Origin of the sequence: Micromonospora sp. NPDC049047, assembly GCF_040649135.1 — a bacterium.
Taxonomy (GTDB): Bacteria; Actinomycetota; Actinomycetes; order Mycobacteriales; family Micromonosporaceae; genus Micromonospora.
Genome location: NZ_JBEZEY010000025.1, coordinates 1 through 57671 on the forward strand (window position 1 = coordinate 1; position 57671 = coordinate 57671).

At 70.8% G+C, this 57671-nt stretch carries 47 protein-coding genes and 1 tRNA gene (1 of these 48 running past the window's edge); 18 read left to right on the top strand and 30 right to left on the bottom strand.

Annotated elements, in window-relative coordinates:
• Positions 1-96: 96 nt before the first annotated feature.
• The 5 genes from AB0B86_RS28275 to AB0B86_RS28295 all read right to left on the bottom strand — a co-directional run bounded on the left by AB0B86_RS28275 (position 97) and on the right by AB0B86_RS28295 (position 4370).
• Positions 97-477, bottom strand: coding sequence for a YciI family protein (locus AB0B86_RS28275; RefSeq protein WP_357420149.1), 381 nt, complete (start codon positions 475-477; stop codon positions 97-99).
• A gap of 35 nt (positions 478-512) precedes the next feature.
• Positions 513-1184 carry a DUF998 domain-containing protein gene (locus AB0B86_RS28280; RefSeq protein WP_357405127.1) on the bottom strand — a complete coding sequence of 224 codons (672 nt, stop codon included), beginning with the start codon at positions 1182-1184 and terminating at the stop codon, positions 513-515.
• Between the two features lie 116 nt (positions 1185-1300).
• Positions 1301-2575, bottom strand: coding sequence for an RNA polymerase sigma factor (locus AB0B86_RS28285; protein WP_357420150.1), 1275 nt, complete (start codon positions 2573-2575; stop codon positions 1301-1303).
• Between the two features lie 58 nt (positions 2576-2633).
• Complete coding sequence (locus AB0B86_RS28290; protein WP_357420151.1) at positions 2634-3179, bottom strand: hypothetical protein; 546 nt, start codon at positions 3177-3179, stop codon at positions 2634-2636.
• A 45-nt stretch (positions 3180-3224) separates the two neighbouring features.
• On the bottom strand, positions 3225-4370 hold the full coding sequence (locus AB0B86_RS28295; protein WP_357405133.1) for a hypothetical protein: 1146 nt from the start codon (positions 4368-4370) through the stop codon (positions 3225-3227).
• A gap of 159 nt (positions 4371-4529) precedes the next feature.
• Between AB0B86_RS28295 and AB0B86_RS28300 the strand changes: the two genes are divergently transcribed.
• The gene (locus AB0B86_RS28300; RefSeq protein ID WP_357420152.1) at positions 4530-6173 is read left to right on the top strand and encodes a gluconokinase; all 1644 of its coding nucleotides are present in this window, start codon (positions 4530-4532) and stop codon (positions 6171-6173) included.
• 57 nt (positions 6174-6230) lie between these two features.
• Here the strand turns inward: AB0B86_RS28300 and AB0B86_RS28305 are convergent, their stop codons facing one another.
• The gene (locus AB0B86_RS28305) at positions 6231-6515 is read right to left on the bottom strand and encodes an antibiotic biosynthesis monooxygenase (protein WP_357405138.1); all 285 of its coding nucleotides are present in this window, start codon (positions 6513-6515) and stop codon (positions 6231-6233) included.
• Positions 6516-6671: 156 nt separating this feature from the next.
• Between AB0B86_RS28305 and AB0B86_RS28310 the strand changes: the two genes are divergently transcribed.
• Positions 6672-8105, top strand: coding sequence for a serine hydrolase (locus tag AB0B86_RS28310; RefSeq protein WP_357405140.1), 1434 nt, complete (start codon positions 6672-6674; stop codon positions 8103-8105).
• A gap of 6 nt (positions 8106-8111) precedes the next feature.
• On the opposite strand, the gene AB0B86_RS28315 is transcribed toward AB0B86_RS28310, so the two are convergent.
• The 3 genes from AB0B86_RS28315 to AB0B86_RS28325 form a co-directional block, all read right to left on the bottom strand.
• Positions 8112-8885, bottom strand: a complete 774-nt coding sequence (locus tag AB0B86_RS28315; protein WP_357420153.1) for a hypothetical protein — start codon at positions 8883-8885, stop codon at positions 8112-8114.
• An 83-nt stretch (positions 8886-8968) separates the two neighbouring features.
• Positions 8969-9727, bottom strand: coding sequence for a MerR family transcriptional regulator (locus AB0B86_RS28320; protein ID WP_357405144.1), 759 nt, complete (start codon positions 9725-9727; stop codon positions 8969-8971).
• 50 nt (positions 9728-9777) lie between these two features.
• The gene (locus tag AB0B86_RS28325) at positions 9778-12177 is read right to left on the bottom strand and encodes an EAL domain-containing protein (protein WP_357420154.1); all 2400 of its coding nucleotides are present in this window, start codon (positions 12175-12177) and stop codon (positions 9778-9780) included.
• Positions 12178-12378: 201 nt separating this feature from the next.
• Between AB0B86_RS28325 and AB0B86_RS28330 the strand changes: the two genes are divergently transcribed.
• Positions 12379-13584 carry a hypothetical protein gene (locus AB0B86_RS28330; RefSeq protein ID WP_357420155.1) on the top strand — a complete coding sequence of 402 codons (1206 nt, stop codon included), beginning with the start codon at positions 12379-12381 and terminating at the stop codon, positions 13582-13584.
• A gap of 223 nt (positions 13585-13807) precedes the next feature.
• On the opposite strand, the gene AB0B86_RS28335 is transcribed toward AB0B86_RS28330, so the two are convergent.
• From AB0B86_RS28335 to AB0B86_RS28355, 5 genes are all read right to left on the bottom strand, one after another.
• Positions 13808-14041 carry a zinc-ribbon domain-containing protein gene (locus AB0B86_RS28335; protein ID WP_355592395.1) on the bottom strand — a complete coding sequence of 78 codons (234 nt, stop codon included), beginning with the start codon at positions 14039-14041 and terminating at the stop codon, positions 13808-13810.
• A gap of 151 nt (positions 14042-14192) precedes the next feature.
• Complete coding sequence (locus tag AB0B86_RS28340; protein ID WP_357420156.1) at positions 14193-15056, bottom strand: SRPBCC family protein; 864 nt, start codon at positions 15054-15056, stop codon at positions 14193-14195.
• Positions 15049-15606, bottom strand: coding sequence for a helix-turn-helix domain-containing protein (locus AB0B86_RS28345; protein WP_357405152.1), 558 nt, complete (start codon positions 15604-15606; stop codon positions 15049-15051). The genes AB0B86_RS28340 and AB0B86_RS28345 overlap by 8 nt, the downstream gene beginning before the upstream one ends.
• 101 nt (positions 15607-15707) lie before the next feature.
• Positions 15708-17051: a class I SAM-dependent methyltransferase gene (locus AB0B86_RS28350; RefSeq protein ID WP_357420157.1), complete on the bottom strand. Its 1344-nt coding sequence runs from the start codon at positions 17049-17051 to the stop codon at positions 15708-15710.
• Positions 17048-18445, bottom strand: coding sequence for an FAD-binding oxidoreductase (locus AB0B86_RS28355; protein ID WP_357420158.1), 1398 nt, complete (start codon positions 18443-18445; stop codon positions 17048-17050). The genes AB0B86_RS28350 and AB0B86_RS28355 overlap by 4 nt, the downstream gene beginning before the upstream one ends.
• A 93-nt stretch (positions 18446-18538) precedes the next feature.
• Between AB0B86_RS28355 and AB0B86_RS28360 the strand changes: the two genes are divergently transcribed.
• Both AB0B86_RS28360 and AB0B86_RS28365 read left to right on the top strand, forming a co-directional pair.
• Positions 18539-19009, top strand: coding sequence for a YbaK/EbsC family protein (locus AB0B86_RS28360; protein ID WP_357420159.1), 471 nt, complete (start codon positions 18539-18541; stop codon positions 19007-19009).
• 70 nt (positions 19010-19079) lie between these two features.
• Positions 19080-19790: an RICIN domain-containing protein gene (locus tag AB0B86_RS28365; protein WP_357405160.1), complete on the top strand. Its 711-nt coding sequence runs from the start codon at positions 19080-19082 to the stop codon at positions 19788-19790.
• Between the two features lie 19 nt (positions 19791-19809).
• Here AB0B86_RS28365 and AB0B86_RS28370 read toward each other — a convergent pair whose 3' ends face one another.
• Positions 19810-21114 (bottom strand): MFS transporter, encoded by a 1305-nt coding sequence (locus AB0B86_RS28370; protein WP_357405162.1) that lies wholly within the window; start codon positions 21112-21114, stop codon positions 19810-19812.
• A 52-nt stretch (positions 21115-21166) separates the two neighbouring features.
• Between AB0B86_RS28370 and AB0B86_RS28375 the strand changes: the two genes are divergently transcribed.
• Complete coding sequence (locus AB0B86_RS28375; RefSeq protein ID WP_357420160.1) at positions 21167-22195, top strand: DJ-1/PfpI family protein; 1029 nt, start codon at positions 21167-21169, stop codon at positions 22193-22195.
• 185 nt (positions 22196-22380) lie between these two features.
• On the opposite strand, the gene AB0B86_RS28380 is transcribed toward AB0B86_RS28375, so the two are convergent.
• From AB0B86_RS28380 to AB0B86_RS28415, 8 genes are all read right to left on the bottom strand, one after another.
• Positions 22381-22845, bottom strand: a complete 465-nt coding sequence (locus AB0B86_RS28380; protein WP_357405165.1) for a hypothetical protein — start codon at positions 22843-22845, stop codon at positions 22381-22383.
• Between the two features lie 28 nt (positions 22846-22873).
• Entirely contained in the window at positions 22874-24826 is a 1953-nt protein-coding gene (locus AB0B86_RS28385) for a VWA domain-containing protein (RefSeq protein WP_357405167.1), read from the bottom strand.
• Between the two features lie 2 nt (positions 24827-24828).
• Positions 24829-26289, bottom strand: coding sequence for a sigma 54-interacting transcriptional regulator (locus AB0B86_RS28390; RefSeq protein WP_357405169.1), 1461 nt, complete (start codon positions 26287-26289; stop codon positions 24829-24831).
• Between the two features lie 55 nt (positions 26290-26344).
• On the bottom strand, positions 26345-27421 hold the full coding sequence (locus AB0B86_RS28395) for a hypothetical protein (RefSeq protein WP_357405171.1): 1077 nt from the start codon (positions 27419-27421) through the stop codon (positions 26345-26347).
• 76 nt (positions 27422-27497) lie between these two features.
• Positions 27498-28148, bottom strand: a complete 651-nt coding sequence (locus AB0B86_RS28400; RefSeq protein ID WP_357405173.1) for a response regulator transcription factor — start codon at positions 28146-28148, stop codon at positions 27498-27500.
• On the bottom strand, positions 28145-29389 hold the full coding sequence (locus AB0B86_RS28405; RefSeq protein ID WP_357405175.1) for a histidine kinase: 1245 nt from the start codon (positions 29387-29389) through the stop codon (positions 28145-28147). The genes AB0B86_RS28400 and AB0B86_RS28405 overlap by 4 nt, the downstream gene beginning before the upstream one ends.
• Before the next feature lie 55 nt (positions 29390-29444).
• Positions 29445-29942 (bottom strand): hemerythrin domain-containing protein, encoded by a 498-nt coding sequence (locus tag AB0B86_RS28410; RefSeq protein WP_357405177.1) that lies wholly within the window; start codon positions 29940-29942, stop codon positions 29445-29447.
• A gap of 5 nt (positions 29943-29947) precedes the next feature.
• The gene (locus AB0B86_RS28415; RefSeq protein WP_357420161.1) at positions 29948-30928 is read right to left on the bottom strand and encodes an aldo/keto reductase; all 981 of its coding nucleotides are present in this window, start codon (positions 30926-30928) and stop codon (positions 29948-29950) included.
• 70 nt (positions 30929-30998) lie between these two features.
• Between AB0B86_RS28415 and mgrA the strand changes: the two genes are divergently transcribed.
• Positions 30999-31994, top strand: a complete 996-nt coding sequence (mgrA, locus tag AB0B86_RS28420; RefSeq protein WP_357420162.1) for an L-glyceraldehyde 3-phosphate reductase — start codon at positions 30999-31001, stop codon at positions 31992-31994.
• A 19-nt stretch (positions 31995-32013) separates the two neighbouring features.
• Here the strand turns inward: mgrA and AB0B86_RS28425 are convergent, their stop codons facing one another.
• The 3 genes from AB0B86_RS28425 to AB0B86_RS28435 all read right to left on the bottom strand — a co-directional run bounded on the left by AB0B86_RS28425 (position 32014) and on the right by AB0B86_RS28435 (position 35915).
• Complete coding sequence (locus AB0B86_RS28425) at positions 32014-32922, bottom strand: lytic polysaccharide monooxygenase (RefSeq protein WP_357420163.1); 909 nt, start codon at positions 32920-32922, stop codon at positions 32014-32016.
• Between the two features lie 82 nt (positions 32923-33004).
• Positions 33005-34387, bottom strand: coding sequence for a fatty acid--CoA ligase family protein (locus AB0B86_RS28430; RefSeq protein WP_357420164.1), 1383 nt, complete (start codon positions 34385-34387; stop codon positions 33005-33007).
• Positions 34377-35915 (bottom strand): NAD(P)-binding domain-containing protein, encoded by a 1539-nt coding sequence (locus tag AB0B86_RS28435; RefSeq protein ID WP_357420165.1) that lies wholly within the window; start codon positions 35913-35915, stop codon positions 34377-34379. The genes AB0B86_RS28430 and AB0B86_RS28435 overlap by 11 nt, the downstream gene beginning before the upstream one ends.
• Positions 35916-35978: 63 nt before the next feature.
• Between AB0B86_RS28435 and AB0B86_RS28440 the strand changes: the two genes are divergently transcribed.
• The 9 genes from AB0B86_RS28440 to AB0B86_RS28480 all read left to right on the top strand — a co-directional run bounded on the left by AB0B86_RS28440 (position 35979) and on the right by AB0B86_RS28480 (position 45103).
• Complete coding sequence (locus AB0B86_RS28440) at positions 35979-37493, top strand: aromatic amino acid ammonia-lyase (RefSeq protein ID WP_357420166.1); 1515 nt, start codon at positions 35979-35981, stop codon at positions 37491-37493.
• On the top strand, positions 37483-39048 hold the full coding sequence (locus AB0B86_RS28445; RefSeq protein WP_357420167.1) for an NAD(P)-binding domain-containing protein: 1566 nt from the start codon (positions 37483-37485) through the stop codon (positions 39046-39048). The genes AB0B86_RS28440 and AB0B86_RS28445 overlap by 11 nt, the downstream gene beginning before the upstream one ends.
• Before the next feature lies 1 nt (position 39049).
• On the top strand, positions 39050-40039 hold the full coding sequence (locus AB0B86_RS28450) for an alpha-hydroxy acid oxidase (RefSeq protein WP_357420168.1): 990 nt from the start codon (positions 39050-39052) through the stop codon (positions 40037-40039).
• The gene (locus AB0B86_RS28455) at positions 40036-41289 is read left to right on the top strand and encodes a cytochrome P450 (protein ID WP_357405194.1); all 1254 of its coding nucleotides are present in this window, start codon (positions 40036-40038) and stop codon (positions 41287-41289) included. The genes AB0B86_RS28450 and AB0B86_RS28455 overlap by 4 nt, the downstream gene beginning before the upstream one ends.
• Positions 41286-42545 carry a cation:proton antiporter gene (locus tag AB0B86_RS28460; protein WP_357405196.1) on the top strand — a complete coding sequence of 420 codons (1260 nt, stop codon included), beginning with the start codon at positions 41286-41288 and terminating at the stop codon, positions 42543-42545. Before AB0B86_RS28455 ends, AB0B86_RS28460 begins: the two co-directional genes overlap by 4 nt.
• Before the next feature lie 63 nt (positions 42546-42608).
• The gene (locus AB0B86_RS28465; protein ID WP_357405198.1) at positions 42609-43265 is read left to right on the top strand and encodes a response regulator transcription factor; all 657 of its coding nucleotides are present in this window, start codon (positions 42609-42611) and stop codon (positions 43263-43265) included.
• A complete protein-coding gene (locus tag AB0B86_RS28470) occupies positions 43262-44482 on the top strand; it encodes a HAMP domain-containing sensor histidine kinase (RefSeq protein ID WP_357420169.1) in 1221 nt (406 codons plus the stop codon). Before AB0B86_RS28465 ends, AB0B86_RS28470 begins: the two co-directional genes overlap by 4 nt.
• Before the next feature lie 125 nt (positions 44483-44607).
• Positions 44608-44730, top strand: coding sequence for a 50S ribosomal protein L36 (locus AB0B86_RS28475; protein ID WP_030490864.1), 123 nt, complete (start codon positions 44608-44610; stop codon positions 44728-44730).
• Between the two features lie 112 nt (positions 44731-44842).
• Positions 44843-45103 carry a YciI family protein gene (locus AB0B86_RS28480; protein ID WP_357420170.1) on the top strand — a complete coding sequence of 87 codons (261 nt, stop codon included), beginning with the start codon at positions 44843-44845 and terminating at the stop codon, positions 45101-45103.
• A 115-nt stretch (positions 45104-45218) separates the two neighbouring features.
• Here AB0B86_RS28480 and AB0B86_RS28485 read toward each other — a convergent pair whose 3' ends face one another.
• The gene (locus tag AB0B86_RS28485; protein ID WP_357420171.1) at positions 45219-50612 is read right to left on the bottom strand and encodes a fibronectin type III domain-containing protein; all 5394 of its coding nucleotides are present in this window, start codon (positions 50610-50612) and stop codon (positions 45219-45221) included.
• Between the two features lie 380 nt (positions 50613-50992).
• Here AB0B86_RS28485 and AB0B86_RS28490 point away from each other — a divergent pair, with 380 nt between their 5' ends.
• Positions 50993-54367: a GH92 family glycosyl hydrolase gene (locus AB0B86_RS28490; RefSeq protein ID WP_357405206.1), complete on the top strand. Its 3375-nt coding sequence runs from the start codon at positions 50993-50995 to the stop codon at positions 54365-54367.
• 186 nt (positions 54368-54553) lie between these two features.
• On the opposite strand, the gene AB0B86_RS28495 is transcribed toward AB0B86_RS28490, so the two are convergent.
• Both AB0B86_RS28495 and AB0B86_RS28500 read right to left on the bottom strand, forming a co-directional pair.
• A tRNA-Ala gene (locus AB0B86_RS28495) sits at positions 54554-54626 on the bottom strand.
• A gap of 87 nt (positions 54627-54713) precedes the next feature.
• Positions 54714-55304, bottom strand: a complete 591-nt coding sequence (locus tag AB0B86_RS28500) for a YqgE/AlgH family protein (RefSeq protein ID WP_030490862.1) — start codon at positions 55302-55304, stop codon at positions 54714-54716.
• A gap of 320 nt (positions 55305-55624) precedes the next feature.
• On the opposite strand from AB0B86_RS28500, the gene mdlC reads away from it, so the two are divergent.
• Positions 55625-57220 (top strand): benzoylformate decarboxylase, encoded by a 1596-nt coding sequence (gene mdlC, locus AB0B86_RS28505; protein ID WP_357420172.1) that lies wholly within the window; start codon positions 55625-55627, stop codon positions 57218-57220.
• Positions 57221-57249: 29 nt separating this feature from the next.
• On the opposite strand, the gene AB0B86_RS28510 is transcribed toward mdlC, so the two are convergent.
• Positions 57250-57671: the 3' end of a hypothetical protein gene (locus AB0B86_RS28510; protein ID WP_357405211.1), read on the bottom strand. It continues 529 nt past the right edge of the window; only the last 422 of its 951 coding nucleotides appear in the window; its start codon lies off the right edge, out of view; the stop codon is at positions 57250-57252.

A 57671-nucleotide genomic window follows, 5' to 3' on the forward strand; every position in this document is an offset into this window, starting at 1 on the left:
GGGTGTGTAGTACGTCCCGCTCGGATACACCGACGACGTCCAGTACACGACGTAGGCGCCGATCGACGGGTGACCCGGGCGGCGGCGCGACGAGGGTCAGCCCGGCTGGCCGGCCTCGGGAGCCTCGTAGACCCGGCGGATGTCCACCTCCACGTCACCGAACGTCTCGGTGAAGACATCGACGAACCGTCGGCCCCACTCCACCGCCTCCTCGTGGGAGCGCACGTCCACAAGCGCGAACCCGGCGATCAGTTCCTTGGTCTCGGTGAACGGCCCGTCGGTGACCGTGGTTGTGCCGCCGCTGACGGTGATCCGGGTGGCGTCCGTGACGGTCGGGCAGAGCCCTTCGGCGGCGACCAGGATCCCGGCCTGCGCGACCTCCTTCATGAAACCTTCCATCCGCGCCACGAACTCCGGGCTCGGGTTGAACACTCCCGGCAGGTTCTCGTCGAGCTTGTGCATCATCATGTAGCGCATCGGTGCGGTCCTCTCTCGTGATCGTTGGGTGCGGGTCAGCGGACGAACTGTCGCGTGCAGAGCGCGGTGAGCCAGCCGAAGTTGACCACACAGGCGAGCGCCATCCGGACGCTCAGGCTGCCCTGGTCGGGCCAGGCCAGGATCGCGACGACGGCCAGGGCACTGCCCAGCGAGAAGGCGCCCCAACCATGCTGCCCGGCCCGCCACCAGGTGCGGGCGAAGACCAGGCAGGCGATGGTAAGCGAACCGAAGGCCAGTCCCGCGCCGACGCCGTGACCGATGGCGTGCCAGCTCAGCGTGTCGGGCGCGCCCTGCGGCGCACCGGTCGGCCAGCCCATGCTCGGGTCGGAGACCAGCACCCCGCCGATGATCAGACCGAGGCCGTGCACGGCGATCAAGGCCGGCCCCCACGTGCCACCCGGCTCACCCCGCAGCGTCCGACGCAGCCCGACCGCGCCGGCCAGGGCCAGCAGCCCGGTCAGTACGAAGTTGGCGATCTGGATCCACCCGAGGTCGCCCAGGGCCAGCAGGCTGAGCGGCTGCCGGCTGAGGTCGAATCCGTCGCGGGTGAGCACCTGGGCGGCGGCCACCACCAGGAACAGCGGGCCGGCGGCGGCTCCGCCGGCCAACAGCACCCTGGTCGTACGCCGGAAGTCGTCGCCCGCCACCGCGGACCCCGCGCTCGTCATGTTCGCCGTCGTCGTCATGTCGCTCTCCTTGTCTCTGCCAGCCGGGCGCTGGTCCCGCCGGGCCGGTGCGAGCCGGCTTTCGCTGACGCGTCGAGCGGCCGGGGCGGGATACGACATGGCAGTCCAAGAATTTTTCAGCGGCTTGGTGGGCTCCCACTGGCGCAGTCGGCCGCACGGGCGCGCAGCAGTGCGCGCTCGCGTTCGTTGCCTGTCAGTTCGGCAGCCCGTTCGAACTCGGCGCGTGCCTCGTCGTGGCGGCCCAGCTTGGCCAGCAGGTCACCGAGCACGCTGGGCAGCAGGTGGTAGCCGGCCAGCGCCGGCTCGTCGGCGAGCGCTCGGGCCAGTTCCAGACCGGCGGCCGGGCCGTGCGCGAAGGAGACCGCGACGGCCCGGTTCAGCTCCACGACCGGCGAGGGTACGACCCGGGCCAACTCCGCGTAGCCGGCGGCGATGCGCGCCCAGTCGGTCTCCTGCGGGGTGAGCGCCCGCGCATGGCAGGCCGCGATCTCCGCCTGGAGGGTGTACGGGCCGGGCGGGTCGCCCGCCGCTCTCGCCCGGCCCAGTGCGGTGAGGCCGCGGCGGATCAGCAGGCGGTCCCAGCGCCCCCGGTCCTGGTCGAGTAGCAGAATCGGCTCACCGTCGGCGTCGACCCGGGCGGCGGTACGCGACGCCTGGATCTCCAGCAGCGCGGCCAGTCCGTGCACCTCCGGCTCCTCGGGCATCAACTCCTGCAGGAGGCGGGCCAACCGCAGCGCGTCCGCGCAGAGCGCCGGACGCATCCAGTCGTCGCCGGCCGTCGCGGAGTAGCCCTCGTTGAAGATCAGGTAGATGACCTCCAGCACGGAGGCGAGCCGTTCGCCGCGCTCGGCCACGCCGGGCACCTCGAACGGCACCTTCGCCTCGGCGAGCGTCTTCTTGGCCCGGGTGATGCGCTGCGCGACGGTGGTCTCCGACACCAGGAACGCCCGAGCGATCTCCTCGGTCTTCAGCCCGCCCAGCACTCGCAGGGTCAGTGCCGCGCGCGACTGCGGCGAGAGCAGCGGATGACAGGCGGTGAACACCAGCCGCAGCAGGTCGTCGTCGATGCGTTCCTCGAACGCCGCATCGAAGTCGGGGGTGAACTGCTCCTCGTCGAGGTCGCGCCCGAGGTCGGCCACCCGGCGTTCGAGCAGGCTCCGCCGACGCAGCGCGTCGATCGCCCGCCGTTTGCCGACGGTGGTCAGCCACGCGCCCGGGTTGGTCGGTACGCCGTCCCGCGGCCACTGCTCCAGCGCGGCGACCAGGGCATCCTGGGCCAACTCCTCGGCCCAACCGACGTCGCGTACCAGCCCGGCCAGGGCGGCGACGACCCGCCCGGATTCGATACGCCACACCGCCTCCACCGTGCGGTGGACCTGCTCGACCCCCATGACCGCCCATCAGAGCAGGGCGACACGCGCTCCACAAGGACCGTGTGCGGTGGACCGTTCAGCCGGCGCGGCGCGGGTGGTTCACCGACCTGGGCGGCGCGTTCTCGGCGGGGAACCTCGACCGGGTACGCGGTGGGTACGCCGCGCAGTGCTCGGCCCACTGCTGGGCGGCGGCGGCGAGGGCGTCCGCCGAGACGGTGAGGATCAACGGGTAGATCGCGCCGGACGGGCGGCGCAGCCACGGCGGCAACGACTCGGCGGAGAACTCCACGATCAACTCCAGCCGGCGGCGGCGGAGTACCCGGGAGCGGAGGGCCAGGTTGGGTTCGGTGAAAGTGACGATCGCCGGTGACGCGTTCGATCCGAGCGCCGAGGCGGCCTGTCCGTGCAGCCAGCCGCCGAGCGCGCGGGCTTCCTCGACCATCAGGCTCGGATAGTGGTGCGACCAGGTCTGACCGTCTGCGGTGCGGGCGTCCACCTCGATCAGCAGCCAGTCGCGCCAGCCGGGCGCGGCCCGGTCGGGGTCGTCGGGCGGGTCGATGCCAGGCTGGTAGCCCACGGGGCGTATCCGCACCCGCGCGCCGTCGTCAGACCGGATCTCCACTCGACAATTGTGGCCGAGCGAAGCGGACTCCAACTACCAAATCGGTCACTTGGTGATGGTTCGTCGTACGCCATGGTGCGCGGCGCAGGCCTTGGCGCTGCCGCCGGCCAGGCTTACCGAACCGTCGCGGCACTGCACCAGGTAACCCCGTCCGGCCCAGAACTGCGGCACGCAGTCGAACCAGTCGCAGACCTCGGCGGCGGGCCGACGAATGCGGGTGCCGCCGCAGAAGCCGTACCCCAGGGGGTTCTCCGGGGCCCCGCAGCGTGGGTCGCCGGTCGTGCTGGGCGTCGGGCGCGGCGATGTCGTCGGCTTCGGCTTTGGCGGTGCCGTGGCGCGGGTGTGCGCCGGGGGCGCCGGGCGGATCAGCACGGGCTCTGCGCTGGGGGTGGCGGCGGCGGCGATCTCCGGGCCACCGGTCGGGTCGGACGGGTCCGACTCGACGAGCGCCGCCGGCACCAGCAACGCCAGCGCGGCAGCCACCGCGATGCTCCGGCGACCACCGGGCACCAGCGACGTGAGCCGGGCCTGCCCCGGGGTGGCCGCGGCCTGCCGGAACGGCTTGAGCTGGGCGTGCTCGGCGATCAGTTCGTCGAGTTGGGCGAGCACCGCGGCGCGCTGCTCGATCGCGTCGGCGAAAGCCAGGGTCAGCTTGAACCGGAAGTCCGGCGCCGCGTCGGTGGGCAGCAGCAACCCGGCGGTCGACCGCCGGTCCAGCACCTGGATCAGCGTCACCGGTGCCACGGGGTCGTGGGCCAGGCCGGTCAGCCGGCCGTACGCCCAGTCGCGCCGGCCGCGTCCGCCGAGCAGCACCAGGCGGCGGCTGGTGATCACGGCCAGGCCCGCGTCGGTGACGCGTACGCCGTCCGGGCGGCGCGGGCGCAGCGGACCGGCCGGCACGTCGACAGTGAGATCCGGGGCGGGCAGCACCGGGGTGTGCCGTACCTCGACCAGTTGCGCGGCCGGCAGCGCCCAGAACACCACCTCGTCGGCGGCCAACTCCAGGGGGAGGCCGTCCCCGGCCGTGGCGGAGCCCTGGAAGTCGGCGGCGAGAGCGCGCAGTCGCCGCAACTCGTCGTCACGTCGCCGCCAGGCCGTCTCGGCGCCCCGGTACGTGCTGACCCGCCGCACGTTCTGCCGGTGTGCCCAGCGGTAGCGCCAGGTGGAACCCGTCGAATCAGTCTTTGCCACGCCGACTCCTTCGCCGCGTAGGCCACCAAATCTGGGTGTCTGCTCGGTTAAACAGACGGCCCGTGGCACCCGGACACGCCAATCTCGGCAAAATGTCCGATCAGCGGACCAAATCGGACGATAGGCCGATACTGCCGCGTCGACGGTTCTCCTGGGCGCGTGTCGTACGGGGCGGTTCGCTGCCTCGGTAACGTCAGCCGCAGCTGGCTGGCGTTGCCGCCGTACCGCCGTCCGAAGGGGTTGAGCGTCATGCCGCAGGACACCCGGCCCGGCGTGGTCATCGGCGTCGACATCGGCACCACGAGCACCAAGGCCGTCGCGTACGACACCGACGGGCGGCAGCTCGGCAGCCACTCGGCCGGCTACCCACTGAACGACCCACAGCCCGGCTACGCCGAGCAGGACCCGCAGCTCATCCTCGACACGGTCCTCAAGTCGGTGAGCGTGGTCGTGGCCGAGCTGGTCCAGCCGGTGGCCGGCCTGTCGTTCAGCTCCGCGATGCACAGCCTGATCGGGCTCGACCCCGACGGCAACCCGCTCACCCCATCGGTGACCTGGGCCGACACCCGCGCCACCCAGCAGGCCGAACGGCTGCGGGCGGTCCCGTCCGGGCTGGCTCTGCACCGGCGTACCGGCACGCCGATGCATCCGATGTCGCCACTGCCCAAGCTGCTCTGGTTCGCCGAGCAGGAGCCGAAACTGTTCGAGCGGGTCGCGCACTGGGTGGGCATCAAGGACTGGGTGCTGCTGCGGCTCTGCGACGCGCTCGTCACCGACCACTCGATCGCCTCGGCCACCGGCCTGCTGGACATCCACCGACTGGAATGGGACAGCGAGGCGCTCACCATCGCCGGCCTCACCGAGGAGCAGCTGCCCCAACTGGTCGCCACCACCGCCGTACTGCCCGGGCTCACCCCGCAGGCGGCGGCCGCCACCGGCCTGCCGGAGCGCACCCCGGTGGTGGTCGGTGCCGGCGACGGGCCCCTCGCCAACCTGGGCCTGGGGGCGGTGCACCCCGGCATGGTGGCCTGCTCGATCGGCACCAGCGGCGCGATGCGGGTGATGGTGGAGCGGCCCGGTGTGGACCCGTTCGGCGGGGTGTTCTGCTACGCGCTCACCGAACACCGCTGGACGGTCGGCGGTGCGATAAACAACGGTGGCATCGTCCTCAAGTGGGCCGGCGAGGCGCTCGCCCCGGACCTCGGCGAGCACTCCGAAGAGGACCTGGTCGCCCTGGCGGCCCGCGCGCCGGCCGGCTCGGGCGGGCTCATCATGCTGCCGTACCTGCACAGCGAACGGGCACCGCACTGGAGCGCGCTACCGCGCGGCGCGTACGTGGGGTTGACCCACAGCCACCGCCGCGAGCACCTGGTCCGGGCCGCGCTGGAGGGGGTCTGCCAACAGCTCGCGCTGGTGCTCAGCTCGGTACGGGCGGCCGGCAACGAGGTCCGCGAGATCCGCGCCGGTGGCGGCTTCGCCCGCAGCGGCCTGTGGCGACAGATGCTCGCCGACGTGCTCGGCCTGCCGGTGAGTTTCCCGGCCGCCCACGAGGGGTCCAGCTTCGGCGCGGCGCTGCTCGGCATGCAGGCGCTGGGGCTGATCGCCAGCATCGACGTCGCCGCCGACCTCGTCCGGATCGAGGAGACCATCCGACCCGATCCGGCGGCCGCCGCCACGTACGCGGCACTGCTGCCCCTCTTCGCCGAGTTGTACGACGCGCTGACGCCCGCCTTCGCCTCGCTGCGCCGACTGGCCCCGGGCCTACCCGCCGAACCCGAGCCGGCCACCGGACAACCGATCTGACCCGTCGGCCGACCCGCCCCGGGTGCAGCGCCGGTCCCGGGGCCGCCCGGTGATCGATCAGGCTGCCTCGACGCTGGCGATCACGTAGCGCCGCACGTCGGCGTCGAGGATCGCCGTCGTCTGCACGTCGTCCGGCCCGGAACCACGGAACGCCGCCAACTGCTCCGCGGACTCCCAGCGTTCGTAGACGTGGATCCGTCCCGGCTCCAACGGGTCGGCCGCGAGCAGGAAGTCGAGGCAGCCCGCGGCGGCACGGGCCTGCGCGATGATCGGTGCAGAGTCGGCGAGGTAGCCGTCGCGTGCGTCAGGTTCGACGCGCAGGCTGCCGGCGATGATCAACATTGCTGCTCCCTCGGGCTGGGGTTGGCTGATGCGCCTGGTACCGCAGAGGCATATTTGTACCCGTGAGGTGTGACGCCGCCGGGGCCAACACCGCCCGGACGGGTGACACCAGTCCCGGCGACCCCACCCGCCCCCGGCGCTCCATATCGTGCAAACGTGAGAAAAAGCGACAAGAGGCGCTCATCTTCGCTGCTGTTCGCCGCTGCCCGCGTACCCCGTAACTGGCTGGCGGCGGGGGTCGCGCTCGCCGTGCTGGCCACCACCGGACCGGCCACCGCCGACGGCCCCGGGCCCGGCACGGACCCGGCGCGGCGAACCGAGCCGGGGTCGACGGCCGAGCAGGCCGACGGGTCGGGCCATGAGCCCGGCGCGGACCCGGCGCAGCGGACCGAGCCGGGGTCCACTGTCGAGCCGGCCGACGGGGCGGGCCATGAGCCCGGCGTCGAGCCGACGCCGGAGCGGGCACCGACAAGCGAGGTGTCCTGGCTGTCGTTTCCCGGCGGGGTGTTCGCGGTGGACTCACTCGGGCACACAGTGCGCTACCGGGCCTGCGACGGTGACACCGGTCGGGTCGCCGACCCGGGCATGCTTGTCGCCGCCGGGGTCGCCAGCGGCGCGGTCGTCGTCGGGGGCACCGCCTACCGCTACCGGGTGCCGCTGACCGGCCGCAGCGACGGCACGCTTGAGGTGATCCAACGGCACCGCCCGCCGGTCGAGCTGACCGGAGTGGTGGTCACCAGCCCGCAGCCGCCCACCGACCCGGTCGCGGGAGCCCTGCTGTTCCCGCTCAGCGGGCAGCTCGCCCGGGTGGTCGCCGACGCGAGCCACAACCCGGCCGGAGCCACGGTGCGCGACCTGTCCGGCCGGTACGGCGACCAGCAGATCGCCGTCAACGGCGCGCTGCGCCCCAAGGCCGCCAGCGTGATCAAACTGTGGATCCTGGTCGAGCTGCTCCGCCGGGTCGACTGTGGACAGGTGGCGTTCGACGACGGTGTGCTCGTCACTCCGCAGGACGTGGTCGGCGGCACCGGCCAGCTCCAGTTCGAGACGTTTCCGCAGGTGGTCACCCTGCATCGGCTCGCCCAATACCTGATCAAGTACAGCGACAACGTCGCCGCGAACGTGCTGATCACCTACCTCGGCGGGTTCGCCCCGGTCAACGCGCTCATCGACTCGATGAACCAGCGCTCCACCATCCTGGCCCGCCGGATGCTCGACAGCGCGGCGGCGCAACGCGGCGAGGAGAACTACACAAGCCCTGATGACGTGGTGTCCCTGCTCGGCGCGGTATGGGACGGCGAGATCCTCACCCCCGCCTCCCGTGACCTGATGATCGGGTTCATGCGGGAGCAGACCCTCAACACCAAGATCCCGGCGGCGCTGCCACCCGGGGTGCCGGTGGCCCACAAGACCGGTGACCTGCCGGACGCCTCCCACGACGTCGGCTACTACCTGATCCCCGGCACCGAGACCGCCGTGGCGTTCCTCACCGCAGGGCCGATGGCCACCGGCGACGAGACGGTGCGCCGGATGGCCCGTACCGTCTACGACTTCCTGGTCACCCCCACGACCGGCGCGGTCGAGGAGTGACGACGCTCAGGCGCCGGGGATGTTCGCCGGCGGATCCTCACCGACCAGGTCGGCCGCCGGCGACTCGGCCGACACCGGCAACCCGAAGTCCGAGTACGTCAGGTCGAGCTGGGCGGTCTCCGACTGTTCGCTCGCCAACTCGATGCGGTAGCGGACCAGACGGCCCTGCTCGTCGACCTCCGCGGTGAACGGCACCGCCCCGGCCCGGTCACCGAGCACTCCGCCGACCCCGTTGCCCAGCACCGCGCCCCTCTCGCGCAGGTCCAGGGTGCCGGCGTACGCCCGTACCCCGGTCTCCCGGACGACCGTCGCCGTGCTGAGGGTGCCGGCGAGCTTGGTGTTGTCCAGGCCCTGTTGGGCGGGCCGCGAACCGGGAGCGCCGACATGCCACCAGGTCTTGCCGTCCCAGACCGGAACGCGGCGGTCCGGGGCAGTGATCCGCACGTAGACGTCCGGGCCGGTGGTCAACCGTTCGATCTTCACCGCACCGGCGGGCACCTTGAGCGAGGTGGTCTCCAGACCGCGCTTCGCCAACGGATCCCAGAGCACCACGGTGCCGTCGCCGCCCGCCGGCCCGCCGGTGCCCAACGTCAGCTTGTAGGTCTGCCTGTCGACCTTCGCGGCGGCTGCCGTCAGCACCCCGGCCGGGTCGGTCGGGCCCGCCGATGCCGCCGGGCGGCCCGGGTCGGAGTCGTCGCCGGTGGTCATCAGGGCCCATCCCCCGGCGGCGACCGCCACCGCGAGGACGGCACCGGCGACGATCAGCTTCGACTTCTGCACGGTCATCTCCCCGGGGGCGGTGGCGGTCCGGCCAGACTAGCCGGACCGCACCGCGCTGGTGTCCCGACGCGAAGCCGGCCGGGTCAGGCGCGGCTTATCGCGTTGGCGTGGATGGCCTCGTTCAGGTACGCGGTCAACCCCGGCGCGATGTTCTCGTAGTACGCGGTGAACCGCTCGTCGGCCAGGTACATGTCAGCCAGACCGGTGTGGATCTCGTACGAGCACTCGTAGAACCAGCGGCTGATCAGCTGCCGGTGCTCCTCGGCCAACTCCATCGCCTCCGGGCTGCCCGCCGGCACACCCGAGGTCAGCACCGCGACGATCCGCCGGCCCCAGTCCTCGTTCTCCGCCTTGTGCCGCAGCCAGTCGTCCTTGGTGTACCGGCCGACCCGCCGGTTCGACTCCCGGTACGCGTCGGTGTCACCCCAGCGCTGCTCGGCCTCGGCCTGGTGGTCCTCCGGATTGACGTCGCCGAAGACCTCGAACCGCTCCTGCGGGGTGAGGTTGATGTTCACCTTGCTCGCCTCCATCGCGAACTCGATCGCCGTGACCATCTCCTGCAACCGCTTCACCCGTCCGGTCAGCAACTCGTGCTGGCGGCGCAGGTGCGCGGCCGGGTCGGCCGCCGGGTCGTCGATGATCGCGGTGATCTGCTCAAGTGGGAAACCCAACTCCCGGTAGAACAGGACGATCTGCAGCCGTTGCAGGTCCGCGTCGTCGTAGCGGCGGTAACCCGCCGAGGTCCGCCCGCTCGGCGAGAGCAAGCCGATCTCGTCGTAGTGGTGCAACGTCCGCACCGTCACGCCAGCGAGCTTCGCCACCTGACCCACCGTGTACGCCATGGTTTCCCTCCCTTCCGGAAACCAGGCTCCCGCCTGCCGTTACGTCAGGGTCAAGCCCGATTCTGGCCCACCATGGCGGGCGCGTCCGGTCGCCCGTACAGATAGCCCTGACCGCGTGGGCAGCCGATCGCGGTGACCGCCTCGTGCTGACGCTCGGTCTCCACCCCCTCGGCGACCACTGTCAGGTCGAACGCGCCGGCCAGCCGGGTGACCATCTCCACCGTGGCGTACGCGCGGTCGTCCGACCCCAACCGGGTCACGAACGACCTGTCGATCTTCAACTCGGTCGCCGGGATGCGGTGCAGGTAGCTCAGCGACGAGTAGCCGGTGCCGAAGTCGTCGATGGCGATCTTGATGCCCAGCTCGCGCAACTGGTGCAGCCGCTCAAGCACCGCTTCGGTGCCCTCGATCAGCGCCGACTCGGTCAGCTCCAGGGTCAACGCCCGGGGTGCCAGCCCGACGGCACTCGTGGCAGCCGTGACCGTGGCGATCAGGTCCGGACGGCGCAGGTGCGCCGCGGCGATGTTCACCGCCACTGTCGCGTCCGGCACCCGGTCCCGCCAGGTCGCCGCGGCCCGGCAGGCCTCGTGGATCACCCACCGGTCGATCGGCAGGATCAGTCCGGTCTCCTCGGCCAACGGCAGGAACCTCGCCGGCGGCAGCAGCCCCAGCCGGGGGTGCCGCCACCGCACCAGCGCCTCGGCACTGCGCACCGCGCCGGTGGCCAGGTCGACGATGGGTTGGAACTCCAGCCGCAGTTGATCCTCGTCGACCGCCCGGCGCAGGTCGGCGATCAGCTCGGCACGCGAGACGGCCGACTCGCGCAGCGCCGAGGTGCACGTCCGGTACGCCGACTTCCCCGCCGCCTTGGCCGCGTACATGGCGATGTCGGCGTCGCGCAGCAGATCGGTGTGCGAGGCGTGCTGCGGGCCGAACTCGGCGATGCCGATGCTCGCCGACGGGTGGACCCCGACGTCGTCCTCATCGTCGGAGGGGCGCAACGCGTCCAACAGCCGCTCGGCGAGCCGCTCGGGTGAGACCGGTCGGTCGCCGCCGACGAGCACCGCGAACTCGTCCCCACCCAGCCGGGCGATGATGCCGTCGTCGGCCACGACCGCCCGCATCCGGGCCGCCAACCCGGTCAGCAGGGTGTCCCCGGTGGCGTGCCCGAAACGGTCGTTCACCTGCTTGAACCCGTCCAGGTCGAGCAGCAGCACGGCGGTCGGCCGGCCATCTCGCAGGGCCAGCCGCAGCCGCCGGTTGAACAGCAACCGGTTGGGCAGCCCGGTGAGCTGGTCGCCGTACGCGAGGTGGCGCAGCCGGACCACCAGCCGCAGGTTCTCGTTCGCGGCCAACCCCTGCCGCACGGCCAGCGCCGCCAGCAGAACCATCATGGTCACGAAGATCAGGTGCGGGGTCTGCCCGGTGGGTCGACGGGCCAACACCACAGCGACGATCGCGCCACCCACCGGCAGGTACGGCAACGCCACCCGCCACCAGGGCGGCAGCGGCGACTCGGCGGTGTCGTCGGTGCCGTCGCAGTCCGGCGGCGGCGGTTTGCGGGTGGCCAGGACGATCAGCAGGTAGCTCACCGGCCAGCACAGGTCGATCGGGTGACCGGCGGCGTAGTCGGCGCGGGCGACGAGCGAGACGTAGACGACGTCGGCGACCACCCGCAGGGTGAGGCTCGCCGCGAGCAGAGTCATCGGACGCCACATCGGCCGGGCCGGCCCGGACACCGCGACCAGGATGGTGAGCTGCATCAGGTCGAACATCGGGTAGAGCAGCCCCAGCGTGCGCGCCGGGTCGGCCAACTGCGCGGCGGCGACCCCCTGGAAGACCAGCACCCACCCGATCGGCACCAGGGCCAGCGCGACGATCACCCCGTCCAGCAACGTGCGGGCCCGTCCCACCGCGCTCCGGGGCGCGGACGGCGAACTGAGCAGCGCGGCCGTGCCGGTGAGGATGCCGGCGGTGAACACCACCCCGACCACCGGGGTGTGCGGCAGGTCGCCACCGACCAGGCGTTGCACTGTCCAGATGGCCCGGCCCAGCGCGGCGAGCGCCATGGTGACGGCGAGCAGCGTCCAGAACCTGCGCAGCGGGACCGGATGGCGGCGGGCCACGCCGACACACGCGACAGTCGCCCAACCGGCCACCAACAGTGCGCCCACGTCGCTGACCAGCGCGGCCTCGGGTAGTGCGGCGAGGAGCCAGACCGTTTCCAGGAGCACCACCGAACTCACCGCGACCAGCCCGGCACGGCTCAGCCGGGGCGGTGCGACGCCGGTGGCGGTCCCGGATCCCGGCGCCTCGCCAGCTGGCTGCCCGGCGGCGGGCACCCCGGGGACCAGCGGCACCGGGATCGCGTCCCCGAGGGTCGGCGGCCCGCCGGTCGGCCCGGCAGGGGTGGGCTCCCCCGCGGCCTGCTTCACGTCCTGTCGCGACACGGTCGCTCCGGCTCTTCGTCGTACGTGCACCCTCGGCGGACCTGTCCGGCAAACCCCGAAAGCCTAGCCAGCGGCAGGGGTGCCCGCCAGGGTCGGGGCGGTCCGGCCACAACGGGGCGGATCACCTCGGCCGGGCCCGACCGCGCGGGGGTGCACTGTGGCGTACCCACGCGTCGAGCCGTCTCGCCGTACCATCCCCCGGTGATTTCCCTCCGCCGACTGATCGTCGTCGCCCTCCTGCTGGTGTTGGAGGGGATGGTCTTCGCGTTGCTCGTCACCGAGTCCGTGACCGGCGCGCTCGTCGCCGTCGGCTGCACCTGCCTGGCGTTCTGGCTGCACCTCGTCCTGCACGAGGGCGGGCACCTCGTGGTGGCGAAGCTGCTGCGCCTGGAGGTCATCTCGGTGCGCATCGCGCCGTTCAACGGGTGGCGCAACGAGGTGTCGGTCCGGCCGGCACCGTCGACGTCCGCGTTGCCACTGCGGATGGCGTTGTTCTACCTCGGTGGGCCGATGGCGAACCTCTGCACCGCGGCGGTGCTCGGTGCCGCCACGGCGATGACGAGCACTCCGTTGACCCGGGCCGCACTGATCGGCGCGGCGTTCTTCGCGGCGCTGCTCGGGCTGACCAACCTCATTCCCCTGGCCCCGCCCCACAGCGGCCCCCTGGCCTCGCCCCACAGCGACGGCCGCAACCTGCTGCGCTGGCTACGGTCACCGAAGGCCACCACCGCCGCGCTGCTGGCGGCGTACTACCAGGAGGAGATCGCCAGAACCCTGCGGGCGATAAGGGGCGGCGCGACCCACAGCGGTCGTCTCGGCGATCCGGATGGGGGTGACGATCCGCGACTCGCGCTCGCCGCCTTCCACGAGCGTTGGAGCACGGGACACGGGCACTCGGTGGCGGAACTCATGGCCGACGCCGAGCGACTTGCGGCAATGGCCCGCGCCGACAGCACCGATCCCCGGACCGCCGCGGCGATCGGGCAGGTGCTCAGCGTCCAGTTCGGACTGTGGTACCTGTACGCCGCTGTGGTGACCGGATCGCCGGTGGCCCACCACGAGGTGCTGGAGATCGCTGAACTGGCCGAGATCGGCTACCGCGTACACCCGCGCAGCCTGTCCGCTCGGGTCGCCATGGGCCTGGCCCACCTGCTCAACCAGCGGCCGGCGCAGGCCCGCTCGCTGCTTCTCGACATCCGGCCCGGTGCCGACCCGCCGGAGCTGTGCAGCGTCGGGTTCCTCCTGCGGGCGATCGCCGAATGCCACCTCGGCAACCACGCCGACGCGGACGTCCAGATCAGGGCGGCCGGTGGCGACTTCCGGCAGCTGACACACCTGGTCGCCGTGATCCGGGCGGCCGATCCGGTGCCGCCCCTGTTCGCGCCGGCACCGATGGCCGGCACCTGACCGGCGCGGGTCGGCCACCGGTATCGGCGACGGAGGTGGTCAGCGCCCGGCCGAGCGGTTCCACGGCGAGCGGGGCAACCCGGTGCCGGCCACCGGACGGCGGGCCCGACGGCGCTTACGCCGGCCCGGGGTGCAGGGTGCGCGCGGGGCGGTGTGCACCGCAGGGCCGCAGGACGGCGACGGCCGACGGATCAGCCACGCGAAAAGCCAGGACATCTGCGGCTCAGCCGACCGGGAGGCGCTCGGCGTCGGACCTGGAGATCTCGTACTGCGCCCCGCAGAACGTGCACTGCTGCGCGTACCGGGTGCGGATCGGGATGAGGGGTATGAAGAACAGGCTGAATTTCGTCGAACGGCGGGTGATCACCTGCGCGGCCTGGTTGCCGCAGTGTCGGCAGACCTGCTGCACGACACCGGACCGGTCGACCTTGGTACGCAGACCAAAGATGAAGAACATCGCCCGCCAGTACCCACTCCACAGCGAAAAGTCACCAGATCCGCTCCAAGGATCCGCACGATCGTGCTCGACCCCCCGGATCCGGTGGCCTCCCGGCGCAGCCGAGGTCACCGGATCCGTGGTCGAGCACGATCGTGCGGTCGGGTGGGAATCAGCTGGCCGGCTCCAGGCCGGGGATCTCGGCGGGGAGCCAGATCGGCTGCCAGTTCGACACCTCGTGGAAGCGGCGCAGCTCGAACAGCCCGGCAACCGACCCGCTCCAGGCCCCGTACGGGGGGTTGGCCTCGTCGAAGCCGCTCTGCACGAAGGTCAGCGTGGTCCGGCCGTTGGACTCGGCCAGCTCCCAGTTCGTCACACCGGTCGGTCCCCAGTCGACAGACATCCGGCGACCCGGCTCCAGGTCGACGATCTTGGCCGCGTAACCGGTCTCGAAGCCGCCCATGGCGTACCGGCCGCCGACCCAGGGCTCGATGCCGATCGGGTAGCCGAACCAGGCGCTGGCCTGCTCGGAGTCGGTGAGCGACTCCCACACCTTGTCGGCGGGGGCGGCGATGACCAGCTCACCGCGCAGGTCGGCGGAGGTGAAGTCGGTGCGGGGCAGCAGTGGCTTGCCCTCCAGATGGGCGGCCAGGTTGGCGATGGACAGCGACCAGTACGTCTGGAGCACGCCCCGGATGCTTGAGCCGCTCATCGCCTCGGCGAAGTCGAAGTGGCTCTGGATCAGCGTCAGCACTGTGCTGTCGGCGCTCTCGGCGGTCAACTGGAACTCGGTGGTGGTCTCCACCCCGTCGAGCAGCCAGCTGAAGCGCAGCGTGTCGTCGTCGGCGTGCAGCAGCCGCTGGTGCGGGGCGTCACCCTCGGGCGTGTAGCGGCCCCAGAACTCGTACCGCTGGGGCAGCTCGACCTCGGCGTGCTCGGCCAGCCAGAGTCGCAGCTCGGCCGGGTCGGTCAGGGCCTTCCGGACGCGCCCGACGGGCGCGGAGAGGCGGGCCTGGATCTTCATCGGCTCACTCATTGTCAGTGCCTTTCGGATAGCAGGCGACGGCCAGCTTGAAGGCGTCTCCTTCGCTGCCGCCGTAGCGGGTGAACAGGTCCTGAAGTGCGGTTTGCAGGTCGTGCAGGAACTGCTGGCGCTGCTCGGCCGGCACTCGGATCTCGCCGGAGACGCCGATCGAGGGCAGCTCGGGCGCCGTCCGGTCCAGGCCGGCGATGTCGGCCTGGACCTCCTCCATCAGATCGAGCAGGTAGCCCAGGCTCAGCTCGTCGCGGGCCCGGCGCAGCCCGATCCGGCCGACGAGCCGGGGGGACAGCCAGTACGACCGGGCGGCCGCCTGGTAGATGCCTTCGGTGATGCCGCGGACCTTGCGCTCGTTTACCAGCTCGACGAGGCCGGCCGCGACGAGCTGCTTGACGTGGTAGTAGACGCGTTGGGGCGTCTGGTCGAGCCGGGCCGCGACCTCGGTGCAGGTGCGCGGTTCGGCGAGTTGCCGCAACACCTCGACGCGCTGCGGCTTGAGCAGGACCTCGGCCTGCTCGATCTGCTCCAGGTACAGGATCTCTCTCATGGCAAAATCAGTTTGTACGTACAAAACTTCTTTGTCAATCGCTTCGCGAGAAGCCGCGCCGACTTTTCTCGACGCGGCTTCAGGCGGCGTTCAGCAGGTGATCAGGGCAACCAGTCCGGTCGCAACGGGTAGCCGTTCACCCCATCCGGGCCGTTGTGCGTGGCCAGCACCTGGTGCAGCTGGATGCCGTTGCGCTCGAACGCCATCCGCGAGCCGGACATGTAGAGGCCCCACACCCGGGCGGTCCCCGCACCCACCTCGGAGACGCAGAAGTCCCAGTGCTCCACCAGGTTGCGGCACCAGGCCGCAAGCGTCAGCGCGTAGTGCTGGCGCAGATTCTCCTCATGGTGCACCTCCAACCCGGCGTCGTGCACCTCGCTGATCAGTCGACCCGGACCGGCCAACTCCCCGTCCGGGAAGACGTACCTGTCGATGAACGCGCCGGAGCGGTGCGGCGCCCGATTGTCCGCCCGCGTGATTGTGTGGTTGAGCAGCCGGCCCCCGGCCCGCAGCCGGGAGCGCAGCGCCCCGAAGTAGGCCGGGTAGTTGCGCACCCCGATGTGCTCGGTCAGCCCGATCGAGGAGATGGCGTCGAACTGCTCCGCCGGCGCGTCCCGGTAGTCCAGGTGCCGCACCTCGGCCAGCCCGGTCAGCCCCTCCCGCTCGATCGCCGCCTGCGCCCACTGCGCCTGCGCCTTCGACAGGGTCACCCCGAGCGCCTTGACGCCGTACTCGCGGGCGGCGTGCCGGACCATGCCACCCCAACCGCAGCCCACGTCCAGCAGCCGCATCCCCTTCTTCAACGCCAGCTTGCCGGCGACCAGGTCGTACTTGGCCGCCTGGGCCTGCTCCAGCGTGTCGTCCGGAGACCGGAAAACCGCGCAGGTGTACGTCATCGACGGGCCGAGCACCTTCTCGTAGAAGGCGTTGGAGACGTCGTAGTGGTGCGAGATCGCCGTGCTGTCCCGCACCCGGGAGTGCCGCAGCCCGTTCATCACCCGCTTCCACCGCGGCTGGGCCTCCTGCGGCGGAGCCGGCGGCGGCATCAGCCGCTCCCAGCCCAGCCCACGGACCAGCGCCAGCCCTTCGGTAAGCGACGGTGGGCGCAGCCGCAACTCGTCCTTGAGAACCCGCAACGCCTCGTACGGGTCACCCGGGTGCACCCCCTGCAACGCCAGGTCACCACTGACGTAGGCCCGCGCCATGCCCAGGTCACCCGGAGCGGTGAGCAGGTAGGACAGCCCTCGCTCGGAACGGATCGCCAGGGTGATACCGGCGTCGGAAGGGCCGACGGAACTGCCGTCGTACCCGGTGATCCGCACCGGTAACGGCCCCGTGGTGACCGCGCGGACGACATCCGCCACGGTCGGACCCGTGTGCCGGCCCCCCGCCGGCGGGGTGGCGGGGACGCTCGCCGCCCCCTGATCTCTGTCGGTCAGGCTCATGCTCGTGCTACCGCCTTTTCGTACAGTCCCGTCAGCCGGTGGTCCGGGTCGTAGCGGTCTTTCACCGCCCGCCATGTGTCGCCGCCGTACAGGCGATCGAAGGCGTCCCGGTCGTAGTACGCGTCGGAGTAGAGCGACTTGTGCCCGCCCGACTCCGACACCCTGCGTTCGATCGTGCGGTTGACGTCGCCGTCGGCGGCGCCGGGCGCGATCGGCACGCTCCCCCAGAAACCAATGTTGACGTAGTCCTGCCCTGGCCGGAGTGGATATAGCGGCCACGACCGCGCCGAACCGGCTCCCGCCGGCTCACGCAGCCGCAACGGACACAGCCACACCGGGGTCATCCCCACCGCGCCGGCGAACCAGCGCAGGAAGTCGGCCGTGCGGTCGAGCGGGATCTCCACGTCCTGCACGACCCGCTCCCGGGCGGGCTGCCCGCGCAGCCTGTCGATCCGGGCCGCCACCTGGTGGCGGTGCTCGAGCCGGACCAGCCGGTGGTAGAAGTCGCTGCGCCGGTAGCGCGCCGGCCAGAGCCGCCGCACGACCGGGTGCTGCGCGCCGAACGCCGCAGAGCACCAGAACCAGTCGGTGTCCCAGCGCCAGAGATAGTCGTACGCGGTGAGCACGTCCCGGGTGCGCCGACGCAGTGACCGGTAGTAGATCGACTGACCGGTGTAGTCGCTCGGCGGGTCTGCGGCGTCGGTGAACGTGGCGAAGACCAGGTACGCCTCGCCGGGGCTGAACATCACCCCGTCCATCGCGTCGACCGGCTGCCCGGCCCACGACCGGGTCGCTGTCACCTCCGCGATCGCGTCGGTGAGCGCCGTCAGGTCGGTGAACCGGACGTTGCGCAGCGCCACGTACCGGCCCACCGGTTGCAGCTCGATGCGCAGCCGGGTCGCGTAACCGAGACTGCCCAGCGAGTTGGGGAACGCGGTGAACAGGTCGGCGTGCTCCCCGTCGGGTCGGGCGGTGACGATCTCACCCGAGCCGGTGAGCACGTCCAACTCCTGCACCGACTCGTGCGGCAGGCCGTTGCGGAACGAGGTGGACTCGATCCCCAGGCCGGTCACCGCGCCGCCGAGCGTGATGGTGCGCAACTGCGGCACCACGAGCGGCATCAGCCCGTGCGGCAGCGTGGCGTCGACCAGGTCCTCGTAGGTGCACATGCCCTGCACGTCGGCGGTGCGCCCGGTCGGGTCGACCGACAGCACGCCGTTCAGGCCGCTCACGTCGAGCCCCGGAGTCCGGGGTGCGGACCGGGGGCGGAACAGGTTGGAGGTTCGTTTGGCCAGCCGGACAGGCTCGCCAGTGGGCACCGCGGCGTACGACCGTCGCAGCGTGTCCACCGCTTGATCATGGTCAATGGGGTGATCCACACGCTCAGCGCGCATGTGATCACCTTACGCTCGTACTTGGGAAACCGTGGGATGTGGGCTGCGGCGGTTTCCCGTCCGGTGGCAGGTCAGGCGGTTACCGTGGCGGGCATGCCATCGCCCGCGATCACCGCCCTGAACGCCGCCGGACTGACATATCGCCTGGTCAGCCACGGTGCGGTCGGCAGCCTCGCGGAGGCCGCCGCGGCTCGGGGGGTGGCAGTTCCCGACGTCGTCAAAACGATAGTGGTGCGCCGGAGTGCAATTGATCACCTGTTCGTGCTCACCCCCGGCGACCGGGTCATCTCCTGGCCCAAACTGCGCGCCCTGCTCGGGGTGCACCGACTCTCCATGCCGGACGCCGCCGGCGCGCTGGCCGCGACCGGTTACGAGCGCGGCACCATCACCCCGTTCGGCGCGAGCACGGCCTGGCCGGTGATCGCCGACGAGCGGCTACGCGGCCGGGAGATCACGCTTGGCTCCGGGGAGCGTGGCCTCGCCGTCGCGATCGACGCCGACGCCGCGATCACGGCCCTGGATGCCACAGTGGCCGACGTCACCGACCCGCAACCCACCCGCTGAACGCCGCTCCGGGTCGGCGACCGACCCGCCGACTGGCAGCCGCCGGCGGCGGTGGGTGAGGATGACGCCCATGTCCGCGTCCGAGGAACGCCCCAACCCCACCGGCACCGTCTACGGCGGCGGCCGACGAGCAGCCCGGTCTGGCCCGCTCGCCGATCCGCTGCTGCGGGTGGCGCTGGCGGTCGGGGTGGTCGGGGTACTCCTCGGGGTGCTCTTCGGCACCGGGCTGTTCGACAGCGACGACGAGCCGACAGTGCCGGCGCCGGTCGGCGCACCGTCCATCGAGCCGCAGCCCACCGAACCGCAGCCCACCGAAGCGCAGCCCACCGGCGCGGCGGCCGAGCCCAGCCCGGGGACAGCCGCCGAGCCGGTGACCGGGCCCCGGGTGTTCAAGGCCGACTCGGGCCTGTGCCTGGGGCTCTACGGCGAAGGCCAGCAGGCGAAGGCGCACCTGGCGGTCTGCACCGGCGGCCCGGAGCAGGATTGGGTGATCACCCCGGTCGGCCCGGAGGCGTCGACGGTGACCAACGCCGCGTCCGGGCAGTGCCTCGACGTCGAGGGTGGCAGCCAGGACGACGGCACGGCGCTCATGCAGTTCCCCTGCCACGGTGGGACCAACCAGCAGTGGCGGCTGAACCCCATCGGCAACGGCCCGGTGCTGCTGGTCGCGGTGCACAGCGGCAAGTGCGCCCAGGCCGACAACGAGGGCGTCGAGGCCGGCGACGACATCCGGCAGCGACAGTGCGACAGCCGGCCGGCCCAGCAGTGGACGCTGGGCTGACCGGCCGGCGCACCGCAGCTCAGCCCCGGAAGCTCCACGCCTTCGGTGCGGTCGCGGCGGCCAGCACGGCCGCCGGCACCGGTTGGCCCGGCCGTCGACGCAGCAGCAACGACAGCCCGGCGGCGCCGATCGACAGCGCTCCCGCCGCGTACCAGGCCATCGCGTAGTCGCCGAGCTGGTCCCGCACCAGCCCCGCACCGGTCGCGGCGATCGCCGCGCCGAACTGGTGGGCGGCGAACACCCAACCGAACACCACAGCCCCGGCGGTGCCGAAGTACTCCCGGCACAGCGCCACCGTCGGCGGCACGGTCGCCACCCAGTCCAGGCCGTAGAAGATGATGAACACCAGCATGCTCGGTCTGGCGGAGCCGGCGAACAGGCTCGGCAGGACCAGCAGGGACGCCCCACGCAGCGCGTAGTACATGCCGAGCAGCAACCGGCTGTCCACCCGGTCGGTGAGCCAGCCGGAGGCGATGGTCCCGACGATGTCGAAGAGCCCGACCAGGGCGAGCAGTCCGGCCGCGGTGGTCTGGGGCATGCCGTGGTCGTGTGCGGCGGGCACGAAGTGCGTACCGACCAGGCCGTTCGTGGTCGCCCCGCAGATCGCGAACCCGCCGGCCAGCAGCCAGAACGGGCGGGTCCGGGCCGCCGTCGTCAGCGCGCCCAGCGCCCGGGCCGCCGCCCCGCCGGTCGCCGGCGGTGCCGCGACGACCTCGGTCGCCCCGTAGGCGGGCAGCCCGAGATCCGCCGGGTGCTCGCGCAGCAACCACACCACAAGGGGTACGACCGCAAGTGCGGCTCCGGCCACGACGAGCGCGGCGGTACGCCAGCCGTGGTCGCGGACCAGGACGGCGATCAGTGGCAGGAACACCAGCTGTCCGGCCGCCCCACCGGCGGTCAGCACACCGGTGACCAGACCTCGGCGACGCACGAACCAGCGCCCGGTGATGGTGGCCACGAACGCCAGCGCCATCGACCCGGTGCCCAGCCCGACCAGCACGCCCCAGCAGAGCAGTAGCTGCCAGCTGGCGCTCATGAAGACCGTCAACCCACTGCCCGCCGCGACAAGCAGCAGCGCCACCGAGACCACCCGGCGGATGCCGAACCGGTCCATCAGGGCGGCGGCGAACGGCGCGGTGAGCCCGTAGAGCAGCAGGTTGACCGAGACGGCGGCGGAGATGGTGGCCAGCGGCCAACCGAACTCCTCGTGCAGCGGGTGCAGCAGCACCGACGGGGTGGCGCGGAAGCCGGCCGCGCCGACCAGCGCCACGAAGGCGACGGCGGCGACCAGCCAGGCGGGATGCAGACGACGGTTCTTGGTCACGGAACCAGTCTGGGCGGGCTCGGTCACCGCGACGAGTGGCCGGAAAGCCATCATGCGCAATAATCGGGCCATGACCGTTCGCCCGCACCGGATCGCCGTACTCGCCCTGGACCAGGTGGTCGGCCTGGACCTCGGCACCCCCTCGCAGGTCTTCAGCACCGCCCGCACCGCCGAGGACACGCACCTGTACGACGTACGGGTGTGCACCCCGGGCGGGCGGCCGGTGCGGAGCACTGCCGGTTTCCAGGTGCTCCCCGACCACGGTCTGGAGTTGCTCGACACCGCCGACACGGTGATCGTCCCCGGCATCCACGCCGGCAGCGCGTTGACCTCGGGCACCGTCGAGCCGGCGGCGGCCGAGGCGTTACGGGCGGCGTACCAGCGGGGCGCCCGGATCATGTCGATCTGCACCGGGGCGTTCGTGCTGGCCGCCGCCGGGCTGCTCGACGGGCGTCGGGCGACCACCCACTGGGCGTACACGGAGGAGTTTCGCCGCCTGCACGACAAGGTGGACCTCGACCCGGGTGTGCTCTTCATCGTCGACGACCGGGTGCTCACCTCGGCCGGAGTCGCCGCCGGCATCGACCTCTGCCTGCACGTCATCCGCCTCGACCACGGCAGCGAGGTGGCCAACCGGGCGGCCCGCCGCTGCGTGATGCCGCCGTGGCGGGACGGCGGCCAGGCGCAGTACATCGAGCGGCCGGTGCCGAAGGTCACCGACACCAGCACCGCGGGCGCCCGGGAGTGGGCACGGCAACGGCTACACGAGCCGATCGTTCTGCGGGACCTGGCCGAACAGGCGCGGATGAGCGTGCGTACCTTCACCCGGCGCTTCCGCTCGGAGACCGGCCTGAGCCCGGCGCAGTGGCTGCTGCAACAGCGCACCGATCACGCACGACTGCTGCTGGAGACGACCGAACTCACCGTCGAGCAGATCGCGCACCGCACGGGTTTCGGCACCAGCGCCGCCCTGCGCCAGCAACTACACCAACGCATCGGCGTCGCGCCGTCGACCTACCGCCGCACCTTCCACCCCCGGCCCGCGTCGCCCATGTCCGCGTCGATCATGGAGTCGTGGTGACCGGTAAGCCCGATTATGCCGCTTTTATACCCCACCAGAACTCCATGATCGACGCGATCGGGACGGAGTTGCCGCGGCGAGCCTGATTCCGGTGGGGCATCTTGATGCCAGAGCGGAATCAGGCTCAACAGGGCGGGGCAGCCGATCCTGCGACACCCCGAGGCGCCGGCGAACGGCACCGGCGCTCAGGGGCGGAGCAGGTGGAGTTGGGCCTGGTGTTTGGGTAGGTGGACCCGGGTGTGCAGGTCGAGGGTGCGGGACCAGGGCAGCGGCTCGTCCACGATGAGGTCGAAGCCCTCGCGCAGGTGGGTCTCGACCGGGGTCTCCGCGGCCAGGCCGAGCCGGTCGACGAGCCCGCACAGCCGGTCGCTGGTGGCGTGCAGCAGGGCGGTCAAACCCCGCAGACCGCCCTGCTCGGCGGCCAGCGCGTCGAGCTGCGGCCGGTGGATGTCCTCCTCCAACTCGTAGTAGGCGAACGGCGATCCGGCCAGCAGCGCCTCGGTGGCCTGGATCATCAGCTCGTCGTTGGCGACCAGGTGCGCGACGATCTGCTCCGCGCTGAGCTGCCCCTCCGGAGCCGGACCGAACTCCCCCTCGTCAAGCTCGACGAACACCCCGTCATAGGCCCGCCGCAGCCCTCCACTCTCCATGCCCCCAGTCAACCTGCCCGGCGGGGCGTTAGCGGCGGGATTGGCGGGAGCGGAGATAGTCGGAGACCACGTACTCGCCGAGGTCGTCGGTGTCGGGCGTGAACATGCGACCTCGGCTGCGCCGGGCCACCGCGTCCACGAAGCGCCGCAGGCCCGGGTCGTCGCCGAGCATGAACAGGTTGAGCGTGGCACCGTAGCGGCTCAGCCGGTCCACCTCACGGACCGTCGCCTCGATCGTCTCCGGCAGCGGCGGCCAGTGGAACAGTGCCTCCCCGTCGTCCGGGTCCAGGTGGGCGGTCGGTTCGCCGTCGGTGACCACCAGGACCACCGGCTCGGCGTCCGGGTGTCGGCGCAGGTGCCGACCCGCCAACCGCAGCGCGTGCTGGAGGTTGGTGCCCTGCTCACCGTCCGGCTCGACGGCGGCCAACTCCTGCTGGGTGAGCGTCATCGCCTCCCGGCCGAAGCCCACGATCTGCAGGGCGTCCTGCGGGAAGCGCGTCTCCATGAGGTGCGCCAACGCCAGCGCCGTCTGCTTCATCGGCCCCCAACGACCCTGGGAGATCATCGAGTACGACAGGTCGACGCAGAGCACCACCGCCGCCGAGGCCCGCTTCTCGGTCTCCACCACCTCGAAGTCGTCCACCGCGAGTTGCACCGGAACCGTCGGCCCGGCCCGGCGAACCGCCCGGGTCAGCGTCCGGACCACGTCCAACGGCTGCTCGTCGCCGTACTCCCAGGCGCGTGACGCCCCGCTGACCTCGCCGGCGGCCCCGGCAGAGCGCAGGTCGTGCTGGCCGCGCGGCCCGGCGGTCAGGTCGGAGAACACCCGCCGCAGCGCGGTCCCGCCGAGCCGGCGCAGCGCCTTCGGGCTCAGCGTGAGCCCTTCGGCGTCCCGGCCCACCCAGCCCTGCCGGCGAAGCTCCCGCTCCAGATCCCGCAGCCGGCGCACATCGTCGGCCGCCTCCCGGCCCAACGTGCGGGCGACCGCGTCGACGTCCACGTCGTCAAGCGTGGCCCCCGGATGTTCCTGGTCGAGCTGGTCCAGCAGGTCGTCCAACTCGCCGATCTCACCAAGCGCGCCGGCCGCGTCGGCGTAGTCCAGTGGCTGGTCGCCCCGGACCCGTTCGCCACGCCCCCAGCGCAGATCCGGGCGCAGTGCCCGCAGGTTCGCGTCGAGCGCGGACAACTCCCCCGCGAGGCGGTCGCCGAGCGACTGCTGCATCAGACCGGCCAGCTCGGCGCGCTGCCGGTCGGAGAGCGAGTTCATCAGTCGCTCACCGGCCGCCGAGCGGCGGGCCAGCACGTCGATAAGCTCGTCGACGGTCTCCGGCTGCTCCGGGAAGAAGTCGCCGTGCCGCCGCATGAACTCGGCGAACGCGTCCGTGGTGTCCTCCGCGCGACCGTGCCGGGCCAGCAGGTCGTTCAGGTCGCCCATCATCTCGGCCAGCCGCTGCTGCGCGGCCGGGTCGGCGGACGCGCGGACGGCGTCGCGCAGCCCGGCGAACCGCTGACCGAGCACGTCGTCCCGGAGCTGGTCGAGGATCTGCTGGTACGACCGGCGCGCCTCGTCGCTGGCCCACTGGTAGCCGGACAACTCCTCCACCGCCCGCGCGGTCGAGCGGGGCAGATTGTCAAGCACCGACTCGGCGAACCGCGCGCCGTCGTCGTCACGGCCTCGCAACTCGTCGCGCTCGGCGGCGAGGGCCTGGTCGAGCAGGGCGCGTGCCCTGGTCACCGCGCCGTCCAGGTCACCCCGGCGCAGCGCCTCCCGGCGCAGCCGCCGGGCCCGGGCGGCCAGGTCGTCCAGCCCGCCCCGCCCCTGCGGGCCACGGCGCAGCAGGTTGCGTAGCGCCTCCCGCAGGCTGCCGCCGGCCAGCACCTCGGCGCCGACCTCGTCCACCGCCCCACGCACGTCGTACGGGGGTGCCAGCGGGTCGGGCCCGCCGGTCCACTGCCCGTACCGGAACCGGTTGCCGGCCATGGTCAGCCCCGGCCGCCGTAGACGGTGCGCCCCGAGTCGGTGACGTCCTTGCCCAGCCGGCGGGTCAGGTGCAGCCCTTCCAGCACGAACTCGACGGCAGCGGCGGCCTCCTCCGGGGTGGGCGCGTCGCCCAGGCCGAGCCGGTCGAGGACCTTCGCCAGACCGGGCACGGTGCCGACCTGGTGCAGCAGCTCGTGAGCGCTTACCAGCTCGCCGGTCTCGATCGCCGCGCCGTCCTGGACGAGTGCGGTGAACCCGGACAGGTCCAGCCCGGCCAGGTGCGCCCGGAACGTCTCGGCGGTCGCGGTCCGCAGCAGGTGAGCGAGGATCTCGATCTCCCGCCCCTCCTCGCCGGACTCGAACTCCACCTTGCCGCGCAGGGTGCTGGTCACCGACACCGCGTCACCGACCCGGGCCACCGCCGCCTCGGGGCGACCCTCCGGGGTGGCGGTGGCGGCCAGCAGCCCGGCCCGGCGCAACGCGGCACCGGCGACCGTCTCGGCGGCGGCGATGGCGAACCGGGCGGAGACGCCGGAGCGCGGATCCACCGAGGGCGACTCCCGCACGGCGCGGGCGAAGCGGGCCAGCACCTCGAGCACATGCTCCGGTACGGCGGCGACCAGGTCGGCCTCCTGCCGGATCAACGCCAGCTCCAACTCCAGGTCGACCGGGTAGTGGGTACGGATCTCCGCGCCGAACCGGTCCTTGAGCGGCGTGATGATCCGGCCCCGGTTGGTGTAGTCGTCCGGGTTGGCGCTGGCCACCAGGAGCAGGTCCAGCGGCAGCCGCAGCTGGTAGCCGCGGACCTGGATGTCCCGCTCCTCCAGCACGTTGAGCAGCGCCACCTGGATGCGCTCGGCCAGGTCGGGCAGCTCGTTGACGGCGAAGATGCCCCGGTTGGTGCGCGGCACCAACCCGAAGTGGATGGTCTCCGGGTCGCCGAGGGTGCGGCCCTGGGCGATCCGGATCGGGTCGACGTCACCGATCAGGTCGCCGACGCTGGTGTCCGGGGTGGCGAGCTTCTCGCCGTAGCGCATCGAGCGGTGCAGCCAGCCGATCGGCAGCTCATCGCCGGCCTCGGCGACCTGGGCGCGGGACGCCGGGGTGAGCGGGTGCATCGGGTGCTCGTTGAGCACCGAGCCGGGGATGACCGGGGTCCACTCGTCGAGCAGTGCGCCGAGTGCGCGGATCAGCCGGGTCTTGCCCTGGCCACGCTCACCGAGCAGCACCATGTCGTGCCCGGCGAGCAGGGCCCGCTCGACCTCGGGCAGCACGCTGTCGTCGTAGCCGACGATGCCGGGGAAACGGGCTTCGCCCGAGCGCATCCGGGCGAGAAGGTTGTCGCGGAGTTCCTGCTTGACGGTGCGGTACTGGTGACCGGCTGCCCGCAGCGCGCCGAGCGTGCCGGGCAGGTCGGCCGGTGGAACCGGGATTACCGGGTTAGGCGCAGTCACCCGCCCCACGCTAGCTCACCTTTGCCGGGGTGCCCCGAGCATCGGCGAGCACCCCGTCCCACCTTCAGCCCCGACCGCAGCGCCGGCAGGTGCCCCGGCGGCGCAGGTGGTACGCGTACGTGGCGGCGCCGAGCGCCACTCCCCACAGCGGCCAGAGCAGCATCGGCGCGCCGGTCAGGCTGAAGCCGCCGGTCAGCCGCCAGAACTCGGGGTTGCTGAGCAGCCCCAGCGTGGCCGCCGTCACCGCGATGGCGACCACTGTGGCGGGCACCACCGCCAGAGTCGCCGGCACCCGGCGGCCGGCCAGCCCGACCATCCAGCGCGGGAATCGCTCACCCCAGCGCTGCACCAGCCCGAGGGTGAGGATCGCGCCGACGGTGGCGAACGCACCGAGCCCGAACCCGGCCCACACCAGTCCGCTGTCCTGCATCTCGGTGAGGAACTCCCGGGAGATGCCCAGCGGGATGCCGGCAGCCCAGGCGAACCGGGTCAGCGCGTACGTCAACGGGATGACGGCGGCGGTGCCGGCGGCCCACCGGCCCCAGCGCGTGGCGGCGGCCGGGGTGGTCCACCCCCGGTCGGTGTCGCCTCGGCCGCAGCCGACGCAGGCCCCTGCGGTACGCCGTTGCCAGGTGAGCACCGCCCCGGCCAGCAGCAGTCCGCCGGCCAGTGCGGCGAACCGGGCGAACAGCGCCCAGTTGAAGACGTCGGAGTAGTCGACCGGGGGCCAGCCGAACGGTGCTCCGACGATGAGGATCGGCAGGTAGCCGAGAACGACAAGCACCCGGGCGTCGGGCACGACCACGGCGAGTAGGAACGCCACCGCCCAGCCGTAGCCGGCGAGCAGCACCCGCAGCGGGCCGGGCGTGTGTGCAGCCGGGCGGCTCATGGCCAGCGCGGCCACCGCGGCGGTGAGCAGTACGCCGGCGAACAGTGCGGTGGCCAGGTGCACCGGGACCAGGCGCAGCAGGTTGACGTCACCGCCGTGCGGGTCGTTCGCGCCGAACGGGTAACCGGCGTCGGTGAGCGCGCCGATCAGGGCGAGGACACCCCACAGGCCCAGCCAACCGGCGGCCAGCGGGGCGAGCCGGTCCGGCCAGCGCGAGCCGGGGCGAAGCGCTGGGGAATTTACGATTGTCATGCTCTCAGCGTCGGTCGGTGCCCGGCCGGTTCCCTCCCGGCAGGCGGTGAACCGGCTCCCCCGGCGGAGGGAGCGATCAGCCGGACGGGGTGACGAAGCCGGACTCGTAGGCGGCGATGACCGCCTGCGTTCGATCACGGACCCCGAGCTTGGCCAACACGTTGCCGACGTGCGTCTTTACCGTCTCCACCCCCACCACCAGGTGCGCGGCGATCTCCGGGTTGGACCGGCCGGTGGTCATCAACCGCAGCACCTCGGCCTCCCGTTCGGTGAGCCGGGCAGCCTGCAACCGGTCGCCGCCCACCGGCCCGTACGCCCCGACCAGCTGGCGGATCGCGGCTGGGAAGAGCAGCGACTCGCCCGCCGCGACCACCCGGACCGCCTCCACCACCTCGGCGGGCCGGGCCCGTTTCAGCAGGAAACCGGACGCTCCCGCGCGCAACGCCTCGTAGACGTACTCGTCGTTGGCGAACGTGGTGACCACGAGCACCCGGGGCGGGTCGGCGGAGGTGGCCAGCAGGTGCCGGGTGGCCTGGATGCCGTCGATGCGGGGCATCCGCACGTCCATCAGCACCACGTCCGGGCGGTGCCGGGCGACAAGCGGTGGCACCTCGGCGCCGTCGCCGGCTTCGGCGAGCACCCGCAGGTCGGGTTGGGCGTCGATGATGGCCCGCAGCCCCACCCGGATCAACTCGTCGTCGTCGACGATCAGCACCCCGGTGCTCATGTCGCCTCCTCGTACGGCAGTCGGGCCCGGATCAGCCAGCGGTCGCCTTCGGGGCCGACGGTGATCCGGCCACCGAGCAGCAGCACCCGTTCCCGCATCCCGTCCAGGCCTCGGCCGCCTCGGCCCGGGGCGGCCCGGCCGGGCCGGTTCAGCGCGTTCACCAGCTCCAATTCCAGTGCTCCCGGGTGCAGGTCGAGCCGCAGCGTCACCGGCCCGTGGCCGTAGCGGGCGGCGTTGGTGAGGCCCTCCTGGACGATCCGGTAGCCCTCCCGGGAGACCGCCGCGGGCACCCGTGCCGGGTCACCGACGCGGTGCGCGTGCACCGCCAGCCCGGCCGCGCGGGCGTCGGTGACCAACCGGTCCAGGTCGGCGAGGGTACGCTGCGGCGCCACCACCCGGCGGTCGTTGCCGGTCTCCCGGAGCAGCCCGAGCACGTGGTCCAACTCGTCCATAGCGGTTCGCCCGGTCTCCTCGATGGCGGTGAGCGCCCGCCGGACGAACTCCCGGTCGGTATCGAGGACCTCGCGCGCCGCGCCGGCCTGGAGGGTGGCCACGGTCAGCGCGTGCCCGATCGAGTCGTGCAGCTCCCGGGCCAGCCGGTTGCGTTCGGCGAGCCGGATGGCCTGCGTTTCCAGGGCGGCGATCCGCTCGGCGGGGGCGGGGCCGAGCAGCACCGGCGCCATCGAGCCGGCCAGCGCGCCGAGCCCGGCGACCGCGTAACCGAGGGCGACAAGCAGGGCCACCCCGCTCGCCGTCAACCAGCCGCCGTCGCGCCCGTCCAGCGGCCCGAACCGTTCGCGGCTGATCACCTCGGTGCCGATGCCGAACTGCTGGGCGATGAAGGCAAGTGCCATCGGCAGGGCGCTGAACAGCGCGATCATCACCAGTGCGCCGACGATGAGGTGGGTGGCGATCCAGAGCGCGCTGCGCAGCCGGGTCTCCCGGTCGCCTCTGTACCCGGGTGCGGGTTCGGGAAGGTCGACGCCGAGCAGGGCCCGTACGGCGGCGATCTCCAGTGCCCGGCTGCCGTCCAGCAGCAGCGGCAGCCCGGCGATCAGGACCGCGATCACCAGCAGGGCGTAGACAAGTGGTCGGGGGATCGCCGAGTCGGCGAACAGTTGGGCGAAGGTCACCGCGAGCACCCCGTACGGCACTGCCAGCACGCCGCCGAGCAGCAGGAAGACGCCGCGTCGCCAGGTGGTGCCGGCGACCAGCGGGGTCAGCGCCGCGCGGACTGTCACCCCGTCATTCTCGTGCCGGAACCGGGCCCGGCGACTCCCCCGTGCCGGGGAGATCTCAGCGGTGGTCGGCGACGTACTGCTGTGGGTCCTTGTCGCGGAACGGCAGGTTGCGGCCGTTCTTGTGCTCGCCGTAGAAGGTGAGCCAGCGTTGGCCCAGCTCGGCGCGGAGTTCGGTGCTGGCGTGCCGGCGGAAGTCGGGCAGCGCCTCGTCCTCTTCCTCGGCGAGGTGCTCGCTGTTCTCCCGGCGGGCCGTGCCGACCGCCGCCCACCACTGCTCCGAGCCGACCGGGTGCAGCTTCGCCTCGGCGACGGCGTCGCGGATCTTGTTGTGGTCGCCGATCGCGTCGGCGGTCTCGTCCTCGCCGTCGTCGCCGTGCTTGACCAGGTGCGGGTAGAGGATCGCTTCCTCCGCCTCGGCGTGGATGTCCAGGTGCAGGGCGAGGGCGTCCCAGACGGCGAGCAGCTCCTGCTCGTCGCGGGCGTCGTCGAGGCGGGCGAAGCCGCGCCGGAAGGCGGCGTGGTCGTCCAGGATGAGTGCGGTGATGTCGTCCACTGTGCTCACTTTCCCGTCGGGCCGGCGAACCGGGTACGCAGCATGCGGGGCATCGCGGCGAGCCCGGTGACCGGTCGGAAGCGTTTGGCGGCCTCGGCCAGCGCCGCGTACTCGTCGTCGGCGAGGTCGATGTCCGCGGCGGCGGCGTTGCGTTCCATCTGCTCCACCCCGGACGCGCCGGGGATGGCGAGCACGTTCGGGTGGTGCAGCAGGTAGGCCAGCGCGATCTGGCTGGGGGTGGCGTCGTGGGCGTCGGCCACCTGGCGCAGGGTGTCGATCAGGACCGCGCCACGTTCCAGGTTCTCCGGCAGGAAGTACGGGTTGGCCCGTCGGACCGCGCCGCTCGGCGGGTTCTTCGCGTCGTAGCGCCCGGAGAGGAAGCCCTGCGCCAGCGGGCTGTACGCGATGACGACCCGGCCGGCCTGCCGGGCGTACGGCAGCAGGTCCTGTTCGGGGGCGCGGTCCAGCATGCTGTAGCGGACCTGGTTGCTGAGCACCCGCCGGCCGAGTGCGGCCTCGGCGACCTGCCAGCGGCGCAGCCCGTAGTTGCTCACCCCGACCTCGCCGACCAGCCCGACGTCCTGCAGGGCCCGCATGCCGCGCATTGTGGTGTGGTCGGCGACGAGCGGGTTGGGTTGGTGCACCTGATAGAGGTCGATGCTCGTGACGCCGAGCCGGGCCGCCGAGGCTACCGCCCGCTGTTGCACCACAGCGGCCACCGGCAGCACGGGGAAGATCTTGCTGGCGACCACGACCTTGGCCCGGTCGTCGCCGAGCGCCGCGCCGAGGATCCGCTCGCTGCGCCCGAACCCGTAGATCTCCGCGGTGTCGAAGACCGTCACGCCCAACTCGACGGCCCGCCGGACGATCTGGGCGGCCCGCTGCGCGAAGTCGGGGCCGTAGCCCCACTCGCGGGAGCCGAACTGCCAGGTGCCGAGGCCGATTGTGGAGAGCGGTTTGGGGGTGTCGAGGGCGATGAACCGCATGGCCTCGAAACTACCCCGTTGTCCTGGTTTCCACGCCCGATCCCGGGCACTACCGGCCGTGGCTAGGCTCATGATCGTGACTTACCTCGCCGCGGATGACCGCTACGACACAATGACCTACCGGCGCAGCGGACGCAGTGGCCTGCGACTGCCCGCCGTCTCCCTCGGGCTGTGGCACAACTTCGGCCCGGACCGCCCGTTCGACAGGCAGCGCGACATCGTCCGACGTGCCTTCGACCTCGGGGTCACCCACTTCGACCTGGCCAACAACTACGGGCCGCCGCCCGGTTCGGCGGAGGAGAACTTCGGTCGGATGCTCGCCACCGACCTGCGGGCGTACCGGGACGAGCTGGTCATCTCCAGCAAGGCCGGCTACCTGATGTGGCCCGGCCCGTACGGCGAGTGGGGCTCGCGGAAGAACCTGATCTCGTCGCTGGACCAGTCACTGGGTCGGATGGGGCTCGACTACGTCGACATCTTCTACTCGCACCGGTTCGACCCGGACACCCCGCTTGAGGAGACGATGGGCGCGCTGGACGCCGTCGTCCGCTCCGGCAAGGCGCTCTACGTGGGCATCTCGAACTACAACTCCGAGCAGACCGCCCGAGCCGCCGCGATCCTGCGCGACCTGGGCACCCCGTTGCTGATCAACCAGCCGTCGTACTCGATGCTCAACCGCTGGACCGAGTCCGACGGCCTGCTCGACACGCTGGAGCAGGTCGGGGCGGGCTGCATCGCGTACAGCCCGCTCGCCCAGGGTCTGTTGACCGACCGTTACCTGGGCGGCATCCCGGCCGACTCGCGGGTCCGCACGAGTGTCTTCCTCAACGAGAGCGACCTCAGCGACGAGAAGATGGCCACCATCCGCGGGCTCGGCGCGGTCGCCGAGCGGCGCGGCCAGTCCCTGGCCCAGCTGGCGCTGGCCTGGGCGCTGCGTGACCCGCGGATGACCAGCCTGATCATCGGGGCGAGCAGCGTCGCGCAGTTGGAGACGAACATCGCCGCGCTCGACAACCTCGACTTCACCGCCGAGGAGCTGGCCGAGATCGACGGCCTGCTGGGCTGACCGGCACGGGCGGGCCGGGTCACCAGATCCGGCGCCGCCCGAGGCGGTGGTTGCGTACCTCGCACTGCCGACCGACCGGGGCCGCCGCAGTGCGGCGTCGTCGGCCCGCGCCGACAAGCAGCACCAGGACCAGCACGACAGCGGCACCGGCCAGCACCGGCCAGCGCCCGTCGAGGTCGGTCACCGACGCCACCGGCACGCCCGGGTCGGCCGCCGCCACCACCGCCGCCGGCTCGGTGGTGGCCGGCCCACTCGCTGTGGTACGCGGCGCGACCGCGGCGCCCTTCGCCGGGGTGGCCTTGACCTTGGCACCCCGGAACACCACGTCCGAGCAGGAGTAGTAGGTGTCCGGGGTGCTGGAGTTCTGCCAGATCGTGTAGATCAGATGCCGGCCCGTGCGCCCCGCCGGCAGCCGGCCCGCCAACTGGTACGCGCCGGCCCGCACCGGCGGGTCGGTGCGCGTCAGAAACGGGCGTGTTTCGAGATCCGACCAGGTCAGTGGCGCTTTCGGGTCGTACCCGGACCTGGTGACGTAGAGCCGGAAGGTGCCCCGGTGCTCGATTGTGGTCCGGTACCGGAAGGTGAACGTCGCGCCCGTCGTCAGGTCGGTGGCCGGCCAGTCGGTGCGGGGCAGGTCCAGTCCCCGGTACGCGGACAACCCGCCGCTGCACAGCTCGCCGTCCGGGATCCGCTCCCGGTCCCGCCCGTCGATCGCGGCGACCCGCACGTTGTCCCATTCCCGCACGGCCGCGCCCGCTTCGACGGCGGCCTGGCAGGCGGCGGTGGCCGCGTACCGGCCAACGGGCCCGCAGGCCGCCGCCCGGCTGATCGGGTCGGTCGGGGCGCCGTGCGCGCGGGCGGGTGTGGCGGCCAGCGGCACTGTCGCGGCAGCGACGAGCACCGTGGCGAGGAGCCGGCGTACGGTCATGAGGTTGACCTCCCGTCCACTGGTACGGCCGGCGGAGGGCAAAGGTTCGACGTCGGGCCCGATCACCGTTCCCCGTCGAGCGCTACCCGAGCTGGGCGAGTTGGCTCTTGTCCGGCTTGCCGCTCGGCGCGAGCGGGACGCGATCGATGACAGTGACGGTTCGCGGCACGGCGAAATCGTTCACCCGCACCGCCACCAGCTTGCGCAACACGTCCGGGTCGGGCGTCCGCCCGGCCACCGGCACCACGAACGCGTGCACCGCCTCGCCGGTCAGCTCGTCCGGGCGCCCGACGACGTACGCCTCGCCGACCGCGGCGTCGGCGGCGAGCGCCCGCTCCACCGGTCCGGCGTGGACCAGTTGCGCGTTGACGATGATCACGTCCCGGGCGCGCCCGAGCAGCCGCAGGTATCCGTCGGCGTCGAGTTCCCCCAGGTCACGGGTACGCACCCAGCCGTCCACGAACACCTCGGCCGACTCGTCCGGGTCCTGCCAGTACGACGATGCCTGCGCGGGGGTGCGGACGTAGATCTCCCCGCCGCGAACGGAGACCTCCACGGCCGGGCGGCCGACAGTGGCCAGCGTCGCCGCGTCGGCCACCAGCTCGGCCGGTGTCACCATGGCGATCATCGACGTCTCGGTCTGCCCGTACCCGTGGAAGACCACCGGACCCAGCACGTCGAGCGCCTCCGCCAGCCGGCCCGGCGCGAGTGGCGACCCGGAGACCAGCAGCGCCCGCAGGTGGCGCAGGTCCACCGGGTTGGCGCGCTGGTCCCGGATCAGCTGGTGCAGTTTGCCGACGGTGATCACGCTCGCCGTGGCCCGGTGTTCGACGAGGGCAGCCGGGAAGACCGGCCGGGGGGCCACGACGAGGGTGCCGCCGGCCGCGAGGGCGAGGACGCCGTACTCGAGCATCACCTGACTGGCGAGCGAGCCGAAGACCAGGTAGCGCTGCATCCGGGTGGCCAGTTCGGCGATGGCCGGGGGCCAGCGGTCCGGGTACGGGACCCAGGCCGCCGACATGGCCGCGTAGGTCTGCACCACACCCTTCGGCGTTCCCGTGCTCCCACTGGTCCAGATGATCCGCGCGGGATCGTCGGGCCGTCCCGCCGCGACAAGTGGCAGCCCGTCGTCGGGATGCTCGGCGAGCGAGGCCAGCTGAACCGAGTCGACAGCGAGGGAGCCGGACAGCTGTGCCGGGCTCAGGTCGGGGCGCCACCCGGACACCCGCGCCCCGATGGCGAAGGCGGCCATGGTGGCGGCGAAGGCGGCGGCGGTGACCGGCAGATCGAGCGTGACACCCACGCCGGGTCCCGCCCCGGACGAGCGCAGCCCGGCCGCGACGCGCCGGATCAGACCCGCCATCTCCGCGGCGGTCGTGACGAGCGGCCCGTCCTCGAAGACCGGCCGGTCCCCGCCGGCTGCCAGGAGGTCGAGAACGGGCTGCGGCCAGAGGTCAGCGGGCATCGGCGAGGACGCCCTTGACGAAGACCTCGAGGGGCTGCCGATGCACTGTCGGCAGGTCCCAGTTGTTCTCCAGGTTCTCCGCCAGGTGGTGCGCGGCGACCACCTGCCCGTCGCGTAGCACCCGCACCACGGGGTGGAGATAGCTGGCGTCCTGCGCGGCGTCCGGGTCGTTCTCGGCCGGGCGCGGAACGGTGACGTCGAACGGGTCGACCTGGTCGTGGTCGGGGCCGTACTCAAGGGTGATGAGGAACGCGAACACGTCCGGCTCCGCGTCCCGCAGGTAGGCGACCGGCACCTCCTCGCGGTAGCGGGCGGTTTCGCCGTCGACGGTGATGACGTCACCGAGCACCGCGAACTGCTGCCACAGCGCCGAGGTCACGTTGATCCGGGCGATTATCGAATCGGCGATCGCCTCCGGCGTCGCGGGGATCGGTCGCGACGGCCAGGGCTGCCCGTGGTGCCGCTCGCGCAGGATGTGGTGCAGTGCGCGGGTGGCGTAGCGGAAGCCGTGGATGAAGCCGTTCGTGGACTTCTTGAAATCACGCTGCTGGCTGAGGGTGCCGGCGAAGTAGAGTCCGGGGACGTTCACCGACTCGAAGGCCGGCGTCTGCGCCGGGAACCGATCCTTGATGACCAACTCCGGCCGGGCGGACTCGGCGAAGATGGACGCGTCGAAGCGGAATCCGGTGCAGAGGATGACCCGGTCGTACGCGAGTTCGCGCAGTTTCTCGACCGTCCGGGCGTAGCGGAAAACCACCCGGAACCCGCCGTCCTCCCGTTTGCTGATCTGCTCCACGGTGCCGTCCAGGACGGCGTTCTGGGACTTCAGCTGATAGGTGTCCAGGAAGTTGTTGTTCACCGCGCGCAGGTGCCCCACGTAATGGGTCTGCCAGGCCAGCTTGATGGAGTGCGGCCCGGCGAGGTGAATCGTGGCGGCGGTCTCGACGAGCGCGTCCGCGGTCTCGAAGGCCGAGTTTCCCTTACCGATGATCAACACGCGCTGATTGACGAAGTCGGCGGGTTCGACGCTCACCGTGTCGTAGCGCTCGACGAGCTCCGCGCCCTCGATCGGCGGCACGTAGAGCTGGGAGACGCCGGTGGCGACGACGATTCTGCGCGCCTGGAAAACCTGGTCGCCGGCCCGCACCGTGAACAGTTCGTCGGTCTTCGCCACCGAGGTCACCCGGGTGTCGTAGCGGACGTTCAGACCCCGCGCGAAGTCGGCGAGATAACGCACGAGATCGTCGGCGGCCGGAAAGTAGCGCGTGCTGTAGTTCTTGAAGAGCAGCGCCGGATCGTCGGTCAGCAACGAGTTCCAGTCCGACCGAAGATTGAACTCCGGGTCCGTCGACCCGGTCCACACCTTGTTGATCGAGATCAGCTGGCGATGCCGGGGATAGGTCTCAAAGAATGTGCCCGGCCGCGGGCCGCCCTCCAGCACCACGTAGTCGTGACCGTCGCGCTCAAGTAGCGCCGCGAGCTGTAGACCCGCCGGCCCGGCTCCGATGATCAGGCAATCGTGCGTCATGCGACGCAATGTACTGAGGCGATTTCAGAGCGCTCTGAGAAGCTGTCCATAGCATCCGCTGCCATGACGATTGAGGTGGATCTGGCAGCGCCGCTGCGCCCCGCCGACCTGCGCGCCGCGGCAGGCCCGGTCGCTGTCGTGATCGGCGATGAGGTGCGCAACCGGGTGGCGACCGGCCGTACGTTCCTCGGCAAGGCGCTCGGCGACGACCGGGCGATCTACGGTGCCACCACCGGCTTCGGGGCGCTGGTCGGCTACGCGGGCCGGGCCGACCAGCGCGGCCAGGCCGACAACACCCTCGCCCATCTCGGGGCGGGTCAGGGCCCGGACCTCGCCCCGGACGTGGTGCGCGCGACGCTGCTGGTGCGCGCCTGGTCGCTGGCCCAGGGCGCGTCGGGGGTCTCGCCGCACGTGATCGACGCGCTCGCGGCCATGCTCGGCACCACGTTCACCCCGGCGATGCCCCGGCTCGGCTCGGTGGGTGCCAGCGGTGACCTGATCCCGCTCGGTGCCGCCGCCCAGGCGCTGCGCGGTCGCGGGCACGCCTACCTGGACGGCGTCCGGATGCCCGCCGGGGTCGCCCTGACGAAGGCTGGTCTGCAACCGCTGCCGCTCGACGGCCGGGACGCCCTCGCGCTCGTCAACGGCACGTCGCTCACCACCGCGGCGCTGACCCTCGCCCTGGACCGGGTGCGCACCTCGCACCGGGTGGTGCAGACGCTCAGCTGCCTGCTCGCCGACCTGCTCGGCAGCGACCCGCAGTTCCTCGATCCCGCCCTGCTCGCCGCCTACGGTCACCCCGGCGCCATCGGGGTCGGCGCCGCGATGCGGGCCACCTCCACCGGCCTGCGGAAGTCCGGCACGAGACCGTTGCAGGAGCCGTACAGCATCCGCTGCGCGCCGCAGTTGCTCGGCGCCGCCGAGGACGCCCTGCGCTATGTCGACGGTGTCGTGGCGGCGGACCTCGGCGCGGTGAGTGACAACCCGCTGTTCTTCCCGGCCGACGACAAGGTCGTGCACGGCGGCAACTTCTTCGGCCAACCCGCCGCGTTCGCCGCCGACGTCCTGTCCATGGTGATCGCGCAGGTCGGCAACCTCGCCGAACGCCAACTCGACCTGCTCGTGGATCCCGGGCGCAACGGTGGGCTGCCGCCGATGCTCGCGGCGGGACCCGGCCAGCAGCACGGGCTGCAGGGCGTACAGCTCGCGTCGACCGCGCTGATCGCCGAGATCAGGCGCGACTGCGTGCCGGCAAGCATGCAGAGCCTCCCCACCAACCTGCACAACCAGGACGTCATCCCGCTCGGCACGCAGGCCGCTCTCCGCGCCCTGGACCAGGCGGAGCTGCTGCGCCTGATCACCGGTTCGCTCGGGCTCGGGCTACGCCAGGCCGTGCACGTGGGGGCCCGGCGGCCCACGGCGGTGGGCTGTGACCGCACCCTGCAAGCCTTGGCGGAGATCCCTCCGATCGACCCGGACCGGCCGCTCGACGGAGACGTGCGACGGGCTGCCGCAATTCTCGAAGAACTTGAAATCTCTCTGATTTCCGGCTCGTACGGTGAGCGCCGTGACGCTTGATTATCTGATCATCGGGGCCGGTCCGGCCGGTCTTCAACTCGCAGCCCTGTTCGAGGCCGAGGGCAAGCGTGACTATCTGGTGCTTGAGGGCGCCGACGGACCGGGGGCGTTCTTCGCCACCTATCCGCGACACCGCCAACTTATCTCGATCAACAAACCGCGCACCGGCTCGGACGACGCCGAGCTGAATCTGCGGCTCGACTGGAATTCCCTGCTCACCGACGATCCGGCACTGCTGTTCACCAGATACACCGACCGGTACTTCCCCCACGCCGACGTGATGGTGCGGTACCTCGCGGACTTCGCGGCGAAGAGCGGCGTCAAGGTCAGTTACGGCACCCGGGTGACCCGGGTGGCGAAGCACGACGACGGGTTCACCGTCGAGGCCGGCGACCGGCGCTGGGAGGCCCGCGCGGTGATCGTCGCCACCGGCGTGTCGAAGACCTACCAGCCGGACATCGCGGGATTCGAACTGGCCGAGGGGTACGACGTGATGAGCGTCGACCCACGTGACTATCTCGACCAGAAGGTGCTGATCATCGGCAAGGGCAACTCCGCCTTCGAGACCGCCGACAACCTCATGGAGACCACGACACTGATCCACGTCGCGGGGCCCAGCTCGGTCCGGATGGCGTGGCGTACCCATTACGTCGGGCATCTGCGCGCGGTGAACAACAACTTCCTCGACACCTATCAGCTCAAGTCGGCGAACGCGATCCTCGACGGCACGATCAAGAGCATCAAGCGTGACGGTACGGGCTACCGGGTCGAGTTCAGCTTCTCGCGGGCGAACGAGGTAGTGAAGGAACTGCACTACGACCGGGTGCTGGCGTGTACGGGATTCCGTTTCGACGACTCGATTTTCGACTCCTCGGCCCGGCCACAGCTCGCCATCAGGGACCGATTCCCGGCGCAGACCGAAGCGTGGGAGTCGGTGAACGTCCCAGGGCTGTTCTTCGCCGGGACGATCTCCCAGGAGCGCGACTTCAGGAAGTCCACGAGCGGGTTCGTGCACGGCTTCCGCTACGCCGTACGCGCACTGCACCGGATCCTGTCCCGCCGCTACGACGCCACGGACTGGCCGGCCGAGACCCTGGCCGCCGAACCGGCGGCGATGACCGCTGCCGTCATCGAGCGGATCAACCGCACCTCGGCCCTGTGGCAGCAGTTCGGGTTCCTCGCCGACGTGCTCACCGTCGCCGGATCCGAGGCCCGCTACCACGAGGAGGTGCCGGTGGACTACTTCGTGTCGACCGGCCTGCGCACCGCCGGGCACGACTACGACCAGGCGTTCGTGATCACCCTGGAGTACGGCCCGGACCACGACCAGGTCGACCCGTTCGATGTCACGGTGACCCGCGTGGCCCAGGACGTCGTGGGGCAGGCGCACGACGCGGCGTACCTGCACCCGGTCGTCCGGTTCCACAGCGACGGCAAGGTGATCAGCACCCACCACCTCGCCGAGAACCTGGAGAACCAGTGGGACCGGCCCGAGGTCCACGTACGGCCGCTGCGGGAATTCCTGGATCGCTGCCTCGCCGGCACCGAGGGTTGAGATGGACCCGGTTCACCAGGACTTCGTCGAGGGCGGGGCCGGGCCGGAGCGCACCCTGGCCGCCAACGAGCGGGCCTTCGCGCGACGGTGGATCGTGCCCCGGGTGCTGCGGGCGACCGGCGAGCGGGACCTGCGGGTCACCGTGGCCGACACGTCGCTGGCCGCGCCGGTCCTGGTCGCGCCGACGGCCTTTCATCGGCTCGCGCACCCCGACGGCGAGGTGGCCACCGCGCGCGGGGCCGCGGCTGCCGGCACGGCGATGGTGGTGAGCATGGCTGCCACCCAGCCGGTCGAGGAGATCGCGGCGGCGGGCGGGACGCTGTGGTTCCAGCTCTACCCGCAACCCGACAGCGACTTCACCGAGTACGTGGTCAAACGCGCCGAGTCGGCGGGCTGCCGGGCGCTTGTGGTGACAGTGGACTCCCCGGTGTTCGGACGACGCGAGCGTGACCTGCGCAACGGCTTCACGGACCTGCCGCCCGGCTACGCCTGCGAGAACATGCGCGACGCGACAGGCCGGGTCCGCTCGATCGCGATGGACCCGACGGCGGGCTGGGACCGGATCGCCTGGCTGCGCGGCGTCACCGGACTGCCGATCCTGCTCAAGGGCATCCTGCATCCCGCGGATGCCCGCCTCGCTGTCGAGTACGGCGTTGCCGGTGTGATCGTGTCCAACCACGGTGGGCGACAGCTCGACGGGACGATTCCCACGCTCGACGCACTGCCGGCGGTCGTGGCGGCAGTGGCTGGGCAGATCCCGGTGCTGCTCGACGGGGGTGTGCGCGGCGGCACCGATGTGCTGATCGCGCTGGCGCTCGGGGCGGCGGGGGTGCTGGTGGGACGTCCGGTGGTGCGGGCGCTCGCGGCGGGCGGGGCGGCTGGCGTACAGGAAGCTCTTGAGCGACTCACCACCGAGCTTGATCAGGCCCTCGCCCTGGCCGGGGCGCGGCGGCCGGCCGACCTGACGCCCGACCAGGTGGTGACCCGGTGAAGGCAGTTGTCGACCTTCGCGAGTGGATCTTCGAGCGGGTCAACGGGACCGAGGGCATTCCGGTGCCCGGGCCGCTGGTGGGGCCGGCGGACTTCGAGCGGGTCTACGGCCATCCGGCCGCCGACGGGCGCAGCCGCGGGGCCGGCCTGTCGGACCTGTTCTGGTACTGGTTGGCGCCCGGCCCGCAGATGCACCAGGAGCACCTCGAGCCCGGCGAGCGGTACCGGACGGTCGCCCGGACGACCCGGCAGGTGCTCGCCATCCCGCACGCGCGCTCCGACGAGCTGGCGACGGCCGCGACCCGGCGGATCCTCGACGCGCTCCCGGCCGGCCGGATCAGCCACGTGCGGCTGCGGGACCTGATGATGCCGGTCTGGGCCGAGGTCTCCTACGAGCTGGTGTTCGGCGCACCCTGCCCGCGCGACGTCCGCGCGCTCATCGTGGCCAACGCGGACGACGTGGTGACCGCCCTGAAGGGGATGAGTCTGCGGCACATGTCCCGGCGGGTGCGGCTCACCGACTACCTGCTGGACCGGATCAACGCGGGGACCTGCCCGGTCGTGCTGCCGCCGCCCTTCACCGCCCTGGAGACCGCCTGGTACCTACAGGGCGCGTTCTTCAACACGGCTGTGGTGCAGATGTCGGAGGCGATGGCGCACATCCTGCTGTGCTCCGGGTCCGTCACGGACACGTCGGACCTGTCGCTCGACCGGCTCATCGACGAAACGCTCCGGGTGTATCCGCTCTTCGGCATCGCGCACCGGATCACCTCCGGACCCATCACCGTCGGCGAGCACGTCCTCCCCACCGGCTCCGTGCTGCTCTTCAACTATCGGGCCTACCAGCGCACCGGCCCCGCCGCGGACGACGAGTTCAACCCGGACCGCTGGTTGTCGTTGCGCCGGCAGGACGCGCACTTCATCCCGTACGGCGTGACCGCCAACCGGGCCTGCCCGGCGCGCGGCTCGGCCCCCGTGCAGCTACGCGCGGCCACCCGAGAGGTGCTGCGACGCTTCTCGGTCAGCTCGTCGGTGGCGCACACCCGCTCGCTGCCGAGCCGCGGTCCCGCGTACCTGACGCCCCGGGGTCTCCCCGGTCCCGGCCGCAACCGGCTCGCCCTGATGCGGCAGCGCGACCGGATCTTCGACGTGGGGCGGTCGGTCAAGCAGCTGGTCTGCGGTACGTGGATGGTCGTCGACGCCCGACGCCAGAAGTTGTGCACCCGATTCTTCGAGGAGGCAGGCGCGTGACCCCCACCGAACTCGCCCCGCGGTTCTTCATCGCGGTCGCTGTCATTCTGCTCTTCTGCAAGCTCGTCTCCTGGCTGCTCGGCAAGGCGGGTCAGCCGCCCGTGGTGAGTGAGATGCTCGCCGGGGTGCTGCTCGGCCCGTCGCTGCTCGGCCTGCTCTGGCCGGGCGCGCAGGCAGCTCTCTTTCCCGCCCCGCTGTTGCCGATCCTGTACGTGGTCGGCCAGGTCGGCCTCGTGTTGTTCATGTTCCAGGCCGGGTACGCCTTCACCTCGCACCGGGTGACCGGGCTCGCGGGCACTGCGGGAACGGTGTCGCTCGCGGGTGTCACGGTTCCGCTGGTGCTGGGGTTCCTGCTGGTCCTGGGCATGGCGGGCTTCGTTCCGATCCGCGCCGAGGGCGTGTCGCTCGGGGTGTCCGCGGCGTTCGTCGGTGTGGCGCTGGCGATCACGGCCTTCCCGATGCTTGCCCGGATCATCACCGAGCGCGGCCTCGCCGGCACCCGCTTCGGGTTGCTCTCCCTGGCCAGCGGCGCGATCGACGACGCGGTCGCGTGGATCCTGCTGGCCGTGGTGTTGGCGTTCGCCTCGGGCTCCGTCGGCCCGGCGCTGGTCTGTGCGGGTGGCGCTGTGCTGTTCGGGCTGGCGCTGTGGCTGGGTGGACGGCGGGTGACCGGCTACGTGATGGGGCTCTCGGGTGACCGCGCACGTCTGCTGGGCACTGTGGCGCTGCTCTTCCTGGTGGCTTGGTACACCGACGAGATCGGGCTCTACGCGGTCTTCGGCGCCTTCGCGGTCGGCGTGGTCATGCCGCACTCGGCGCAGACCGACCGGGTGGTCGACACGCTGACGCCGGTCGCGGCGACGGTGTTCCTGCCGCTGTTCTTCACCTTCTCCGGGCTGCGCACCGAGTTCGCGTTGCTGAGCAACCCGGCCGTGCTCGGTTTCGCCGTCGCCTGCGTGGCCGTGGCGATCGTCGGCAAGTTCGGCGCCTGCTGGGGTGCGGCCCGGTTGATGGGCGAGCCGAACCCGGTGGCGCTGCGCGTCGGCGCCCTGATGAACGCCCGGGGCCTGATGCAGCTGATCGCCCTGAACGTGGGGCTGGAGGCGGGCGTCGTGAATTCGTCGCTCTTCACCGTGCTGGTGCTGGTCGCGCTCGTCACGACAATCATGACGACACCCCTGCTGAGCTGGATCGAGCGGCGCGAGGCACGGGTGCCCGCTCCTACACCGTCGCTCGTGCCCGCCGGAACCCCGTAGATTGATTGTTTGAGGAGACAAGTTTCACAACACATAGACGTGTTTCCATGTCACCATCTGTACATGACCCGCCTCCTGCTTGTCGAGGACGACTCGGAGCTACGCGGCATGGTGGCCGAGACACTCACCGGCGAGGGATACGTCGTCGACCAGGCCCCCGACGGCCAGCGTGGCCTACACCTGGGGCTCACCCGCCCGTACGACGTGATGGTGATCGACAGGCGTCTCCCCGCCCTCGACGGGCTGGACCTGGTCGTCCGGCTACGCTCCCGTGCGGTGGTCGCCCGGGCGCTGCTGCTGACCGCGCTCGGCACGGTCGAGGACCGGGTCGCCGGCCTCGACGCGGGCGCCGACGACTACCTGACGAAGCCCTTCGACCTGGACGAGTTGAGCGCCCGCATCCGGGCCCTGTGCCGCCGGACACATGACGCCACCGAGGTGTTGCGGCTCGGTTCGGGCCAGCTCGACCTCTCCGTGCGCGACGCCGTCCTACCCGACGGCACCCGGATCGCCCTGTCCGCACGCGAGTTCGAGCTGCTGCGGGTCCTCGCGACCCGGCCGCACACCGTCCACTCCCGCTCCGAGCTGCGCAGCCGGGTCTTCGACGAGGCGGGCGCAGCGTCCCTTGTCGACACGTACGTCTACTACCTGCGCCGCAAGCTCGGGCGCTCGGTGATCCGCACCGTGCACGGCCTCGGCTACCAGCTGGGCACCCTGTGAGCTTCGAGGACACCATGCTGCGCCGGGCCAGGGCGCGGGTCAGCCTGCTCGTCGGACTCACCATGACGGCACTGCTCGCCCTGGGCGCGGCCATCTCCTATGCCGCACTGCTGCGCAACCAGCACGAACAGATCGAACGGGAGCTCGACTACGGCGCGGTCCACGGCACCATCGCCGGGCCGCCGGGCTGCAGCTGGATCATCCTGTACGACGGCGGCCGGATCGACTCGGGCCGGAACCCGCCCCCGCCGGGCTTCCCGCTACGGTCCGCCATCGACGCGGTGGCCCGCGACCGCCAGGTCCGCAGCGACAAGGTCGAGCGCAACGGCACCACCTACTACGTCCGCACCCAGCCCCGCGGCTCGGGCGTCGTGCAGGCGGTCTTCGACGCGCGCTTCCAGCTCGCCGACCGCCGTCACCTGCTCGCCGCCTTCCTCCTCGCCGCGGTGGTCGGCCTCGCCGCGGCGGTGTTCACCGGCATCGTGGTGGGCCGCCGGGCCGTGGCGCCGCTCGCCGAGGCGCTCGGCCGGCAACGCCGTTTCGTCGCCGACGCCAGCCACGAGCTGCGCACCCCCATCGCCCAGGTCCACACCCGCGCCCAGATCCTGGCCCGCCGCGCCGGTGCCGACCGCAACGACTACGACCGCCTGATCGAGACCACCCGTCGCCTCGGCGAGATCGTCGACGAGCTCCTGCTCTCCGCCCGCCTCGCCGCCACCCCGGCCGACCGGCACCCCTCCGAGCCCGTCAATCTGGCCCTGCTCGCCGCCCAGGCCGTCGACTGCGAGGCCGACCGCGCGGCAGAGCAGGGTGTCCAGCTGCATCTGACCGTCCCGGAGGCTCCGGTCCTCGTGCCCGGCATCGCCTCGGCGCTGCGTCGCATGGTCGGCGAACTGCTCGCCAACGCCCTGACCCACACCCCGACCGGCGGCCGCATCGACGTCGCCCTGCGCACCACCCGCCGTGGCGCGGATCTGGTGGTGACCGACAGCGGAGCCGGATTCGACCCCGCCGACGCCGAGCGCCTCTTCGACCGCTTCCACCGGGGTGTCGGGGCCAAGGACCGGCGCTTCGGTCTGGGCCTCGCACTCCTGCGCGAGGTGGTGACCAGCCACGGCGGGACGATCGCCGCCGACAGTCGCCCCGGCGCCGGGGCGACCTTCACCGTTCGGCTGCCGACGATTCCGCAGCAAGCCACCACGGCGGGAAAACACTAGTCACAATCGCCCCACACACCACTGGGACACCCCCCGCACCGCCGCCGAGCACGCTGGGCGGCGGGAATCCCCCGGGTGGGCGCGGCGTTTCGATACTCGGAACCGCTTGCACCGAGGAGGCAGACATGAAGGTACGTAGCTCGTTGCGTGCACTGAAGCAGAAGCCGGGTTCGGTGGTGGTCCGCCGTCGCGGCCGGGTCGTCGTGGTGAACCGCGCGAACCCGCAGTGGAAGAGCCGCCAGGGCTGATAACCCCTGTCGGACATGCTGCATTGCGCGCCCCGACCGGGTCACTACCGGTCGGGGCGTTCTTAACTTCACGCTAGGGTGCTGCGGAAACCGCCCCGACGAGGAGGCATCTGTGTACATCTTGGAACTGTCCTTCGGCGAGGATCCCGACCGGCTTGCCGCTCGGCCCGCGCACCGGGAACGCCTCCAGGCGCTGCACCAAAAGGGCTGGCTGGTCATGGCCGGGCCGTTCTCCGACGACTCCGGCGCGCTCCTGATCTTCGACGTCCCGGACGCCGAGGTGTTCGCCGCGATCGTCGCCGAGGACCCCTATTACCGCACCCCCGGAGTGACGATCGTCAGCCAGCGGGAGTGGTCGCCGATCGTCCGATAGACGCAGGACGAACAGGTGTGGACGAAAAGCAGCGGCCCGGTTGAGGGTCATCAACCGGGCCGCTGCCCTACGTCCTTGCGCCGTTTCGGATTCAGCCCTTGATCAGGGGGCGAGGCTAGGGCCCGTCACAGGAAGCCGAGTCGCTGTCCCGGCCCCAGTCTTCGCCGTTCGGGCCGTAGACACTGGCGTAGAGGCTGTAATCTCCACCCCCGTATGACTCGTGCTCGTCCACCCTGGTGCTCCAGAAACCGATACTACTGGTGGTCAACCAGAAGTCGGTGCTCGTCCACAGTTGGTTGTTCTCCCATACCCTGAGCTGGACCTTGATACGGGCGCCGTCCCCACCGGCGATCCCGAAGGCGCTGGACTCCACCGACGTCCACCCGACCGGAATGCCTTTGATAGGTGTGTAGTAATCGGTGCAGTTCACGTCCGCGTAGACTTCAGGTATCCGGAAGCTGGCGGTGTTCGTCGAAGCGCTTTCTCCGGCCATGTTCTCTGCCACAACCTTGAACTCGTAGCGGTCACCGCCGATCAGGTACGGCACATACACCGAGGTGTTGGTCAGGAATCCGGCCGCAGTGCTCCAGCTGCCACCCCGGGTCACGTTACGCATGTATACCCGGTAGTAGATCCGCGGCGTCGGACTGGCAAACCAGGTCAGGGTGACGGCGTTCTTACTAACAGTGCCTCGGAGGGTGTATGGAGCCTGCGGTATCGGAGGCCACGGCCGGGCGGAGGCAACGTTCGTGGGTGCCGAGTCACCGCTGAGGTTCGTCGCCCGGATGCGGAACTCGTACGTCGTCCCATTGAAAAGCAGATTCATCGTGTCCGAACAGCAGCCAATCGACACCGGCAACCTGGACCAACTGCCGCCCTTGGCCCGCGACTCGATCCAGTACGACACGTTCGGCGTCGAGCTGGCCGACCACCTCAGGGTCACCTTGCCGTCGCCCGCCGAAGCACTCAAGTTCGACGGTGCCTGCGGGAATGGTGGCATCGGCCGCGCCGACGCAACGTTCGTCGGTGCCGAGTCACCGCTGAGGTTCGTCGCCCGGATGCGGAACTCGTACGTCGTCCCATTGAAAAGCAGATTCATCGTGTCCGAACAGCAGCCAATCGACACCGGCAACCTGGACCAACTGCCGCCCTTGGCCCGCGACTCGATCCAGTACGACACGTTCGGCGTCGAGCTGGCCGACCACCTCAGGGTCACCTTGCCGTCGCCCGCCGAAGCACTCAAGTTCGACGGTGCCTGCGGCAATGGTGGCATCGGCCGCGCCGACGCCACGTTCGAGGCCGCCGAGTCACCGGCGAAGTTCGAGGCGGTGACCTTGAACTCATAGGTGTGCCCGTTGCTCAGGTAGCTCGTGGTCATGCTGGTCCCAGAAATGGGTAGCGAGAGTTTCTGCCACGACTGATTGGCGGTCTTGTCCCGCTGGTAGATGTTGTAGATGGCCCCTGTGGTCGGACTAGCCGTCCATCTCAGCGTTACCTGGCCGTCGCCCGCGGTGGCGGAGAGTCCGGTCGGAGCCCCGGGCAGTCCACCACGTGCCGTAATCGTCACCGCGTTCGAAGCCGGTCCCTGACCCCCCTGGTTCTCGGCTGTCACCTTGAACTCGTAGACGTGGTTGTGGACCAGCAGGCCGACAGAAGCTTTGGTCTCCTCTGTCGGGTAGGGGAGCTTGCTGAATGCCTCACCGGCCGTCACATCCCGACGGTAGATCCAGTAGAGGTAGCCCTCCGGTCCTGGCGCGTCCCAGTCGAGATCGATGGTGCCGTCGCCGGCGGTAGCGCCGCGCAGGTTCGCCGGTGCGCTTGGCGGGCTGTAGCGCGAGGTGGCGGAGGCGACAGCGGATTGCGCGCCGGCACCCGACGCATTCGTCGCCGCTATCTTGAACTCATAGACGTGGTTGTGAGTGAGTAGGCCGGCCGTCCACGTGCAGCAGCTGGTGATCGGCACCGGCAGCTTGGTGAAACCCTGCCCGAGGCTCACGTCTCGCTGGTAGACGTCAAACCAGAGGCTGTCGCCGGCCGGCGACGTCCAGTTGAGTTTGATGTCTCCATTGGACAAAGCCGTGGCTGCGAGTCCGGTGACCTTGCCGGGCAGCGGCGGCATCGGCTTGGCGCTCACCCGATTCGACGGTACGGACTCCCCGCCTTGGCTGGTTGTCGTCACCATGAACTCGTACGTGTGCCCGTTGGCCAGGTAACCAGCAGTGAAGGTGCAGCAGGTGGTGACCGGCAGTTCCAGTGTGGTGAACTCGGTTTCGCCGAGGGTCACGTCCCGCTGCTGGATCAGATACCAGACGTTGGAGGTGGCACTCGCTGTCCAGTTCAACACCACTCGTCCGTCCTCCGCTGCGGCGAGGAGATTGGTCGGTGGTGCTGGTCTTGGATAGGTCGAGGTTGCTCGGGCCGGTGTAGATGCCTGACCCTCGCCACCCTGGTGGCTACCAGTAACCTTGAACTCGTACTCGTGTCCGTGGAGTAGTAGGCCCGCGTTGAACGTGCAGCAGGTGCTGAGCGGAATTTCCAGCCGGGTGAACTCGGTCTCGCCCGTCGTCACGTCGCGCTGGTAGATCCAGTACCAGATGTCGGTGCCAAGGGAGTTCCAGGCCAAGGTGATCGATCCATCGGATTTCGAGGTTGCCGTCAGGCCCGTCGGCGCCGGCGGTCCGACACGATCGCTCGTCGCACGGGCGATGTTGGACTCCGGGCCGGTGCCGGCGCTGTTGGCAGCGGCTACCCGGAACTCGTACAGGTGGCCTTCCAGCAGATTCCGCGCGATTGCGGTGGTCCCGTCGAAGACCGGAGAGGGCCAGCGCACGAAGTTGGCCTCACCCGCGGTCACATCTCTTGACGAAACCAAGTAGTGCGCATTTTCCGCAGCGACCGGGTCCCACTTCAACGCGATTGTGCCATCGTCGACAGCCGTTGCCGTCAAGTTGGCAGGTGCGGTGGCCGGCGGCCGTTCCACGAACAGCAGAAGGTTTGGGGATCCGGTGCCGGTGCCGGCCAACTTGTCTTTACTCGCCGCCCCGACAAGCGCCTTCTTGACGTCGCTGGGGCTGTGGCCGGGGTGGGCCGAGAGCAGCATAGCGGCGGCACCCGAAACCTGCGGCACGGCAAGGGAAGTACCAGTTTTCGGCACAACTTCGCTGTCACTGACGGATCCGGCGGTCATAATGTCGACGCCCGGTGCGAACAGTGTTACGCAGGAGCCTCTTCCGCTCTGTATCCACATCTTGTCGGCGTTATTGGTCGCCCCGACGGTGATGACCGCGCTGTCCTTCGACGCTCGCGCCGGCGAGACATCGCACGCGTCCCCACCATGGTTGCCAGCGGCGGCGACAACCGTGAGTCCGCTGTCGGTGGCAGCCCGGGCCGCATCGTCGAGTCTCTCGCTGGCTGCCGCCCCCAAGCTCAGGTTCAGCACCGCGGGCTTCTTCCCCTGCGCATCATCGATAGCCCATTCGATCCCCTTGACGATGTCCAGGATGGCAGCCCGCCCGACCTTTCCTTCACCGGTGCAGGGGAACACCTTGACGGGAATGATCTTTACGGCTTTCGCTACACCGAAGGTCGCACCACCGAGTGCTCCCGCGACCGAGGTACCGTGACTCCTACTGCAGTCTGGGATGTTGGTGCTGCCGTCGAGGACGTTGAATCCGGTGGTCACGCGACCACCGAACTCGTTGTGCGTGGCCCGGATGCCGGAGTCGACGACGTACGACTGCACCGGACCGTCGTTCGGGTACTGATACTTGTGGTCGAGCGGAAGGTCTCGCTGGTCGTCACGATCAAGGTGCCATGGCGGGTCGGCCTGCTCGCCGAAGACGTCGGCCATTGCGTCCTGTTCGACGTCGAGCACGTCCGGATGCGCGGCAAGGTTCACTGCCTGAGCCTCGGTGAGAGTCGCGCCGAAGCCTCGCATCGCCGTGGGCAGTACCGGGCCGAGGGTGCCGCCGGCCTGGGCGACGAGCTGTGTCGCGTAACTGGTCAGCCGCTCCGGCCGCGCCGCCTCTTCCTTGAGCCGGACGAGGTAGCTGCCGGGGATCGCGTCCGCGATGTTGGCGTTCCCGATCACGTCGGCTGCCAGCTTGGTGCTCCGTGGTGTGATCGAGACGGTCGTGCTGTGCGCCCCTTCCCCGGAGCCGTTGACGGCAGCCACCTTGAACTCGTACTGGTGACCGGGGATCAGCAGGCCCGCCCGTCTGCTCGTCGTGGTCGAGGCGACCGGTAGCCGGGCGAAGTGCGTCTGCCCCCCGGTGACGTCCCGCTGGTACAAGCGGTAGGAGGAGACACCAGCCACCGCCGACCACGTCAGGTCGGCGAAGTCGTCCTGCCCGGTCAGGCTCAGCCCCGTGGGCGCGGCCGGAAGCCCGGTGCCCGGCGCCGGCGGTGGCCAGGCGATGTCCACGAAACGCGGACGGTAGAGGCGTGCATCAGCGAGCGAGTCGGCGAACTTCAGACTGTTGACGTTGTAGGACATCAGCAGATTGCCGGAGGCCGCCAGCTCCGGATGAAGTCGAGCGTCGTAAACCACTTTGGATGAGCCAGGGGTGATTTCCGGGGCAGTGTAGAGCTGGATGGGGCCGGTGAATGGCCCGGTCGGCGAGGTGGATCTGTATGCCACGATCTGCGGATCGAAGACCAGGTTGTTCTCGTGCGTGACCAGGAGATATTCCGAGCCAACCTTCTGCACGGAGTAGCTGGTGCCGACTCCACTGAGAAGCCGGGCCGCTGCCGCGTGATCCGACGACCACGTTGATCCGTTCCAGAACTGCCATGGGCCGTCAAGATTTCCGGTGGCGACACGGGCGACATGGGCGAACTTCATCCGTCCCGGGGCGGTCGATGTCCCATAGATATAGGTATAGCTGCCGTCCGGAGTGATAGCGGCGCCCCAGTTCACGTCCTTGCCGACCGGCACCTCCTGCACCGAATTCAACGTCAGCGACGGCAGCGCGAACCTGGCCAGTGACACCCCGGTCAGGGCGAAGTCAAGGGGTGCGGAGCCGCTGCGCCGGTAGCGGTTGTAGATCACCCGCAGCTCTCCCGACTCGACCACGGCGTCGCCCACCCAGAAGAACTCGCCGGGTTGGGTCGGCACGACCAGCGCGTCCGGCAAGAGCGCGGTGCCGCTGTGCAGAGTCGCGCCGAGGGCGGTACCGGTCTGCACGACAGCAGAATTGTTGATCATCGGCGAGTCGGCCGACCGGCTGCCGTCGGCGTTCACAGTCCCCAGGAAGGTGTCCGAGAAGAGCCAGACGACCCGACCGTCCGGCAGGGCGACCGAGGTCGTGCCGTCACCTCCGGTCCAATGGTTCCCGGCGTCCCCATAGGTCTTGAACATCGTGTTCAGCTGCGCTGCCGTCATTGTCGAGACCGCCGCCCGTGCCGGCTCCGCCCAATATGCAAAGCCAAGCATCATAAGAATTGCAATCACTGCCGCTTGCCAGCCTCTAGCATGCGGCGTTGTTTTCGAACGGTCAATGGCCCACATCTGAACTCCCCCGTATTGACATCGGCTTCGGCCGACAGCACAGCGCACGTGAGCGGAACCTTGAGCTACCTGATGACGGTTGTCAAGATTTCGACGCGGGGGACCTACGAAGTTGGCGGCATGGCGCAGGCTCAGATGACGGCGGATCACATAAAAACGGATCAGACCGGGTGCAAACCTACAGTTCCCTCAATCGCTCACCTTCCCCACCCCGCCGCACGGGCCATGACCTCGATAGGAGCATCCGACAGTCGACAGCCCGATCCATTCAGTCGGACGCGATGCGTCATTCGGCCGAGGGGACAGCACAAAACCAACCGCGCGGTTAGAGTCTCGTCGATCACGGCTCGGTCTGGTGGCGATGGATGAGGAGGTGCGCCATGAAACGGTTGCCCCGGGGTTTGCTTGCGGCTGCCCTTGTTGCGGCGACGCTTGTCCTGCCGGCGCCCATTCGGTCGGCGCACGCGGCCGTTTCGCTCGTGTCGGACCCGGCGGCGCTGGTCAATCCGATGATCGGCACCCGGGCCGCGGCGGGGAAGGATTCCGGCAATACGTCGCCGGGGCCGAGTATGCCTTTTGGGATGCTGCAGTGGGCACCGGACACGGCCCCGCGGGTGCCGGGTGGGGGCTACGACTACGCCGCTACCGCGATCTCCGGCTTCGGTGTCAACCGGATGAGCGGGGCTGGGTGTTTCGCCTACGGCAACCTGCCGTTCCTGCCCGTGACCGGTGCGCTGCCAAGCGACAAGGACAACGCGACCGTCGGCTTCTCGCACACGGGCGAGTCGGCGTCGGCGGGCTTCTACTCGGTGAACCTGGCCAACAGCGTTCGCGTCGAGCTGACGACGTCCGTCCGCGCGGCGCTCGGTCGGATCGCCTTCCCGGCCGGACCGGCGGCCTCGCTTCTGGTGAAGGCGAGTGCGGGCGCCGGGACGTCGAACGCGACAGTGTCGGTGCCAAGCTCGACTGAGATCACCGGAACAGTGACCGACGGACGGTTCTGTACCAAGGACAACGACTACACGATGCACTTCGCCGTCAGCTTCGACCGCGCCTTCACCAGCAACCAGAAGTGGGCGCCGAGGCCCTTCGTCACCGGCGACGGCGGTGTCGTCCTGACGTTCCCCAGCGGATCGGTCGTGCAGGCGAAGGTGGGCATCTCCTTCGTCAGTGTCGCGAACGCGCGGGCGAACCGTGACACCCTGAGCAGTTGGGATGTCACGACGGTCCGGACGGCGGCGCGGGCCGCGTGGAATCAACTGCTGGGCCGGATGCGGATCGGTGGCGGCACCACCGACGAGCAGAAGACCTTCTACACGGCCTTGTACCACTCGCTGCTACACCCGAACGTGTACAGCGACGCGAATCGTCAGTACCGGGGGTTCGACGGCCAGGTCCGCACGCTGCCCACCGGGCAGGACGACCAGTACGCGAACTTCTCCGGGTGGGACGTCTACCGGTCCCAGGTGCAACTCATGGCGCTGCTGGCACCTGATCGTGCCAGTGACCTGGTGCGCTCACTGCTCAACGACTACGAGCACAGCGGGCGGCTGCCGAAGTGGTCGGTCGCCAACGACGAGTCGTACATGATGGTCGGTGATCCGGCGATTCCGACGATCGCGTCGGTCCATGCTTTCGGGGCACGTGACTTCGACACCGGCAAGGCCCTCGCGGCGATGGTCGCGCAGTCGACGCGGCCCGGCAACGCTCGTCCGGGCACCGTCTACCTGGACAGCCTCGGCTACCTGCCAGAGGACGGCGGATACGGCTGTTGCAACCACAACGCGACGACCTCCACCTCGTTGGAGTACCACACGGCTGACTTCGCTCTCGCCGCCTTCGCACGCCAGCTCGGTGACACCAGGACCCATGCCCGGTTCGCGTCACGGGCGCAGGGCTGGCAGTACCTGCTCAATCCAGTCAGCGGGTTCGTCCAACCGCGTCGGCAATCCGGCGAGTGGCGGCCCGGATTCAACCCCACGGACATCTCCTACGACGACTGGGCCGAGGGCAACTCCTGGCGGTACACGCTCGCGGTGCCGTTCAATGTCCGTGGCCTTGCCGCCGCCAAGGGCGGTGGCGCCGCCCTCAACCAGTACCTCGACACCCACTTCGCGACCCTGAACGACGTCCTCGGAACCGGAGCGTGGATGGGCAATGAGCCGAGCTTCGGCGCTCCGTGGCTCTACGCGTACACCGGCCGTCCCTACAAGGCACAACAGGTCGTACGTCGGGTGCAGACCGAACTCTTCCGGAACGCCCCCGACGGCCTGCCCGGCAACGACGACCTCGGATCCATGTCCTCCTGGTACGTCTGGGCTGCGCTCGGGATGTATCCGGCGGTCCCGGGCACCGCTGACCTCGTCCTCGGCAGCCCGCTGTTCCCGCAGGCGGTCGTGACGCTACCCAGTGGCGCGACGTGGACTATCAACGCACCCGCCGCCCAGGCCTCGACGCCGTACATCCAATCCATGCAGTACAACGGATCCGGCTGGAACAAGGCCTACCTGCCGCCGGCGGCGCTGACCGCCGGGGGAACCTTCGACCTGGACCTGGCCGCCACCCCGAACACGACGTGGGCGGCCGGGGCGGACGCCGCCCCGCCCTCCTACGGCGCCAACGCCGTCGCCGCGACGAACAACGCCGGCAGCAGCGCGGACGGCTCTCCCGGATCCAGCAACTACGACCAGTGGACGTCGAGCTACTCGGCCGAGGCGCTCGCCGCCGTCGGCATCGTCCCGGGAAGCCGGTTGACCACCGAGGGCATCACCTACACCTGGCCCAACGTCCGCCCCGGCGAACCCGACAACGTCATCGCCCAGGGCCAGAGGCTCACTGTGCACAGCCCATCCGGGGCCACCACGATCGGGGTCCTCGGCAGCGCCGAGGGCCACGTCGACGGCGCTGCCGGTGTGGCGACGATCCACTTCTCCGACGGGACGAGCCGACAGGTCACCCTCGCCTTCAGCGACTGGACGTTGGCCGCCGGCCAGGCAACCACCCGCCCCGGCACCACCATCGCGGCAGCCATGCCCTACCGCAACCAGGCCCTCGCGGGTGGTAGGGAGAACATTCCCACGTACCTGTATTCGGCCTCCATCGCCATCGATCCACGACAGAACGTGGTCGGGTTGACACTGCCTGCGACGACTGGGTCGGCGGGCCGGCTGCACGTCTTCGACATCGGCTTCGGTGGCCACCGGGACAGCGCCGGCATCAGCGACGACGCCTACCCGGGAGGCGCTGACCTCGACGGCGCCACCTACAGCTACTCCCGCCAAGCCCTTGCCGCAGCCGGCCTGAGCGCCGGCTCCACCTTCACACACAACGCCGTCACCTACACCTGGCCCAACGTCGGCGCCGGAGACCGCGACAACTACCACTCCGAAGGCCAACAGATCCCCGTGACGCCCGTCTCCGGCGCGACGAGGATCGGCTTCCTCGGCGCGGCCACCGGCTGGGTCGACGGGACCTCCGGTCTGGCCACCATCACCTACACCGACGGCACCACCCAGCAGATCACCCTCGGCTTCAGCGACTGGACCCTCGCCGGAGGAGGTCGCACTGTCAGCTACGGCAACACCGTCGCCGCCGCACTCCCATACCGCAACAGTGCTCGTTTCGGCAGGCAAGAACTCAAGACGTACGTTTTCGCCAGCACCTTCCCGCTTCTCGCGGGCAAGACGGTGAAGTCGTTGACGTTGCCCAAGAAGACCCTCGGACAGCAGCACATCTTCGCCGTCGGGACAGGGTGACAGGGGCGGGCGGCGGACGCCACTGCCCTGGCTCCCCCGCCCAACCACCCGGCCCACGGCGTGACGGCCATCACATGATTCGTCCTGCGGGCCATGGGACCCCCGCCCGGGGTCGAACGGGGGTCAAATGATCAAGGGCTTGCCCGCCACGATCGGCGAGCAAGCCCTTGTCCTGCTACTTCAAGGTGGAGCCGAGGGGACTCGAACCCCTGACCCCCACACTGCCAGTGTGGTGCGCTACCAGCTGCGCCACGGCCCCTTGCTGTTACCCGGTCGCCCGGGCACTGGGAAACTATACACAGACTGGCCGGCATGGTCATCTCGCGGGGTCCCCCGCCGGGCCGGCTCAGTTGAGCGCCACGTCCGGGGGGAAGTGGGCGACGGCGGCCATCATCCCGCCCTGGCGGCGCAACACCATCGGCCACAGATCGTCGGGTCGGTCGACGAAGGCGTCACCGGGCAGCCCGTCCAGCACGAACCAGGAACCGTCGGCGATCTCCTGCTCCAGCTGGCCGCTGCCCCAGCCGGAGTAGCCGGCGAAGACCCGGATGCCGCCGATGCTCTCCCGCAGCCGCTCCGGGTCCACCGAGAGGTCGATAGTGCCGACCGCTCCGGAGACCTGGTGGAAGCCCTTCAGCCGGCGCATCGGGTGCCGCATGCGGGCCAGACAGATGGCCGAGTCAGGCTGCACCGGACCGCCCTCGAAGAGCACCGCCGGGTGACGGGCCAGATCGCTCCAGTCGCCGAGCACCTCGGCCACCGGCACCTCGGTGGCCCGGTTCAGCACCACGCCGAGCGCACCGCCCGGCTCGTGGGCGACAAGCAGCACCACAGTACGGTCGAAGTTCGGGTCCTTGAGCGCCGGAGTCGCGACCAGTAGCCGCCCGGTCATCGACTCCATCGCTCGTCCGCCGATCGCCTGACCCTCTCCCTGCATCCCACACACCCGTCAACCGTGAGCCCGCGCCGGGGTTCGATCATCTGCCGAATCCGCCCGGTGCATCGAGATCAGCCGTGCTGTCAACGCCATGCCTGGCACCATAGCCTGCGACCCGGGCGCTGGCTAAGAGCTGACCGGCAGGTGATCAGACAGTTAAGACAGCTCCCTGTTCGCCACGATGCCCTGACCAGGTACGGGCGCGGCCGGCTGGATGAGCCAGCGGGAAACACCCGAAAGGTCCGTCACATCCCGATAGATTCGGCTGATCGGGAGGGACGACTGCTGTCGTCCCTCCCGCGACACGGAGGCGGGTGGCGATGGCAACGGTCCGGGACGCGACGTACGACGTGCTCCGCACCCTCGGCGTGACCACGGTCTTCGGTAATCCGGGCTCGACGGAGGAGCCGTTCCTGCAGGACTTCCCCGCCGACTTCCACTACGTCCACGCACTCCAGGAGGCGACGGCTGTCGCGATGGCCGACGGCTACGCCCAGGCCAGCAGCACGGCCGCCCACGTCAACCTGCACACCGCCCCGGGCACCGGCAACGGCATGGGCAACCTGGTCACCGCCTGGCACAACAAGACCCCATTGATCGTCACGGCCGGCCAGCAGACCCGGGAGATGCTGCTGCTCGAACCCCGGCTGGCCAGTCGGCGGCCCACCGAGCTTCCGCAGCCGTACGTCAAGTGGGCCTACGAGCCGGCCCGGGCGCAGGACATCCCCGCGGCCGTGCTGCGGGCGTACGCGACGGCGGTGCAGCCACCAGCCGGGCCGGTCTTCCTCTCCCTGCCGATGGACGACTGGGCCCAGCCGGCCGACCCGCTGCCCGCGCCACGGACCGTGGCCACCCGGTTCGCGCCGGACCCACAGCGGCTCGACGAATTCGCCAGGGTCCTGGCGAGCAGCGACAACCCGGTGCTCGTGTACGGGCCGGGGGTCGACCGCTCCGCCAGTTGGCCGACCGCTGTAGCGCTCGCCGAGCGGCTGGCCGCACCGGTCTGGTCCGCCCCCGCACCCGAGCGCGCCGTGTTCCCGGAGGACCACCCGCAGTTCCGCGGCGTGCTCCCCTACGCGATCGGTCCCCTCGCCGAGGCGCTGCGCGGCCACGACACGGTGCTTGTCGTCGGCGCTCCGGTGTTCCGGTACTACCCGTACGTGCCGGGCGGGCACCTACCGGACGGCGCCCGACTGCTGCATGTCACGGACGACCCCGACGAGGCCGCGCGGGCCCCGGTCGGGGACAGCCTGCTCGGCGACCCGGGGCTGACCCTGACCGCGTTGCTGGACCGGGTGCCGCCGGCCGACCGGCCGCCGCCCGCGCCCCGGGACGCACCGGCCCCACCGGAGATCACCGTCCCGCTGAGCGCCGACGCCCTGTTCGCCGGGTTGGCCGCGCACTGGCCGGCGGACGGCGTGCTGGTGCAGGAGTCACCGTCCAATCTGTCCGCACTGCGTCGGCAGCTGCGGATCAGCCGCCCCGCGTCGTACTTCACCATGGCCAGCGGCGGCCTCGGCTACGGCCTGCCGGCCGCGATCGGGGTGGCCCTCGCCGAACGGGACACCGGGCGGAGTCGCCCGGTGGTGGCGGTCATCGGCGACGGCTCGTTCCACTACTCGGTGCAGGCGTTGTGGACCGCCGCGCGGCTCGCCCTGCCGCTGGTGGTCGTCGTTCCGGTCAATCAGCAGTACGCGATCCTGAAGGCGTTCGCCGAGCTGAAGGAAACCCCGGGGGTGCCCGGCCTGGACCTGCCCGGGTTGGACATCGCCGCGATAGCGGCCGGCTACGGCTGCGCCACCGAGGTGGTCGAGACGCCCGACCAGCTCGGCGCGGCGCTCGCCGCCGGGCTGCGTGCCGACCGGCCGACCGTGCTGCCGGTGCCGATCAACACCGACGTGCCGAGCATCCTCTGAGGCAGCCCGTCAGCTCCGGTGCCGCCCGGTCAGCGTGGGGCGATCGACAGGGGGGCGCCGGTGGCGACGTCCAGGACCGGCCGGGCGCCCAGCGGCGCCGCGAGGGTGACGGCGACCGGCTCCAGCTTGAGCATGGCGTCACAGATGCCGGTGGCCCGGGTGATGCTGCCACCGACCACGACGACGTCGGGCCGTTCCCACACCAGCGGCGTGATGCCGGTGTCGCAGGAGCCGACGCCGAGCCGCACGGTCATCCGGACACCGTCGACAGCCGTCAGGTCCTGGGCGCCCACCAGACCGTCGGCCAGCGGGCGGGGCGGCGCGGAGGGTTCGGGAACGGGCCGCACCGCGGTCGGCGCAACGGCGAGCCGGGCCACCGGAGTCGCCAGTTCCTCGACGGTGAACAGCCAGGCCGGGACCTGCGCCTCGCCCCGGCTCGTGCGGACCGGCA

Bases quoted from the DNA above. Each gene is read 5' to 3' on its own strand.
- AB0B86_RS28275 (WP_357420149.1), bottom strand. From the start codon at position 477: ATGCGCTACATGATGATGCACAAGCTCGACGAGAACCTGCCGGGAGTG.
- AB0B86_RS28280 (WP_357405127.1), bottom strand. From the start codon at position 1,184: ATGACGACGACGGCGAACATGACGAGCGCGGGGTCCGCGGTGGCGGGC.
- AB0B86_RS28285 (WP_357420150.1), bottom strand. From the start codon at position 2,575: ATGGGGGTCGAGCAGGTCCACCGCACGGTGGAGGCGGTGTGGCGTATC.
- AB0B86_RS28305 (WP_357405138.1), bottom strand. From the start codon at position 6,515: ATGTTGATCATCGCCGGCAGCCTGCGCGTCGAACCTGACGCACGCGAC.
- AB0B86_RS28320 (WP_357405144.1), bottom strand. From the start codon at position 9,727: ATGGCGTACACGGTGGGTCAGGTGGCGAAGCTCGCTGGCGTGACGGTG.
- AB0B86_RS28335 (WP_355592395.1), bottom strand. From the start codon at position 14,041: ATGTTCTTCATCTTTGGTCTGCGTACCAAGGTCGACCGGTCCGGTGTC.
- AB0B86_RS28340 (WP_357420156.1), bottom strand. From the start codon at position 15,056: ATGAGTGAGCCGATGAAGATCCAGGCCCGCCTCTCCGCGCCCGTCGGG.
- AB0B86_RS28345 (WP_357405152.1), bottom strand. From the start codon at position 15,606: ATGAGAGAGATCCTGTACCTGGAGCAGATCGAGCAGGCCGAGGTCCTG.
- AB0B86_RS28350 (WP_357420157.1), bottom strand. From the start codon at position 17,051: ATGAGCCTGACCGACAGAGATCAGGGGGCGGCGAGCGTCCCCGCCACC.
- AB0B86_RS28355 (WP_357420158.1), bottom strand. From the start codon at position 18,445: ATGCGCGCTGAGCGTGTGGATCACCCCATTGACCATGATCAAGCGGTG.
- AB0B86_RS28360 (WP_357420159.1), top strand. From the start codon at position 18,539: ATGCCATCGCCCGCGATCACCGCCCTGAACGCCGCCGGACTGACATAT.
- AB0B86_RS28365 (WP_357405160.1), top strand. From the start codon at position 19,080: ATGTCCGCGTCCGAGGAACGCCCCAACCCCACCGGCACCGTCTACGGC.
- AB0B86_RS28375 (WP_357420160.1), top strand. From the start codon at position 21,167: ATGCGCAATAATCGGGCCATGACCGTTCGCCCGCACCGGATCGCCGTA.
- AB0B86_RS28380 (WP_357405165.1), bottom strand. From the start codon at position 22,845: ATGGAGAGTGGAGGGCTGCGGCGGGCCTATGACGGGGTGTTCGTCGAG.
- AB0B86_RS28385 (WP_357405167.1), bottom strand. From the start codon at position 24,826: ATGGCCGGCAACCGGTTCCGGTACGGGCAGTGGACCGGCGGGCCCGAC.
- AB0B86_RS28395 (WP_357405171.1), bottom strand. From the start codon at position 27,421: ATGACAATCGTAAATTCCCCAGCGCTTCGCCCCGGCTCGCGCTGGCCG.
- AB0B86_RS28400 (WP_357405173.1), bottom strand. From the start codon at position 28,148: ATGAGCACCGGGGTGCTGATCGTCGACGACGACGAGTTGATCCGGGTG.
- AB0B86_RS28415 (WP_357420161.1), bottom strand. From the start codon at position 30,928: ATGCGGTTCATCGCCCTCGACACCCCCAAACCGCTCTCCACAATCGGC.
- mgrA (WP_357420162.1), top strand. From the start codon at position 30,999: ATGATCGTGACTTACCTCGCCGCGGATGACCGCTACGACACAATGACC.
- AB0B86_RS28425 (WP_357420163.1), bottom strand. From the start codon at position 32,922: ATGACCGTACGCCGGCTCCTCGCCACGGTGCTCGTCGCTGCCGCGACA.
- AB0B86_RS28430 (WP_357420164.1), bottom strand. From the start codon at position 34,387: ATGCCCGCTGACCTCTGGCCGCAGCCCGTTCTCGACCTCCTGGCAGCC.
- AB0B86_RS28435 (WP_357420165.1), bottom strand. From the start codon at position 35,915: ATGACGCACGATTGCCTGATCATCGGAGCCGGGCCGGCGGGTCTACAG.
- AB0B86_RS28440 (WP_357420166.1), top strand. From the start codon at position 35,979: ATGACGATTGAGGTGGATCTGGCAGCGCCGCTGCGCCCCGCCGACCTG.
- AB0B86_RS28450 (WP_357420168.1), top strand. From the start codon at position 39,050: ATGGACCCGGTTCACCAGGACTTCGTCGAGGGCGGGGCCGGGCCGGAG.
- AB0B86_RS28465 (WP_357405198.1), top strand. From the start codon at position 42,609: ATGACCCGCCTCCTGCTTGTCGAGGACGACTCGGAGCTACGCGGCATG.
- AB0B86_RS28475 (WP_030490864.1), top strand. From the start codon at position 44,608: ATGAAGGTACGTAGCTCGTTGCGTGCACTGAAGCAGAAGCCGGGTTCG.
- AB0B86_RS28485 (WP_357420171.1), bottom strand. From the start codon at position 50,612: ATGTGGGCCATTGACCGTTCGAAAACAACGCCGCATGCTAGAGGCTGG.
- AB0B86_RS28490 (WP_357405206.1), top strand. From the start codon at position 50,993: ATGAAACGGTTGCCCCGGGGTTTGCTTGCGGCTGCCCTTGTTGCGGCG.
- AB0B86_RS28500 (WP_030490862.1), bottom strand. From the start codon at position 55,304: ATGCAGGGAGAGGGTCAGGCGATCGGCGGACGAGCGATGGAGTCGATG.
- mdlC (WP_357420172.1), top strand. From the start codon at position 55,625: ATGGCAACGGTCCGGGACGCGACGTACGACGTGCTCCGCACCCTCGGC.